Origin of the sequence: Paenibacillus sp. CAA11, from assembly GCF_003060825.1 — a bacterium.
In the GTDB taxonomy this organism is placed as follows: domain Bacteria; phylum Bacillota; class Bacilli; order Paenibacillales; family Paenibacillaceae; genus Fontibacillus.
In genome coordinates, this window is sequence record NZ_CP028922.1 from 3620001 (window position 1) to 3677671 (window position 57671).

The window sequence follows — 57671 nt, forward strand, 5'->3', positions numbered from 1 at the left end:
CCCCACCAACTAGCTAATGCGCCGCAGGCCCATCCGTAAGTGACAGATTGCTCCGTCTTTCCCAAATCCCTCATGCGAGGAACTTGTGTATCCGGTATTAGCTACCGTTTCCGGTAGTTATCCCAGTCTTACAGGCAGGTTGCCTACGTGTTACTCACCCGTCCGCCGCTAAGTTATTCAGAAGCAAGCTTCTAAATAACTCCGCTCGACTTGCATGTATTAGGCACGCCGCCAGCGTTCGTCCTGAGCCAGGATCAAACTCTCCAATAAAGGTAAAGCTTGTGACTCATTTTGAAACTGACGAGAAAGGATCGAATTTCAAATCGAGATGGATTTGAAATTCATCCGTTAATTCTCATTTATATCTCACTCGTTGTTCAGTTTTCAAAGATCAAACTTCCTTGTCGTTCGCTGTGTTTCAGCGGCGACTTAAATAATATAACACATCCACAAATGATGTGCAATACTTTTTTTAAAAAAAGTTATAAATGCATGATTAGCTTATCTAAATTAGCTGGTATGCAGACTATTTTACTCTTCTGTCTTACTCTTCTGTCTTACTCTTAATCCTGGTCTAGGTAAATAAGAAAAGCAGGCGAGAGCTAAAGCTCAGCCTGCTTCTACAAAATTCACTTATTCGTTAATCCATGGGTTCTGACGTACTTTTTGTTTTGGTTGCGGTGCCCGGTCTTTTTTTCCCGTTTTATTCTTGGTCTTCTTCTCAGGCACATAACCCGATACATTTCCTTGATCCTCCGCCTCCACACCTTCGTCCGCAGCATTCATCATTGCCGAATCAGTCTCCTCTGCTTGCGTTCCCTCTTCCTCCCGAATTGAAGGTTCGTATCCCAGAGCTCCTAACGGCATGCTCGGAACTTCATAGGAAGGCTGCTGTGGATAATATGGTGGTGCTTCAGCCCCAGGATAGTAAGGGGGATATGACGGATACGAGGAATAAGAAGGATATTCTTCCCGATAATAATAAGGAGGCATAGCATTTGCAGAGTACATAGGTTGTTGGGCATATAGATAAGAAGGATCAGCGTGCTGGCCGCAGGACTGGCAATTTGGCCACACGGGTGCTGGCGCTGTGTAAATTGGCTGCGTATGTGGATAGCTCGGATTATAACTTTCATAAGGAGATTGGAGATTCATAGCTGGATAAGCAGGTGAATAGGCTTCTTTATGCGGATCTGCTGCTCCCCATGGCTGATAATACATCTCTTCTCCATAGTTCTGGGCATAAGGATGAGAAGGATGAGGCGGGCACGGTTCTTCCTTCATTTCTCCCCCCACTCCATAATTGGGAAAAGGAGTAATTCCCGGATAATCTCCCACCAGCGATTCTACTGACGGTAAAGTGCTCTCATATGGTAGTTGAGGAAGCTCATAAGGAGCGCTTACTTTCTGGGCTTCCACCGACTGTTGATAGAACAGATCATGGTGTGGCGACTTGTACTTATCCGAGCAACCGCACGGCTTCTCCGTCTTAACAGGCTGCGGCTGCGGCACATACTCTGGGACTGGAACATACTCTGGAACATAGGAGAAAACAGGCGGTTTCTCTACATTAATCTCTGTATACTCTACCTCCACATGGTACTGGGGCATCACCGGAGTTACCGGGACTTCCTGTACAGGCTCAACAGGTGCTGGCTGGGGAGCTGGAACGGGTATAGGCACCTCAGATTTCGGAGCTGATGGCGGTGCCTCAGGCGTTACCGGAACCGGAGGGGGGGCAGGCATTGTCGTCTCTGGCTTAGGAGCGGTGTTCTTCTTGCCAGATTCTGATGCAGCATAATATACGCCGCTTTGTTCCGCCGATTGACTCTCATTCAGAAGTTGACCCGGAACCCCTGCCGGTATGTTTACGGTCTCACCGACCAGCAAGGCATTCGGATTTTTAAGCTGAGGGTTGGCGGCAATTAAAGTTTGCAGAGGAACCCCCCACGCTTTTGATAACTTCCAAAGTGTATCTCCCTGTTTCACTACATGCTTATGAAGAACCCCCTCTCCTCCTTCTACCGGTACAGCAGCCGTTGGAATCTTGATCTTGTCTCCAATGGTAAGCTCATTCGGATCAGTAAGCTGCGGATTAGCGGCAATGATCTTATCCAGCGGGACATTATACTTCTGGGACAGTACATACAAAGTATCTCCCTGCTTCACCATGTGTATTTTCACGCGGCAAAAACCTCCTAATTTCTACTTCGGGCCGTGATATCCGCCCGTCACCTATTGATACATCCTATGCACTAGCCCGGAAATTGTTATCTAATTTCAGCAAAAATTAATTTGCCTCACATATAAAAGAACCCAAATTCTCTGCTTAGAGAACTTGGGCTCTTGAATTCATATACGATATACTATTATTCAAATACCTTTAATCCGTCTTGATTCACAATGCTGCGAAACTCTTCGAGCAGCTTCAATGTTATAGGACCAGCCTGGCCTTGGCCAATAATACGTCCATCTACCTCACGTACCGCGATAACCTCTGCTGCTGTTCCCGTCAAGAACACCTCATCTGCAACGTATACATCATGCAATGTGAACGGTTCTTCTTTGAGCTTGTACCCTTTTTTCTCACAAATTTCAATGATTGCCTGACGAGTAATTCCTTCAAGTGCACCGAGGTAGCATGGTGGCGTAGTAATCACGCCGTTCTTAACAATAAAAATATTGTCCCCGGAGCCTTCTGTGACATACCCTTGGGCATTCAGCATGATCGCTTCACCTGCTCCAGATAGGTTGGACTGAATTTTCACAAGGATATTATTCAAGTAGTTTAGCGACTTGATCTTCGGATTGAGTGCATCCGGAATATTACGGCGAGTAGATACAGACACAGTCTTCAATCCAACCCGGTAGGCTTCCTCTGAATAGATTGCAAGCTGCTCTGCAATGATAATCACTGTAGGCTTCGAACAGCGAGTAGGATCTAATCCCAGATTCCCCGGACCGCGGGAGACGATTAACCGGATATACCCGTCTCGCAGCTCATTGCGGCGAAGGGTCTCCACAAGCGCGTCTTCCATTTCTTGATAAGAGAGCGGTATTTCAAGCATAATTGATTTTGCCGAATCATACAGACGATCAAGATGTTCTTTACATTTGAAAATATTACCGCTATAGATGCGAATTCCTTCAAATATTCCATCACCGTACAAGAAGCCATGATCATATACCGAAACTGTGGCTTTATCCTTCGTTACATATTGACCATCCAAATAGATCCACTGCTCTGCCATTATGACTACACCTCCGAATTATGTTCCTCGTAAGTATAACTGGGATAGGAACCCAGTATGCGAACCTGACATCCTAAAGCTTCAATCTCACCTATCGCTGAAGCCAGCAGAATAGAATCCACAGATTCAAGTACATCCATTGTAAAATAATAACTGCCCAATTGCTTCTTGGTTGGTCTAGACTCAATCCTCGACAAATTCAGCTTGCGCCAGGCAAAAGCCGAGAGCACTTGATGAAGGGCGCCCGGAAAATCAGAAGGAAGTGTAATTAGAACACTTGTCTTAGGAGTTCCGGACTTCAGCAATTCAAGCTTCGACGGGCCAATCAGCACAAAGCGGGTGAAATTATTACTATGATCTGTTACCTTTTGCGCCAAAATATCCAACCCATGCTCCTTAGCTCCAAGTGCGGTGCCAACAGCTGTCCATCCTCTGCCCGGATTCAACTTGACCATCTCAATCGCTTCGGCCGTACTCCCGACGTTCTCCAACTCTGCCTGCGGCATGTGCTGTCTTATAAATTGCTGGCACTGAGCCATAGCAACAGGATGAGAAAGCACCCGGGTCACTCCGGAGAAGTTGTCCCCAGCTTGCTGGAGCTCTTCTCTTCGCCCTATAAGGTTCTGGATTGAAGGATACACCCACTCCACCTGCATAGGTACATCGACTTCGTGAACCAGCCAATCCATATGCAGGCTAACCGAGCCCTCAATAGTATTCTCTACGGGAATGACACTATAATCCGCCTCTTTGTTAACCACAGATTGAAATACATCGGATATTTGCTTATAGTGCTTGAGCTCAACTGGCTCTTCTCCAAATAAGTACAGAACTGCTTCATGGGACACTGTCCCCTTCGGCAGCAGTGCAATTCGCTTCATGTAACTTCCCCTTTTGTAAAGTACGGACAGATTATCTCATTCTCCAAACCCGGCAGCTTCCTTAACCGTAAGCTCCCGTACCCCTTCACGGCAGGGATCAAGCCACATTGTCTGAGCCTCAATCTTATGCTGAGCCAGTACTTCACTAAGGAAAGACTCCAGCTCAGGCTTGTGGACAGAATTGCGATCCATCAATGCTAGCAGTGTTGGCCCTGCTCCGCTTAATGCCGCCCCGAGCGCACCATGTGCGACTGCTTCTCGCAATATTTGCCCCATCCCTGGGATCAATTCTGAACGGTAGGACTGATGAAGTCGATCCTGCATCGCCTCCCTGATCAGATCAAGCCTCCCCGCGCTTAAGGCTGCCGTGAGGAGTGAAGCACGGCTTACATTAAAGACCGCGTCTGCCATAGACACGCTTCGAGGAAGTGCCTCACGCGCTTTAACTGTAGACAGGTGGAAGGCTGGAATAGCAACCAACACCTCCAAATCAGCCGGAGGCTCAATACGCAAACATTCTGCATGCTGGCCGTCCCAGACGGCGGTGACAATCCCTCCGTACAGCGAAGCACCGACATTATCGGGATGCTTCTCGAGTGCAGTCGCCATATCAAAGAGCTTGCTGTCCGGAAGAGGACGCCCAATAAGCGCATTGGCAGCATACATTCCACCAACGATCGCCGATGCGCTGCTTCCAAGCCCGCGGGTTAGAGGAATGTCCGAGCGCATGGAAATCTCAAGCTCAGGTACGGATTGACCAGCTTCCTCAAAAACCATCTGTGCTACCTCGTAGATCAGATTTGTCTTGTCTCTGGGAATCCCCTGCATGCCGTCACCAGACGGAAGTATTACTGTAGCTTCTGCAGGCTTCATCTCAATGTAAGCATACAAGGATAACGCCATACCAAGCGTATCAAACCCGGGTCCGAGGTTGGCCGTGCTTGCCGGAACTTTAATACGAACCCCTTGTTCTAATATCATACGCCCGTACCTTCGAGTTTGGCAATGGCGCTCAAGACAGCCTCTTCAGTATCTTCAACTACAATGGGTTCTCCTCCGATGCTTTGAATCGCAATGTTAGGATCCTTCAGTCCATGGCCTGTCAGTACACAGACAACAGTCTCTCCACCTTTGAAGTAGCCTTCCCGTTTCAGCTTATACACTCCTGCAACAGAGGCCGCGGAGGCCGGCTCTGCAAAGATTCCTTCCCTAGCAGCGATGGTTCGGTAAGCACTCAGAATTTGTTCATCGGTAACATAATTAATTTGACCGCCAGACTCTTCAGCAGCCGCTACTGCCGTCTTCCAGCTTGCTGGATTACCGATCCGAATGGCCGTAGCCACGGTTTCCGGTTCGAGAATAGGCTCACCTTTTACAATCGCCATGGCCCCTTCTGCTTCAAACCCAACCATGCGAGGTAAAGAACTAATCTTGCCATGCTGATGGTACTCTTTAAATCCTTTCCAGTAAGCTGAAATATTACCTGCATTCCCAACAGGTATAGCCAATACGTCGGGGGCCTGGCCTAGCTGGTCGCATACTTCAAAGGCCGCAGTCTTTTGACCCTCAATCCGGTATGGATTGACCGAATTAACTAATGTAATCGGGTGCTTAGCAGTGATCTCTCTAACAATTTCCAATGCCCGGTCAAAATTGCCTTCGATCGCAATCACCTTGGCTCCATAGATCATCGCCTGGGCAAGCTTGCCAAGGGCAATATTATTATTAGGAATTAGCACGATACAGTTTAGGCCGGATCTGGCTGCATAAGCTGCCGCAGCTGCCGAAGTGTTGCCCGTGGAGGCACACATAATAGTCCGGCTTCCTTCCTCAATGGCCTTTGCCACCGCCATAACCATACCACGGTCTTTAAATGAGCCTGTAGGATTAAGCCCCTCATATTTAAAATATAAATTAATGCCAAGCTCTTCAGATAGATGCTGAGCATGAACAAGCGGTGTGTTCCCTTCCTGAAGCGTCAGCATCGGTGTATGTTCAGTAACCGGAAGATATTGTTTGTAAGTTTGCAGTAGACCTTGGTATCTCATAGACGTTGACTCCTTTATTGTTAATTCAAAGACAGGTTGTTATTGAATATGATCAGAAAATTACAAGGGAGTTACCCTTCTACACGGTATACACTCTTAATGCGCCGTATGACCTGTAAGCCTTCAAAATGTTGAAGCACCTTATCCATACTTGCCTTGCTTGCGTCATGTGTAACAATCATGATCTCAGCTCCTGGATTCTGCTCATTTGGCGTCTGGACAACAGAAGCAAGGCTCACTTCATATTCTGCGAATACTTGAGTGATTTGAGCCAATACCCCGGCCTTATCATCTACTTGAAGAAGAATAAAATTCTTATAGCTAATCTGATCGTCAGATTTCAGTTTCTTCTCTTTATAAGGCACAATCGCCTTCAATCCGTTAACTCCGAGCTTCAAATTTTTGACCACGGCCACCAAATCCGCTACAACTGAAGTCGCTGTGGGCATTTCTCCTGCACCCGCACCATAGAACATTGTCTCTCCCACGGCTTCGCCATGTACATATACGGCATTAAAGACTCCGTTGACAGCTGCAATTGGATGGCTTTGTTTTACCATAGTAGGCTGTACACTGATGGCGACTGCATCGTCCTGACGTTCGGCAATCCCCAGCAGCTTGAGTTCATAGCCGAGCTGCTTCGCATAAGCGATGTCTTCTTTGGAGACGCCAGATATTCCCCGAACACCTACATCCTTCAGCTCAACATCTGTGCGAAAGCCCAACGTTCCAAGGATAGCCATTTTACGCGCTGCATCCAAACCTTCTACGTCCGAAGTCGGATCGGCTTCCGCATATCCGAGGTCCTGAGCCTCCTTCAGAACATCATCATAGGAAGCTCCTTCCTGGCTCATTTTCGTTAAAATATAGTTGGTTGTGCCGTTTACTATTCCCATGATTTTCGTGATGCGATCCGAAGAGAAGCCTTCGATTAACGTCCGAATGATCGGAATTCCACCAGCTACACTAGCTTCATAGAATACGTCGCACTGCTTCTCCTGCGCTTTAGCCAAAATCTCGCTGCCATGCAGTGCCATTAGGTCCTTATTGGCGGTAACAATATGCTTTCCCCGCTCCAGGGCTTCAAGCAAGTAAGTCTTGGTATGTTCAATGCCTCCCATGACTTCAACAATGACATCAATCTCAGGATCCCGGATAACCTCCCAAGGATCTTCTGTTAGCTTATGAGCATCTACCGCAATATTCCGTTCTTTATAAAGGCTCTTAACCGCTATTCTCTCAATGACAATTGGGGAGCCGACCTGACTGCTTAAATCCTCCTGATGGCCTTCCACAATACGGACAACGCCGGTTCCCACCGTTCCCAATCCAAGCAAACCTACCTTCACTGGTCTCAAATCAAATTCCTCCTTCTATTCCTTTTTTAACAGGTCAGTTAACCCTGGCCCACAATTTGAACCCTCTTAACCCCCTGCACACTCCGCAGCTTATCCAACAAATCATCTAAATCCTCCGTCAAATGGGACGTCTCCACAGAAATAACCACGTTCGCCACTCCTTGCAACGGTATACTCTGGTTGATGGTTAGAACATTCCCGCCAAAGCTGGCTACCAAGGCCAGCACCTGAGACAAAATTCCGGATCTGTGCTCCAAATCAAATGAAACTGTAACAATTCGGTCCCGCTCCAGCTGATTAAGCTGATGGATTCCATCCTTGTATTTATAAAAAGCACTGCGGCTGAGTCCCACTTGCTCGACAGCTTCATGAACCGTCCTAACGCTGCCAGCAGCCAGCAGCTGCTTTACCTGAAGCGTCTTAACTACGGCTTCGGGCAAAATATCTTCACGTACTAAATAATAACGTTCCCGCACAAACGTCCTCTCCTTAAAGACTGTTGTTTTTATATAGTGGACATTATAACGGAAACCTGACATAGTAGCAACAAAAATCTGATTAACACTTATTAGGGGCTATAAATAAAAAAAGAGCGGCCCGTAAGTCTATGGCTATCCAAAGACTTCGGGCACACTCTTATTAATAATAGTAACTGCTTCCTTCTACAAACTCGAACTCAAAGTCGCCGATCCGGACAATCGTGCCATCTACGGCTCCGCGTTTCCGCAATGCTTCATCAATGCCCATATGGCGCATCGTTCTCGCCAGCTTAAGAATGGCGTCATGCGAGTTCAGCTGCATACGCTTCATCATCCGCTCGATACGTGGACTCGATACGATAAATGATTCATTCTCCCGGGTAATCGTGAAGGAATTGTCTTCCTTGCGGTCAAGCTTGTAGATCTTTCTTTCTTCCAGTTCTGTAACTTCCTCAATAGCCGGTGCCTCTGGGATTTCATCCAGCATATCCGCTGCCCGGTATAGAAGCTCTTGAACCCCCTGGCGAGTTAACGAGGAGATTGGCATGATCTCCAAATCTGGCCTTACCTCCGCTATCTTCTTCTTGAACTCTTCCAAGTGTTCTGGCGCTTCTGGCATATCCATCTTATTCGCAGCTACAATCTGTGGCCTATTCTCCAAGTCCGCATTATAAAGCTTGAGCTCTTCGTTAATTTTCTGCCAGTCCTCGAAGGGCTCCCGGCCTTCAGAGCCTGCCATATCCACAACATGAATAATCAGGCGGGTACGTTCAACATGCCGAAGAAATTCATGTCCCAGACCAACGCCTTCGTGGGCGCCTTCAATAAGGCCCGGCAGGTCTGCCATCACAAAGCTGCGGCCTTCACTAACATCCACAACTCCAAGGTTTGGCGTGATGGTTGTAAAGTGGTAAGCCCCGATTTTAGGCTGGGCAGCAGATACAACAGAGAGAAGTGTGGATTTACCTACGCTAGGAAAGCCTACAAGCCCTACGTCCGCCATTACTTTCAGTTCTAGGATAATCCAGCGTTCTTCTCCTTCTTCTCCGTTCTCTGCTAGCTCCGGAGCCGGATTGTTAGGCGTGGCGAACCGGATGTTGCCTCTTCCTCCACGGCCTCCACGAGCGACCACCACCTGCTGTCCATGACGGGTCATATCCGCTAAAACTTCCTGGGTCTCCTCATCGATAATAACTGTTCCCGGCGGGATGCGGACAATCATATGCTCAGCGTTAGCACCGTGCTGACTCTTGTTGCGTCCTTTATCCCCACGCTTAGCCTTAAAGTGGCGCTGATAGCGAAAGTCCATCAATGTGCGTAGACCTTCATCCACTCGGAAAATTACATTTCCGCCTTTGCCGCCGTCTCCACCGGCAGGCCCGCCTTCCGGCACATATTTCTCACGGCGAAAGGATACGATTCCATCCCCGCCGTCTCCGCCTTTAACATAAATTTTCGCTTTATCTACAAACATGCTTTCACCTCATTTGGATTCACGCAGGGCATGCGAAGCTCGTAACCGTTTGCCTCGGAGGCTTTACAAGCATAGATATGCTTTCCTCTCAGCGCCTCTTCGATATTTTGCCACAGCGTATCTGGGTTGCTATGAGTTCCTTCCTGTTCGAAACGGATCACCGCTTCGCCTCCTTCCCGGTAAATGGACAGATCAAGCTTTAGGGATTCACCCCAGGAAGCTCTTCCCGCATACTGAAATATTCGAATCATATCCATGACCGCTTCTGTCAGCTCATCCGCGACCTGCTGATCCAGAAGGCTGCCTAGTGATAGCTCGTCCTCAATGTGTGTATCCAGCTGTACCGACTTGTTCATTTCCCGGAAAGACTGCAAATAATAAACTAAAGAAGGGACGCCGAGCTTTGATATTTTACTTTCTTCCGCCATCCGTGCTTTTATTCTTTCCACAGATTGAATCAGTTTATCATGCTTTCCTAATCTAATGTATCCATAAAGAATCTGAAGGTCATTCATCCAGTCGTGACGGTGATGTCCAAGTGTTGCCGATGCTGTGCGCTGCAGGGATTCCATCAAGAGATGCTTCTCCCTTTCATGCTGTACCTTTACATACTTCAGATAACCCGCAATAACAGCTAGTACCCACAGGATAAGAACAAGGTGCAGAATCAAGACTCGATTAAAATAAAAAAGCACCAGAGGAGCAGCCAGCAACACTGCGGCCGCGATCGTCACCGTTTTACGATCATTCATGAATTTCCATTCCTCTTCCTATATTAAACTCATTCCTTTGACATCCTTACCCAGTATATCACAAACTGCCTCTTTAAAGGTCAATCAATCCTTCATACTCAAAAGAGCCCACGGCACGCGGCCGTGGGCTCTGGGCTAACAAATATAGCAGAAGTCTTACGCTTCTACAGTTGCCGCTACAGGAGCGACTTCAACCGGGTATACGCTAACTTTCTTACGGTCGCGTCCCCAACGTTCAAATTTAACAACACCATCCACTTTTGCAAACAGGGTGTCATCTTTACCGATGCCCACGTTTGTACCAGGGTGAATCTTAGTGCCGCGTTGACGCACAAGAATGCTGCCACCAGTAACGACTTGTCCGTCAGCACGCTTTACGCCAAGGCGCTTCGCAATACTGTCACGACCGTTCTTTGTGGAACCTACACCCTTTTTGGATGCGAATAGCTGAAGGTCCAATTTCAACATGGTTAGCCAACCTCCTTCTTTAATTGATTATATCTTTTATCTTCAAATACTTCCCGTATGACAGCTCGATACTTTCCAGCATCACAACAAGTGAGGACAATAACAGTTGAGCTTGCTCCTTAGAAGATCCCGCAGCTGATTCCGGAAGAACCGCACTTAGAAAGCCGTGTTCCATCTCAGAATCCATCTCAATCCCGGTCAACTTCTCAATCGCGTTCACAGTACCTACAGTAACTGCCGATACCCCCGCGCAAACAATGTCTCTACCTCTTTCGGCATAATTGGCATGGCCTTTTACCCGAAAGCCCTCAATAGTCTGATCCGCATTACGCAGTATATTCACGATAATCAATATCGCACCTGCTTACGCTTGGATTTTCTCAATTGTCACCTTCGTGTACGGTTGACGATGACCTTGTTTCTTCTTGTAGTTCTTCTTTGGCTTGTACTTGTAAACGACAACCTTTTGACCTTTGCCGTGACGTTCCACCTTAGCAGTTACACTTGCGCCGGATACCAAAGGAGCACCTGCTACCAAACCGTTATCTTTGGAAACAGCCAATACACGGTCGAAAGTAACGCTCTCTCCGTCCGCTGCGTCCAATTTCTCGATGTAAAGAACATCGCCTTCTTGAACACGGTATTGTTTACCACCAGTTTCAATAATTGCGTACATTGCTTGCACCTCCTCATGTCTCAGACTCGCCTAATCCAGGTGACGCTCCCTATGGATACGTGCTTTACAACCCGATCGGTGCGGTTACAGCATGTGCACAAGCAAAACTTGAGACACATACCAAAGTATAATACCATACGCTCTTCATAAAATCAACTAGTTAACTAAAGTCGTCTCCTGACTCTTCGGAGTGGAGAAGCCGATAGCCCATGCCATCGCGCAATTTCTTGCGAGTGAGTTCCATTAACCCTAACCTGGTCCAGCCCAGAATATGATGCTGTGTACGATCGCTCCGCATGAAATGTTCAAGCTGTCTCTGGACTTCCATGCGGTGCTCTTCCAGCTGCATATCTATAAAATCTATTATAATAATGCCTCCAATATCCCGAACCCTAAGCAATCGAGCAATTTCTTCAGCAGCCTGCAGATTGGTTCGGTAAACTGTATCCTCCAAAGAATCCGTACCGATATACTTTCCTGTATTTACATCAATAACCGTTAAGGCCTCAGTGCGATCCCATATGAGATATCCTCCTCCACGAAGCCATGTTTTCCGCTGGAAATCCTTCTCCAATTGAACCTTAAGCCCATGCGCCTCAAATATCGATGTCTTTCCTTCATATATTCGAATCCGCGGCTTCTCACCGGGCAGCATACTCTCAAGGAACAGCTTAGCTTCCTCTGCCTGCTGCGGAGAGTCCATCACGAGTTCATCCGTTTGCGGGCTATAAGTGTCTCGCATTAAACGCTGCACAATGCTAAGGTCTTGATGCAGCAGCATCGGAGACGAAGCTTCTTCTGCCTTGGTCTGAATTTCTCTCCACTGGCTGCGAAGCTGATCAAGCTCCTCCTTGATCGCCTCCGTGTCCTCTGTTTCAACAACGGTTCTTAAAATGAGGCCCTCCTCTTCAGCCCGCAGGGACTCGCCGATTTGCCGGAGTCTGGTCCGTTCATGCTCAAGGTCAATTTTCTTAGAAACTGCTACATATCCTGCTGTAGGCATATACACGATAAACCGGCCGGGCAGCGAATAATGCGTTGTTACCCTGGCTCCTTTGGTTCCCATAGCTTCCTTTACGACTTGTACAACAATTTCCTGGCCTGTTCTCAAAAGTTTATCAATAGGGGGCTTGAGCTTTGGCTGCTTCTCCAGGTGGGGATGCAGCACGTCATCAATATACAGGAAAGCGTTCTTCTTCTGCCCAATATCGACAAAAGCGGCTTGCATTCCGGGGATCACATTGACAACACGTCCTTTAAAAAAGCTGCCTACGAGCCCTTTGCTGGAGGAATATTCCACCGCATACTCTACAAGCCTTCCATCGACCAGAAGTGCTAGTTCGGTATAGCTAGGGTCGCAGTGCACCATCATCTGCTTCATGATCTCACCTCTGCTTACGCTCTGACAAAAACAATACAAGCCCATTATAACATGCCTTAAACAGATTAAGGCTTGGGCTTGACGGATAAGTATTTTGCAATTAAACGCTGTTCAGGCACGATTGCTACCAAATCCCCTTGGGGATTTAATATGTAGACAAAATGATACTTCTCTCTCTTAAGTAGACGCAGGATTTTGTCCAAAGGTTTCGCGGCATCAGCAACAATAGGTCTGGCTACAGGCAGTGAACCCGTAAGGAAGCGCTCGCGGCTTACCAAAAATCGCAAGAACCGAAAAGGAATATTGCGATGGTCAACAATGTTGGAATAAAGTAAAAAGGTCCCAATCATACATAAATTCAGCTGAACCCCGCCATGATTAGTCAGCGGATAAAGAGCATACAGCAGCACCAATGCACTAAAAAAAACGCTTAAGCGGGATGACCACAGTAAAGAAGCATGGTACGGAACCAAGAGACTGCATAGCGCCTGACAAATCTTTCCTCCATCCAACGGCAGTACCGGCAGCAAATTAAACATAACAAGGATTAAATTTGCCTCGATAAAGTAATCCAAGGAAGAACCGCTCCACAAGCCTAGTGTCTTTAAAAGCAATCCTGCGCCGATCATCCATAAATTTTGCAGGGGCCCGGCAAGTGCAATAACAATTTCTTTGCGTGCGGTTAGATTACCCGAGTCCTCCATAATAGCCACCCCTCCGAAGGGGAGTAATTGAACAGAAATAACGGTCACACCCAGCATCCGCGCTGCCGCAACATGACCTAATTCATGAACAAATACCATTCCAAACAAAGCGAATAGCTCTATAAAGTGCCCCGTCACTACTGAGGCAAGCATAATTATCACAAACAGCGGGTGGAAGGAGATCTTAACTTTAAATAATTTATTCAAGAGAAACCACTTCTGCCGGATCTATATAGTGCTCATTTTTCTTCACGGCAAAATATAACGTATCTGATCCCCCATAATTATCTGCAGGCGAGAGGATTCCGACCTCATCCCCACCTTCCAGCCAGTCCCCCTCCTTGACTGTCACCTCGGTCAGCCGTCCATAGATGGACAGATAATTCCCGCGATGCTGCACCACAACCGTCTTACCGGTATAAGCATCCTCGGTTACTTCAAGAACACGTCCGGTCTCTATGCTCTTCACTTCGATCGGCTGGCTCCAACCCTCCTTTGGGGAAATTTCAACCCCCTTAAGGTTCAGAGCAAACGACTCCGCCACCGTTCCCTCGACCGGTGCTGTAAACGCCAATCCAGCCTGAACCTTCTGCCCTTTGTCCCCCTGCTGATTAAATATAGGAATAAAGACAGGAGAACCCCCAAAGTGCTCTTCATACCAAGCTTCTGCTGCTCTAAAGTCCATTTCTTCTGTTAGCGATTGGGAAATAAAGGCGTGAACTGGCAATGACCAAGCCATGGGATACCGTTGAATAGCAAAGCATGCCCCAAAAATCAGAAAGCTGATAATGGTCTGCAGGAGAAACCTTTTGCCCCAAGTGTATCCTCTGCCTGGCTGTGGCGGATCGGAACTGTCTGAGGACAGAAAGCTATCTTCACGCCATCTGCCCCGCCCTTGCTTCCACAACAGCTCGGGGTCCGGTTCAGGTAATGCTGCCGGAACTACATAAGCACTCTTCTGCTCGTCCAGCCCTTCCTCACGATAATCATCGCGAAATGGAGCTCTGTTTGGTTCATTGTCCACCGCATGTCTCCCCCTTATCCCTGAATGCTAAGGCTTGCTCCCTAGCATTTTATGAGACAGGCCCGGAGAATATGAACAAGCTTCCAGGCATTGCAGGTCAACAAAAAAAGGCCGGCGCTATACTGCACCAGCCAGCCATCCCTATATTTGAATTACAATTACCCACCCATACCAAAAAACTTCTTAAACCGTGAAAAAGCACCTTTTTTCTGATCGAGCACCATTAGTGGAACTGTATCCCCCAAAATTCGGCGAGCAATATTGCGATATGCAATAGCCGCCCTTGAATCCGGGTTCATCACCGTAGGCTCTCCACTGTTAGCTGCTTTAATGACCAATTCATCATCCGGTACAATCCCCACGAGATCAATATTTAGCACCTGAAGAATTTCATCAATATCCAGCATGTCTCCGGACTTCACCATATTTACCTTAATCCGGTTAATCACTAATTTAGGTGAACTGATGTGTGAGCTCTCAAGAAGGCCGATAATTCGATCCGCGTCACGGACAGCCGCATTCTCGGGCGTGGTTACAACAATCGCCTGGTCCGCGCCAGCAATCGCGTTCTTAAAGCCCTGCTCGATTCCGGCTGGACAGTCGATGATCACATATTCAAACTCCTTCTTCAGCTCCAGAATGATATCCCGGACCTGCTCGGGAGAAATCGCATTCTTATCCTTGGTCTGCGCAGCAGGGAGCATATACAGCTCATCAAAGCGCTTATCCTTGACGAGAGCCTGATTAAGCCGGCATCGGCCTTCTGCTACATCAACTAAATCATAAATAATCCGGTTCTCAAGCCCCATCACTACATCCAAATTGCGAAGACCAATATCCGTATCAACCAAGCAGACCTTCTTGCCTAACAGCGCCAGCGCCGTACCAATATTGGCTGAAGTCGTCGTCTTACCGACGCCGCCTTTCCCCGAAGTGACGACAATTGCTTCTCCCATATCTACACCCCTTTGAACACGTTAAAGTCTGGACGAACTCTAACGATGTGGCTAATCTTATCTATTTGCATCGTTCCATCCTTAAGGAATGCAAATTCCATGACAGACTCCCTATTCTCCCATTCGTCCGGCGGTCGGCTGATCACCTCAGCAATACGCAGCTGGGTCGGAGCCAGATGAGAAGCGGCGATGATGGCCGACTCGTCACCATCCATCCCCGCATGAGCCATTCCTCTCAGCGCCCCCATGATAAATATATCTCCTGTACAGGCAATGAGTCCGCCAGGATTAACATCTCCAAGGAACAGAAGATTGCCCTCATGCCGCAGGATTTGTCCGGATCGAACCATCCCGCTCATTGTGAGGAATGTGTCTTGCTGTGTCGCCGAATTCTCCGGCTCATTAGCTTCAACAGATCTAACTAGCAGGTTGCCCTTCTGTCCAAGTATATCAAGCAGCTCAGACTTCTGCTGTTCGGTCACTTCACGCAGGCCCATCTTTACATCAACATGCATTATAGGACCGGTTAAAATATTTTGATGGCTGTACTCCAATTTATAGCGCAGCTCGCTTAGCAGCTCAGAATATTCACATTGATCGTCAAACAGGAAAACCAGGCCATCCTTGATGCCCTTGATCGTCACATGATTCGATTTCACTGTCATTAGCCTGTCCCTCCCTTTAGCTTAATTCGCGCTGGAAGCGGCGATTTCCTTCTTCTGACGCAAATTGTTAAGCTTCAGGCGGCTTCTTCCTTAGAACGACGAACACCTGCATTCTCAAGCCAGCGGCGCAGCGGTACATAAATCGCCAATGCGAATATAAACTGTACGATCATGTTCGGTATCATATGATTGGTAAGTGCCCAATCATAAGTCTGATGGGTTAGCTCGAACAGTCTATAGGTTCCATAGAGTAAAGACTCCAGCAGCAAGCTGCCGATCAGAACAGCAAACATCATGAGCGGAAGCGGTGTTCTCCGGGATTTGAAGATGAGTCCTATCATATAGGCAGAGAAGCCCATAGCAAAAGAGTAAGCTCCTATCATCGATCCATAATATACAACGTCCTGAAGCAGTCCGAACACGAGCCCCAGTACCAAACCACGATGGCGGTTGTCATAGACAGATGCAAACAATATGACCACGAATACTAAATGAGGAATCAGGCGTGTCTGCCATGCTACCGGTATAAGCCAGGGAATAATGGTCCCTTCGACGATGAAGAGGCCAAACAACAATAATATAAGTAGATAACGGCGCTTCTGCATTATTCCGGAGCCTCCGGCGTGATCACTACAAACACGATATCCCAATCAGCAAAAGTCGTAGCCGGCTCAATATAAGCCGTATCCGTCATTCCAAATTCGCCTTTTTGCCGACTTTTAACCGTACCTATCGGAATAAATTTCGGGAATTGGCCGCCAAGCCCAGAGGAAATAACCGTATCTCCCTCTTTCAGAGGATCATCCGTCTTAATCTTCGTCATCACGAAATACCCCGAATCCTGGTCGTAGCTCTCAACCATGCCAAAGGATTTATCCTCCTTACCCTGTACGGTCGCTGCGATTGCATTTGAAGTAGGATCCTTGGAATCCAGCGTAGTGCTCAGTCTAACCGTTGCGGTAAAATTGCTTACCTTGCTGACCGTCCCTACAAGCCCTTTGTCTGTCGTAACAGCCATATCCGGCTTGACGCCGTTTTTGCTGCCAAGATCAATAACCAGCGTACGATTCGTCGGATCGTTACTCACGCTCAGCACATGGGCAATACGATAATCATCGTCCTTGCTCCGTGCTTTCTGCTCCTGGGTGAACCGCAGTCCGTCTTCGAGCTTCTTGATCTGAGCATTCGTATAATTGTACTTGGCCTTATCCCGCGTATAGTGAGCCAAAGCAATCTTAAGCTGTTCGTTTTCCTCTTCGAGATCACGAAGATTAGAAATATCTTCAAAGAAGCCCGCTATATAGCCAGCGGGCTTGTAGAATATATTTTGTACGAATCCGACGGTATCTTTCACGAACTTCTCCGGCCAGGACAACCCGACCCGGGGGCCTACGGTAAAGCCCATGACACCTATAAATAAGATCAGCGCCATTAGCAAGAAAAATAATCTTTTATTCCCCAGAAGTTTAAACAGTATCAACACCCTCTATCGTTACTTTTTCTCTCCCATACCAAGGGCGATTCTCTCTGTAATTTACCGTTTAGAACGATTGGAGGCACCGTTTCTGGACTTGAATAAATGAATATTCTCAAGTGCACGCCCAGTACCGATCGCTACACAATCCAGCGGATTCTCGGCAACAATCACCGGCATTCCGGTCTCACTAGCCAGCAATTTGTCCAGGTTACGCAGCAGGGCACCGCCGCCCGTTAGTACAATACCGCGGTCCATAATATCCGCCGCAAGCTCAGGAGGACATTTCTCTAGAGTAACCTTGACCGCTTCAACCATGGCAGCAACCGTATCGTTAAGCGCCTCAGAAATTTCGTCAGAGGTAATGGAGATCGTCTTCGGCAGACCCGTCACCAGGTCGCGGCCGCGAATTTCCATCGTCTCTACTTGCTCCAGCGGCATCGCCGAGCCAATTTCCATCTTCAGCTGTTCTGCTGTTCTCTCACCGATCATTAAATTATATTGCCGTTTGATGTATTGAATGATTGATTCATCCATTTCATCTCCGGCTACACGAACCGATTTGCTGGTTACGATACCGCCAAGAGAGATCACTGCAACCTCTGTTGTTCCTCCACCGATATCTACTACCATACTGCCGGTCGGCTCCCATACCGGAAGATCGGCTCCAATTGCAGCTGCGAAGGGCTCCTCAATCGTATAGGCCTCTCTCGCGCCAGCCTGCTTTGTAGCGTCTTCTACCGCACGCTGTTCTACCGCCGTTATACCAGACGGGACACATACCATTACGTTCGGATGACGCTGAAAAATTGAACGCTGCTTCTGTGCTTGACGAATAAAATATTTGATCATAGTTGCAGTTGTATCAAAATCGGCAATTACGCCATCTTTCATCGGACGGATCGCACGGATATTGCCAGGCGTTCTGCCGATCATCTTCTTAGCTGATTCTCCCACAGCTACAATATTCTTATTATCTGTATGAATTGCAACCACGGATGGCTCTCTAACAACGATCCCCTTACCGCGGATATATACCAGCGTATTTGCCGTTCCCAAGTCAATTCCCAAATCTTTAGTAAAGCCACCCATCATGCTGTACTCTCCTTTTCTTCTCATAACGCCGCTCTATCGGCATAATATCTGAAATATTATATTACATGAACCCTTGCTCCTTCAAACTTACATATGTTCCGTCTCCGATAACCAAATGATCCAGCACATCAATCCCCACGATTTCTCCCGCTTCACAAAGTCTGCGAGTAATCTGAATATCCTCCTGGCTTGGAGTAGGGTCTCCGCTCGGATGGTTATGAGCGCAAATGACAGCTGCACTGCTGGACTTAATCGCTGCCCGGAACACCTCTCTAGGATGAACAATCGAAGCGTTCAAGCTCCCGATCGATAATGTCTCTTGAGCAATAACATGGTTCTTAGTATTTAGAAACAAGCAAACAAAATGCTCTTTCTGTAGATATCTTAGCTGCTCCATAAGGATGTCTGCAGCATCTCTCGGACTTCGAATGACAGTGGCTTCTGTAGGTGCCGAACGCGCCAGACGGCGTCCGAGCTCTATGCCGGCCTGAAGCTGAATCGCCTTGGCCTCGCCGATGCCCTTCGTTTGCATTAACTCGCTCACACTAAAATCGACGATATTCCGAATACCGCCGCTTCGTGCTAAAAGCCTGTTGGCAACGTGAACGGCTGATTCATGCCGCGTTCCCGTTCTGAGCAATATAGCCAGTAATTCTGCATGGCTAAGCGCACCCGCACCATACCGCATCATGCGTTCTCTTGGACGTTCTTCATGGGGGATATCGCGCAGCAAATAAGATGGCGACTCCATGTTTCATCCTCTTTTCACTAAAATCATAGCATGAGCTGATTGCTGCACAATCTTGGCTGTTAAGACTACGTTTAGCTCGTATAAAAAGTTACACATTTTGCAGTCAAACTTCGAGTCTTTCTGCAATATTATGTTCCAGAATGCGTCAAAACATCATAGCCCATGTCAAGAAGCATGTCTCCAAGCAGCGACAAAGGGAGTCCGACGACATTAAAGTAATCCCCTTCAATTTCGGTGATCAGCATAGCGCCTAATCCCTGAATTGCATAGGCTCCAGCCTTGTCTAAACCCTCACCGCTTTGAGCATAAGCCAGCACTTGCGTTTCTGTCATTGATTTCATGCGAACCTTCGTACTGCGCCAGCGGGTTAAGACTTTACCGGACATTATATCTAAGCAGGAGACACCGGTAAATACGGTATGCTCTCTGCCTTGAAGACTGCGAATCATCGAAGCGGCCTCCTGCACATCCTTCGGTTTCCCGAGAATGTCACTATCTCGGACAACGACCGTATCGCTGCCGATAATGATCCCGTCTGTCTGGTGTGGAGCAAGCTTGCCCAGAACGGCCTTTGCTTTACGCTGCGCCAGCTCGGATACCACCTCTTGAGGGCTCCATTCAGCAGGCGTATCTTCATTCGCATCACTCGGAATGATGTCAAATTCGATGCGCAGGCCAGCCAAGAGCTCCTGTCTTCGAGGAGAGGTAGAAGCAAGTATAATTGTTTTGCGACTGTTTTGTTCCAAGTTAATTGCTCCTTTGCCGAGAATGCCTTGGGCATGTTCAAGCCATCCATGAATCATTAGCCAACCTAGCTGTGGACTTTTAATCCTGATTAATTGTTAGGTAAAAAGGTTTGAAACGATCAAATGCCAAAATAAAGGCCGCAGTCATAGCTCTTGCCATTCCTCGCCATTTTTTGACACCTCATTATTATAAGGTTAATTCAGCTTCAATACAAACAGAAATGCGGCACGGGAAACTATTTCCTGTCCCCCGTACCGCCTAGGTTAACAATTACACCACCGTAAAGCCGTTTTAGCTTCCTATCTGGCAAATTTAGATTCCTTATATCTCCAAGAATAGCTGCTGTTCTGCAAGCACAAAGCGCATAACGGACTCCTGTATTTCCCACAGGTGGGCCTTTGACCCATTCCTTTTAAACTGCTCTAGCGCCTCCATGGAGCTATTCATCTCCTGCTCCAAAGCCTCGGCAAGAACGGCTGCACTCGCACCGAACTTCCCTCTGATCTCCGCTGCCTCTTCCGTAAAACGCTCATGGCTGGCAGCTATCTTTTGAAGCAGTTCCGGCGAAGGAGCTTCCGGTGAATTTCTCATAAGCAGAGATGAAGAGATGGCGCTGAGCTGGTCGATCAGTTCACTGCTATTCTTCATAAACTGCTCAAGCTGAGCTTCATCTCCTTGAAAAGAAACTCTCGCCTGCTCGGGTAATGTTACCTCATGCAAAATCAGATTGACACCGTCAGCCTTCAGCTGACCGCTTAGCAGCTTCGCCTGTTCCCGATCGGTCGAAATCCCCGCATAAACACGCCTGGAATCTGTACGATCCGGAGCTGCTGCAATACCGGCCGCCTGAAGCTCCTTCTGAGCCTGCTCTACTCCTTGCGGATTGCTGAACACCCCATACTGTAAAAAATAATACGTTTGCTGGGGAAGCTGGACGGTTACTGAAGCTTCCTCGCTGATCCCGCCAAGCACAGGAACAGCCGCCTCCTTGTCTGCGGTTTGAGCAGACATGAAGCCCGGAAGAGGCAGCCCCACGTCTTGATTGAACAGGGAGAGGACAACGTATCCAAATAGGCACCCAGTGATGACTGCTCCCATAATCGAACCGGCAAGCTTCCAGCCGGAACCGCGGGTCGGAGGCTTGTAACGAAAGCCTTCATCCACTTTGCTCTCGAGCTCAGGATAAGTACCCAACTCCCAATCTCCAGAAGGAAGAGGCTCCTTGACAGACATACCCGCTGGCATTACGGCAATCCCCAGCCCTGCATGATTCTGAAAAGGGTCGCTCCAGTCCTCGTAGGGCAGCTGGACAGGGGATTCTTGTCTTGGTGTAACGCGGATTATGTCATGCTCTACCTCCGAATCGTCCCCCCCGTCAACCGGAAGGGCTATTACAGCATCCGAATGGAAAGGAGGCTTTTCCTCATCAACAGAACGGCGCACTGGCTCAGCCGTGTCGAACCGGAAGGTCATCTTGGCTTTATTCACGAACACACTCTCCTTGTCCCTTTATATTCTTTTAATAGCGTATGAAGGGATTGTCCGAGATATGCCCGTAAGACCGTATGAAGTTGAGCTAGCCTTCAGGTGAGATCATTAAAAGATCACGAATGTCCTGCTCCGACCATACTGCAAGCTCTGATTCTTCCGCATCTATCACTTCATGAATCAGATTTCTCTTCCTTTGCTGGAGCTCAAGCATCTTGTCCTCAATCGTTCCTTGGGCAATCAGCCGAATAATCTGAACTGTCCGTTTCTGGCCAAGCCTGTGCGCGCGTCCGGCCGCCTGCTCTTCCACCGCAGGATTCCACCATAGATCATACAGAACCACAGTGTCAGCTCCCGTTAAGTTAAGTCCTGTACCTCCTGCTTTCAATGAAATGAGGAAGATATCGTTCTCCCCATCGTTAAAGCGGCTGCATAGTTCTACTCGTTCCCGGGAGGGTGTCTGACCATCAAGATAGAAGGTCGGGATATTCCTTTGCGTCAGTTCTCCGCGGATCATTTGCAGCATTCCCGTGAATTGAGAGAAAATCAGCAGTCTTTTCCCGCTGGCCAGACACTCCTCTACAATCTCGCTCAATTGTTCCAGCTTGCCTGAGCTGCCTTGATAAGAGGCCTCGAACAGTGATGGGTGACAGCAAATTTGCCGCAGGCGCGTAATGCCAGCTAAAATCTTCATTCGGCTCTTCTGGAAGCCCTCGCTTTCCAGATCCTTGAGTGTCTGCTTTTTGAAGCTGCTCAAATAAGCCGCATACAGCTTCTTCTGCTCTGAAGTCAGCTCGGACTGACAAACCGTCTCGATTTTCTCCGGAAGTTCCCTGAGTACTTGGGATTTGAGCCGCCGCAAAATAAATGGGCGGACGAGTCTCGCAAGTGTATCTCTCGGCATATCCTTGAACGCCTGTCTGCCGGTAAACAAGCCTGGAAAAATCACATCAAAAATAGACCACAGCTCATCAAGCGAGTTCTCAATGGGCGTACCTGTTAATGCAAAGCGTCTGCCGGCTTGGATTCTCTTTACCGACATCGCCGTCTGTGTTGTATGATTTTTAAAAGCCTGAGCCTCATCAAGAATCATGGTGCTAAATTTCATGTTATCGTAAATATCGCTGTCTCTTCGCAAGGCAGGATATGAGGTAATGATAACATCCGCCTCGGCTGCCGCTTGATGGGTACGCTCCTGCTTACTGCCTGCTGCAACTCTGACCTGCAGCTCGGGAGCAAACTTCTTAAATTCGTTCTCCCAGTTATAAACCAGTGATGCCGGAGCCACAATCAGCACAGGTAATCTCCCGTCACCTGAAATCTCCTCGGTTTCCTCCCATTCAGAGACGATATAAGCGATGCTTTGCAAGGTCTTCCCAAGTCCCATATCATCTGCCAGAATACCGCCAAACCTGTACCGGGCCAATGTCTTAAGCCAGCGAAATCCCCGCTTCTGATAATCGCGAAGCACAGACGCTAGCCGCGCAGGCACTTCTGCCTCGGTCATATCGGGGTCGCGAACCTGCTCCAGGAAGCGGCGCAGCGACCTGCCAAGCCGAGGACCTCCATCACCAGATTCGGTCAGGAGCAACGAGCGTACAAGCGGAAGCGTAATGCGACCATGGCCAATATCGTTCTTGCTCACTCCAAGATCCTCCGCCATCCCGGCAAAGGTCTGAAATACTTTCCCCTCCAGGGAATAGAAGGCCCCGCTCTTCAAGCGATAGTATTTTCTACGCTCCAAGACTGAAAGCAGAATTTTCCGAATTTCGGCCTCTCCAATGCCATCCATAGAGAAGGTGATCTCAAGCCAGTTCAGTGAAGCATCAGCATCGGCCAATGTCTCGAAGCCCCCCGAATCCGGGTATACCCAATCCCTTACCGCAGTCGTAGCAAAGACCTCCGCCTTTCCCTCTAGCTGTGGCAAAAGATGAAATAACACATTGTAAATTTGCTCTTCCTGGTCCGTTACCCAAGCTGTCCCTCGAATCGGCAGCTTCAGCTCCTCAATGACGTTCAATACGTACTTCTCTCTGTCCATCTCGCGGATTAAGATTGAGGAATCTTGATTCTCCAGCTGCCGCTCTTGTGCCTCCAATGGAAGAATGATGATTCCGTCATAATGAAATTCCAACTTTAAGATCAATTCTTCATCCAGCCGATCCAGAAACAATTTGGCCGCAAGCTTAGGGCTAAGAATGCGGCTTTGTATTTCGGGGTCAAGACGCACCTGACCCAGAGCTCTAAGCTTGGGCAGCGCTTGCCTAATGAATTCATCCAGCTGTTGTGCGGCCATACTGAGCCTGCCGTCTAAGCCCCCGCGGTAGATCGTATCCTTTATTTCCGACAGCAGCTCTAATTGGCTCTGCTCCATCCTGAAGACGGTTCCCCTGGATATAGCACAACCATACTTGGGCATCAGAATCGTCTCTTCCAGTCCTTGAATCTGCAGGTAAAAATATGCATCCTGCCGCCCTAATTCATAAGAAACAGGCGGCGTTCCCTCGTATAAGGCAAGGCTTGCCGTAAAACCGCCCGGCTGTTCAATGGTTGCTCCAGCTGCAATTAAAGCAGGAAGCAGCTCGCCCCATGCCAGCGGAGGAATCGTCAGATATTTTTGCAGCCCCGAGCTACGCGAACCGGTCCTTAAGTTTCCGTCAGCCGCATAAATCTGCTCACTGGATAACACGCGGCATAACTGCTCTAGAACCTTCCTATCCTCAGGACCAAAGGTGTGCAGAGCAGGGTCATATTGAAACCGGGAGGAGAAAGGCAGGGCTCTCCCCTTCTCAGCATGCTCAAGAAATAGACGGATGTCTTGAACAACATAAGTCCGCTTGAGTCCTACCTTCACGGATACTGTGATTTTAGGGTTTGCATCGGAGTACAGCCCTTCCTCGACCGTACAAATCCATTCCACTTGCAACTTTTCTTGCCCGGTTTGCACATATACCCTCTCCCTTAAGGGCGGGCCTCCTGAACGCTTCGCTCCTTCAAATAGCCGGATCAATTCGTTCGCGGTACGTTCCTCCCTAGCGGAAAGCGGGTTCCCTTGATAGTGGGAATGACTTTCTGAAATGGAAAAGGTGCCTCTGACTCCTGAAATGCTAGGCTCCGGCTTCTCGTGAATCGCGATTAAAACTGCTGCGATATGCTCACAATACTGAAACTGCGCATGGTAAGCCGGACATTCGCATACAGCTTCCGGATGTCCTCCCTGATCAAGCTTCACTGTGACCCGGTAGCTTCTGCTTCCCTGAACAACCGCCTCATAATGGTTCGACATGTTCATGCTTAGATCCATGACCCGTCCTTGTCTGAAGTATTCCTTCCCAACTTTGAACGATTCCGTACCGCAAAGCGCCTCCACCGTCCATAATGAATATAATTCCATGACTTCTGTCCCTTCGCCCTCGGCTTTACTTATCCCATTATCTTATCATAAGTACATAGGGTTTAATCGCAGATAAAAAAGCAAAAGAGAACCGCTATAGCCGCGGCTCTCTCTATGATAAATCTTATTTCTTTTGGACTAACGAATTCGTTTGGCCAGCGTATCGCCAACCTTCCAAATATCTCCCGCCCCCATGGTCAGAACCATATCGCCTGGCTTCAGGCGATTCTCAAGATCTTCGATCACTTCTTGCTTAGTTGGAATATACCTAGCAGCCGGATTGCTATTCTCTTTAATCAACTCAACCAGCTTGGAAGAATGAATTCCCTCAATTTGCTTCTCTCCTGCCGGAGAATAAATATCCGTAATAATAACTTCGTCTGCATCCCCGAAGGCGCGGCTGAACGCGTCCAGCAAGAAAAAGGTTCGTGTATAGCGCTGAGGCTGGAATACAGCGATAATCCTTTTCCCTGTTGCCTTAGCCGCTACAATCGTCGCCTGAATCTCAGTAGGATGATGTGCATAATCATCAATAATCAGGATGTCCCGTGCTTCTCCAAGCACCTGGAATCTTCTCTTGGCACCATGGAATTGAGAAATAGCCCCAGCAATTTGCTCAAATGGAATTTCAGCTTCCAAACACACAATTACAGTCGCCATTGCATTATATACATTGTGCATTCCCGGTACGGAGAGCTCGATCGTTCCAAGGGATTTTCCAGCATGATTCATGGTAAAGGAGACCCGACGATCTCCAAGCACAATATTGCTGGCGGTATAATCACAGGCTTGCTCGATTCCATAGGTAACCACATTCCGGTTCACCTTAGGCAGCAGCTCACGCACTATAGCGTCATCCCCGCAAACCACGGCCTTTCCATCTGGCTTTACCTGATTCAGGAATTGTACATAAGCTTCCTTCAGACGCTCGAAATTTCCGTCGTAATTCTCCAGATGGTCAGCCTCAATGTTCGTCACGACCGCTAAGGCCGGATGATATTGCAAGAATGAGCCATCACTCTCATCCGCCTCAGCAACGACATACTTGCCTTGTCCCGCTTTGGCATTGGTTCCGATATTCATAATCTCGCCACCAATGATATAGGTCGGATCCGTTCCGGTCTCTTCCATAACAAGAGCAATCATCGAGGAGGTTGTGGTCTTACCGTGTGCTCCTGCTACAGCGACGCCGCTTCGCTCGTTCAGAAGTCTTGCAAGCATTTGAGAGCGGTGCAGCACAGGAATGCCCTGCGCCTGCGCTTCAACCCGCTCCACATTATCTTTAGGCAGTGCAGTAGAGTAGACAACCAGGTCTGCTCCATGCACTTGCTCTGCGGTATGTCCAATATATATCTTGGCGCCCTTGGCCGCCAGCTTCTCTGTTAATTCCTGCGAGGCTACATCCGAACCCGTTACAGTATAGCCCATCTCCAACATCACCCGGGCAATCGCGCTCATTCCATAACCGCCGATCCCGATGAAATGTACGTGTTCTAATGTTGTATTTGCCAATGTGTTCACCAGCCTTTTTCAGAATCGGTTTGATGTAATAGAGCAGCGCGCACGTCGGATATTAAATAGAGCGTGCCCGACACCACTCCAAGGTCTTCTTGTGTAGTCCGTAACCGAAGAAGCTCCAAAGCTTCTCTCCAGTCCGGCTCCACAATGAGTTCCAGAGTCGGCTTCGCCTTGGCTTCCCGCAGCTGCTGAACCAGCTCAGCCAAAGCCTCGGCGTCCATCTTACGACGGAAATCCGGCTCTGTTACAATAAGCGTATCCACTATTGGTAATATATGCTCCAGATATGCTCGATGATGCTTATTAGATAACATTCCCATCATCAAATTCAAATGACGGTAACGGTAAATCTCTGGAATGGAGCGAGCAAGCGTCTCTGCTCCTTCAGGGTTATGCGCGCCATCAAGCACAACGCGCGGATGGTCCTGCACCAATTCCAGCCTGCCTGCCCAAGCAGCCCCTTTAAATCCGTTCAAAATATCTTCATCTTCAAATACAAAAGCCATGTACTGCCTCAAAATTTCAAGCACCATCATGGCGCCAGCGGCATTCTTGCACTGGTGCTCACCCTGCAGTGTAATTTCAATGGGGAGCTCGCGGAACGGCCCCTTGAACAGAAACTGCTGTCCTGCTCCGTTAAGGCCAGTCCGTTCATAACTGAATTCCTCACCCAGCAGGTATAGCGTAGAAGATTTCGCAGCAGCGGTCTGCTTGAAGACCTGAATGGCTTCCGGCTGCTCTGCACAGCTGACGACAGGAACACCCGGCTTGATGATTCCTGCTTTCTCACTAGCAATCTGCTCTATGGTATCGCCCAAAATATCCGTATGGTCCATGCCAATATTGGTAATCAGGCAAACGATCGGAGTAACTATATTCGTTACATCCATCCTTCCCCCGAGCCCAGTTTCCCATACTACAACATCGGGGTAACATACCTCTGCATAGTAGAGGATAGCAAGCGCGGTGGATACCTCGAACATCGTTGGAGACCCCAGCTCTGTCCCTGTAATTTGCTCTACCAACGGGTATAGACGGTTAGACAGCCCTAGAAGCGTGTTCTCAGGGATGTCTTCCCCATTATATTGAAAACGGTTTGTAAACTTCGTAATATACGGTGACGTAAACGTCCCTACCGAATACCCTCCGCGAAGCAGCGTACTCGTTAGAAAAGCGCAGGATGAGCCCTTTCCGTTCGTTCCCGCTACATGAATAAACTTCAGCTTTCGATGCGGGTTGCCTAGCATCTCAAGCATTCGTTCAATGCGTTCTAGACCTGGGCGGATGCCAAACGGAATCAGTCCATTAATCCAGTCGACCGCTTCAGCATAGCTGCGCAGCGGCTGGGAATTACCTTCTTCGGTTGCCCCCATGATATATCACCCTTTTTCCCGTCCCTCCAGCTAAGCTAATTCTATCCTAGTAGAAGCCTCAGCCCGAGGGACGCTTCTCTCATCTACAGTTATTGTAGTTTTAGCCTTTTAACTCTTGAATTCTCGCCAGTACCTTATCGCGCTTCTGCGCATAGTCCACTTGCTTGGCGCGTTCTTCCTCAATCACCTTGGCCGGAGCCTTGGCAACAAAGCCTTCATTGGCCAGCTTTTTCTCCACGCGTTCAACTTCTTTATTTAAATGATCCAGTTCCTTCTCCAAACGAGCGATCTCCTGCGCAATATCAATGAGCCCCGAAAGCGGCAGATACAGCTCTGCCCCTGTAACTACAGCGGTCATAGCTTTATCCGGAGCCTCTGCGCTCAACGAGAAGCTGAATTCGGAAGTATTGCAGAAACGGCGTACGTAATGCTCATTCCGAGCGATAATATCTTCAAGCTCTGCTGAACCCGGCTTAAGAATGAGCTCAATTTTCTTGCTCATCGGCACGTTCACTTCAGCACGGATATTGCGGACAGAACGGATGATATCCATAAGCAGATTCATTTCCTGCACAGCTCCCTCTGCTTCAAACGCCGGGTCATATACCGGCCATTCGGCGAGTGTGATTGTCTCGCCCTGATGAGGGAGATGCTGCCAGATTTCTTCGGAAATAAACGGCATGAACGGATGGATCAGGCGCAGTGTTCGGTCCAGTACGTAAGCAAGCACAGACTGTGTCTTCGCTTTAGCCGCTTGGTCTTCCCCATAAAGGGAAAGCTTCGCAAACTCAATGTACCAGTCGCAGAGATCATCCCATATGAAGTTGTACAGGAGGCGTCCGGTCTCACCAAATTCGTAGGCATCCATCAGCCTTGTAATATCACGCGCTGTCTCATTCAAACGATGCAAAATCCAGCGGTCAGCTGTACTGAGCGTTCCGCTAATGTCGATCTCCTCCGCTTTAACACCTTCAAGATTCATCAAGGCAAATCGGGAAGCGTTCCAAATCTTGTTCGCAAAGTTACGCGCCTGTTCTACGCGCTCCCAGCGGAAACGCAGGTCCTGACCTGGCGTGCTGCTTGTAGAAATCATATAACGCATGGCATCCGTACCATACTTCTCGATAACTTCAAGCGGGTCCACACCATTCCCCAGCGACTTAGACATTTTACGCCCTTCACTGTCCCGAACCAGTCCGTGCATCAGCACGTCCTTGAACGGAATCTCGCCCGTAAATTCAAGTGCTGTAAAGATCATCCGGGCAACCCAGAAATAAATAATATCGTAACCGGTAACCAGCACATCGGTCGGATAATAGCGTTTGAGGTCTTCGCTCTCTGTATTTGGCCAGCCTAATGTAGAGAACGGCCAAAGTGCAGAGCTGAACCAAGTATCCAGAACGTCCTCATCCTGGCGGATATTGTCGGTACCGAGCTTGGCCCTCGCCTCTTCCTCCGAGCGGGCAACCACCACCTCGCCCGTTGCTTCCGAATACCAGGCCGGGATGCGATGACCCCACCACAGCTGACGGGAGATACACCAGTCACGGACATTCTCAATCCAGTGCAGATAAGTCTTCTCAAAGCGCTCAGGCACAAAGTTAACGCCTTTGCCGGATTTCTGAGCCTGAATCGCTGCATCAGCCAGCGGCTGCATCTTCACAAACCATTGTGTCGACAAATATGGCTCGACCACTGCTCCGGTTCTCTCACTGTGTCCTACCTGATGAACATGCTCCTCGATCCGGATCAGTACCCCAAGCTCCTTCAGTTCGGCAACAATCTGCTTGCGTGCATCACTGCGGTCAAGACCTTGGTATTTGCCGGCTTCTTCATTCATCGTGCCCGTCTCGTCCATCACCGTAATCTGCGGCAGATTATGACGAAGACCAAGCTCAAAGTCGTTCGGATCATGAGCAGGCGTAATCTTTACCGCACCGCTGCCGAATTCTTTATCAACATAATCATCGGCAACAATCGGAATTTCACGGCCGATAATCGGCAGAACCAGCGTCTTCCCAATCATGTCCGCATAGCGTTCGTCCTCCGGATGAACAGCTACCGCCGTATCTCCCAGCATCGTCTCCGGACGTGTTGTCGCGACTGTGATATGGCCGCTTCCATCCTTAAGCGGGTACTGCAAATGATACAGGTTACCATTGACTTCTTTATATTCAACTTCAATATCCGAAAGGGCTGTGCGTGCAGCCGGATCCCAGTTGATGATCCGCTTGCCCCGGTATATCAAGCCCTTCTCATACAGCTTAACGAATACTTCGCGTACCGCTTGAGACAGCCCTTCATCCAGCGTAAACCGCTCACGCGAATAATCCAGCGAGAAGCCCATCTTAGCCCATTGCTCATGGATTGTTTCAGCATACTGATCCTTCCATTCCCATACCTTCTCCAGAAATTTCTCGCGGCCCAGATCATAACGGGTAATTCCCTGTTCACGCAGGCGCTGTTCCACCTTAGTTTGCGTGGCAATGCCGGCATGGTCCGCACCAGGAAGCCAAAGCGCATCATAACCCTGCATTCGCTTAGCCCGAATAAGAATATCTTGAAGCGTGAAATCCAAGGCATGGCCGATGTGAAGCATCCCCGTTACATTCGGAGGCGGAATCACGATTGTAAAAGGCTTGGCATCTTTTCGCTGCCCTGCTTTAAAAAACTCTCCTTCCATCCAGTAGCGGTACCATTTCTGCTCAGCTGTCTTCGGATCGTATGTCGTCGGCATTTCCGACGAGGCGGTTTGTTGACGGTTCTCTTCCATTCCATTACCTCCAGGAACATTATCATCAATGATTTGTGAAAACAAAAAAAGCCCCACGTCTCAAAGGACGAAAGGCTCTATCTTTCGCGGTACCACCTTTGTTTCGCAAGGATCCTGTAAACCAATCGCGATAAAGAACGCGTAAGGGGCCAAGCGACACTCAATTGCAGGATAACGGCTGCATGCCGGCCCGTTCTAACCGATGATATTACGGGTTCAAACGGGCGACTTCCGGGCGACTTCGGAGAGCTGCATCCTACGGAATTTCCCAGCGCTACAATTCCGCTCTCTGTAAGGGCTATGCCTACCTACTCTTCCCGTTCATCGTCTTTGACTATAGTACATAATAACTTTCTTACCGCATATAGTCAATGCCGACAAACAAGAACCCACAGCTGCCCCTTCGCTTAAGGGATGTACAGAACTTGGCCCTCCGATAAGTTTTGCTCAGTCAGACGATTATGAAGCAGCAGCTCCCGAGGGCTTAAGCGGTAACGCTCCGCGATTTCATCGATGGTCTCTTCGCGCTGAACAATAACCAGACGCACCTTGCGGAACGGTGTCTGTTCAGACATTTTAGTCAGGAATGCCTGCTTCCAGCCCGGATCCTCGGCTTCAATGAGTGCACTGCCTTCAGGAGGAACAAGATCTTCATCAGGACGGGGATCTTCGATGGCGGATGAAGGTTTGCCGGCTCCTGTATGAAGAAGTTGGCTCAGAGCGGCGCTGTCTGTCCGTTCTGCCGAAGAGGACTCCTTCTTGCTGCCAAGCGCTATTTTCATTTCCTGCGGCTTGTCGGCCTCAGGTGCTTCTTCAGTCTCCAACTCGCTAACAGGCGCCGCACTTACAGGAACTTCTTCCCCTGACGGCTGGGCAGATTCCACATTCGCTGCAGCATCTGTATTTCCCGCAATTCCTGCAGTTTCTTCCACTGGAGACTCTTCTGCCTTCGGAGCTAGAGTTTCAGCAGCATCCGCCTGGGCTTTAGTCTCCTTGGGTACAGATTTGCTTTTGAAGAGAGTCCGCTCTGTCTCAGCTTGCTTGGATATCAAGCTATCCTCCGAATTCGCCGCTGGTGCTCTATCTGGCTTTGACTCCAGGTTTGCCTTCAGCGTCGGCTCCGGTTTTGACTCCGGTTTCAGCTTCGGCTGCGACTCCAGCTTCACCTCTGTCTGGAATTCTTCGGATTCATGCGGCTGCTCTGTACGCCATACGGGCTTAGGTACAGCACGAACAGGCTCATTCTCAAACCAAGAGTCGGCAGACAGCTCATCTGCAGGAGGCTGGGCCGTTTCCAGGCTAAGGTTCTCCTCGGCCTTTTCAGACTCCCTTCCAGCCGGTACAATGATCGGGTCGATCTGCTGAGCGGCCGTGTCTAAGAGATCTTGTCCTAATTCACTAGGAAGGTCCTGTTCTTCCACGCCAGAAGAGTTAGTACTCGAAGTCCACACCCTCTGCTCTGCCCAAAAATCAGCATTCTCCACCTGTTCCACCGCTTCACTTCCAGGATCAGCAGCAAATACAGGCTCTTCCTCTTCTTGTTCTTCTTGCACAGAGCTAACCGGTTCAGCTAGTTCGGTAAAATCCGTCTCCTCCGCAAGCTCTTGCTGCTCTCCAGAATAAGCCGCAGTATATTCACGGTTGCTCCAATCATGCGCTGACTGTGTATAAGCTGCCGTCTCAATGCCCTGCAAGGAAAGAACCCCGGTAACGTTCAGACTGCGGGGATTTAGTAAATCGACATCAAAATTCTCAATCTCAACGGCGATATCCTCTACCCGATTCACGCGGTTTAAGGGTACGGTAATCTCCACAGGAATCAAGTGAGACAATTCGCGGGTCTCTCCCTCCCCGCGGTATAAGCCTGTCAGCAGCAAATGGCCGCGCATTGTAGCATAATCATTTCCCGGCACTACCTGAATTCGAGGGTAAAGCTCAATCTCTTCCAATTCCTCAATTCCGATCTCTTCGTCCGATAAATGGACGCGCTCATAAATATCAAATCGCAATCCATAAGATTGATCAGCCAAGGACGTCTTCCTCCTTTCAGCATATCCAAAACGGGATGCTCGCTCATAACTCACGGAATATGAACCAAATCATCGCTCGTTTTTATCTATATGCTGCAAAAGGAAGCACATGCCTAACTTTTGTCCGCGAGGCGATCACTTCTATCGCTTTAACTGATCATGCAGCTCACAAATGACCGGCGGCCAAGGATCGTTCACGCTGATGAACTCTCCGGTGAGCGGATGTACAAACTCCAGAGCTTCTCCGTGGAGCGCCTGATAACGAATCCGCTTGGGATCGCCGCCATACAATTCGTCACCCAGCAGCGGGTGGCCAATATGACTCATATGCACCCGAATTTGATGGGTACGCCCCGTCTCGAGCTGCAGGCGGACCAAGCTGGCGCCACGAAGCACTTCCAGGCACTCCAGATGGGTCACAGCCGGCTTTCCGGTAGGGCTTACTCTGCGGCGCTTGGGATGATGCCTGTCTCGCCCGATCGGAGCATCAATGGTCATGCGCCCAAGCTTCATCTCTCCTTGGGCTATAGCGATATAGACGCGATGAATTTCCTTCCTCGCCATGGCGCTGTCCAGCTTAAGCTGCGCGAATTCGTTCTTTGCGTACAGCACAGGGCCGGACGTATATTCATCTAAGCGATGAATATGCCGCACAGCCGCCTGCTCACCGCTGGCCGCATAATGGGCCGCCACTGCATGTGCCAGTGTTGGCTTGCGCTCTTCGCCATCCGGATGAACCTTGCAGCCGGCCGGTTTATGTACAACGAGGCAGAAATCGTCCTCGTAAAGCACAAGCGGCGGATCACTGATCGCCGCAAAGCCGGGTTCCCGCGGCAGAAACATCCGCAGCCGGAGACGATCCCCGGCAAGGCGGATGCCCCCTGCCTCATGCAGCTGCTGCAGTAATTTTGGCGGGAACGCAAGACTTGATTGCAGCCACTGCGATGCGGCAGCCAAAGGATCGGGAGCACCTTTGACCGCCTTACCTGGCATCAGCTCAAGCCATTCGCCTCTTCGCTTATAGCTGATCCTGCTCACAGAGCCGCGAGCGCACGGCGCTGCGCCTCAATGGTCGCATCGATATCCTCGGTGGTATGAACACCGGAGACAAACATCCCCTCGAATTGGGACGGAGCTACGCTCACTCCTTCATTCACCATGGCAGCAAAATAGCGGCGGAACAGATCCAAATCACTCGTTCTAGCCGTCTCAAAGTTCACAACCGGTCCTTCCGTAAAGAAAGGGCATACCATGGAGCCGACGCGGTTAACCGTACAAGGAATTCCCTTTTCCTTCGCGTTCTGCTCAAACCCAGCCTGCAATCGTGCTGACAGCTGCTCCAGACGCTCATATACTTCCGGAGTAAGCAGTGAGAGCGTAGTGAATCCGGCCGTCATCGCCAGCGGATTTCCGCTCAAGGTTCCCGCCTGGTAAATAGGGCCTGTAGGTGCAATTTGTTCCATGATCTCTCTCTTGCCGCCATAAGCTCCAACAGGAAGGCCGCCGCCGATAACTTTTCCAAGACAAGTCAAATCAGGCGTTACCGCGAACCGGCCCTGCGCGCAGTTCAAGTCGACCCGGAAACCGGTCATCACTTCATCAAAAATCAGCACGCTGCCGTATTCTGTAGTCAAACGGCGCAGCCCTTCCAAAAATCCCGGCAATGGGGGAACGACTCCCATGTTGCCTGCAACAGGCTCGACAATAACACCTGCAATCTCCTCTCCAAAACGCTCAAAGGCAAGTTCAGCCGAAGCTATATCATTATAAGGGACGGCAATCGTGTTAGCTGCTACCCCCTCCGGCACCCCAGGGCTATCAGGCAGTCCTAATGTAGCGACCCCTGAGCCGGCCTTAATCAACAGGCTGTCTGCATGTCCGTGATAAGACCCTTCAAATTTCAGGATTTTGCTGCGTCCCGTGTAGCCACGCGCCAGACGGATTGCACTCATCGTAGCTTCTGTACCCGAATTGACCATACGCACAATGTCAATGGAAGGGACGCGTTCAGCCACAAGCTTGGCCATCGCAGTCTCCAGCAGAGTGGGCGCGCCAAAGCTCGTCCCCTTAGCAGCAGCCTCCTGCAGTGCCTTGACCACTTCTGGATGGGCATGGCCCATAATCAGAGGACCCCAAGAAGCCACGTAATCAATAAATGTGTTGCCATCAATATCGTAGACTCTTGAGCCTACTCCATGATCTATGTAAAGCGGAGTCAACCCTACCGATTTGAAGGCGCGAACAGGGCTGTTCACACCACCCGGAATATACTGCTTAGCTTCTTCAAATGCCTGCTTGGACCGTTCTTCACGGCGTCTATTATTCATCTCATTCATCTTGAGGACACGCTCCCATCTATCATTTTTAAAGCCGGGACTCTATAAGCCCCGGCCTTTCATTTCTAAATTAATTACCCTCTCGCAGCCAGCGTGCCATATCCTTGGCGAAATAAGTAATGATGATATCCGCCCCGGCCCGCTTCATTCCAAGGAGAGATTCTGTAACAATGGCCTGCTCGTTAATCCAGCCTTGCTGGGCAGCCGCTTTGACCATCGAGTATTCCCCGCTGACATTGTATGCAACGAGTGGAAGGTCAAACTCCTGCCGAAGTAGTCGAATCACGTCCATGAAGGCGAGCGCCGGCTTAACCATCAGCATGTCCGCGCCTTCTTCTACATCGCTCTGTGCTTCGCGGAGCGCTTCACGTACATTGGCCGGGTCCATCTGGTAGGACTTCCGGTCGCCAAACTGCGGAGCCGAATCCGCAGCTTCCCGGAAAGGACCGTAGAATGCAGAAGCATATTTTACAGAATAAGACATGATTGGAATATGAGCATACCCCGCCTCATCTAGCCCATGGCGAATAGCCTGAACAAAACCGTCCATCATATTGGACGGAGCGATAATATCCGCGCCTGCCCTTGCCTGGGATACTGCCGTGCGGGCTAATAGCTCCAGCGATTCGTCATTCAGCACATCTCCGTGCAGATGACCTTCATGCTCAAACGTATGAACCATCCCGCAATGGCCATGATCCGTAAATTCACATAGACAGGTGTCCGCTACCACAAGAAGCTCAGGATACAGCGATTTAATCTTGCGGGTTGCAGCCTGCACGATCCCATTCTCGTCAAAAGCCGATGAGCCTACCGCATCCTTGGTCTCAGGAATTCCGAACAGCAGGACTGATTTGATTCCTAAGTCAACGATTTCCTTCAATTCCTCTTCCAGCGTGTCTAGAGAGAAATGATATACCCCTGGCATCGAGGGAATTTCACGCTTAATTCCTGTACCGTAGGTTACAAAAATCGGTTGAATGAAGTCATCTACATTCAGCACCGTCTCGCGCACTAAGCTGCGCATGCCAGCACTTTGCCGCAAGCGGCGGTGACGAACAATTGGAAAAGCCATATCAATACATCTCCTTATATAATAGGCACTGTCTTATAGAGAAGTGCTATTTGAAATCCATTTTAAACTTATGATGTCTAGGTTCGTGTCCGGGCGTTCCAAGCACATAATTCATCGATCAGGCTGTCGATAGTTGCTTCCTTAGCCAACATAGTGACCTGCAATCCTGCCTCTTCAGCCGTCTTGGCCGTAACCGGACCGATGCAGGCAATCTCGATCTGAGACAGCGCCTCTACCGGATCGCTTAATCCCATTCTCCTGAGAATATCCAGCAGATAATGAACCGTGGACGAGCTGGTAAAGGTTATCGCATGAATACCGCCCTCTTCCAGCAGCTTCAGCAGCTCAACATCGTCCTCCCCGGTTGCCACCGTCTCATAGAGTAACGCTTCTGTGACGGAAACGCCTAGTTCGGTCAGCTTCTCCCGCAGCCAGCTTCTTGCCAAGTTCCCATGCGGCAGCAGAACCTTTTGTTCCGGCTTAAGCTCCCCAGCAAAGGCCTCAAATACCCCTTCCGCCTGGTAGCGCTCAGGCAGGCTTTCCGCAATGATTCCCCGCTGAGCCAGCGCCTTAGAGGTTGCAGGGCCTACAGCAGCGACGCGCGCTTTATACAGCCCTCTGATATCCTTCCCTAACTTCTCCAGCTGGACAAAGAAATAGTCTACCGCATTGACGCTGGTAAAGAACACCCAATCATAGGCCTCCAGTTGGCTCAAAGCTTCGCTAGTATCGGACAATACCCCAGCATCCGCTGGCGTGCGCGTCTCAATCACAGGGAATTCATAGGGCTCGCCTCCAAGGTCTTCAATGCGGCGGACCATATCACTCGCCTGTGCCCGCGCCCTTGTCACAAGAATCCGCTTGCCGAAGAGAGGCATCACCTCGGCCCATTTCAGCTTATCCCGCTGCTCTACAGCCTCCCCAACCACGATAACGGCCGGAGACTGAAAATTTGCAGCCTTCACCTTGGCTTCAATATCCTCAAGCGTACCGACCAAGGTCTCTTGCTCTGCACGAGTTCCCCAGCGAATAAGAGCTACTGGCGTCTGAGGAGAACGCCCATGCTCGATGAGCTGGCAGCTGATGTAACCGATCTTGGCCACGCCCATCATGAAGATGAGTGTACCTGTTGCTTGGGTTACCTTATCCCATTTAATAGATACATCCAGCTTATCCTGATGCTCATGCCCTGTAATAATGGAGAGAGATGAGGCAATATCCCGATGAGTTACAGGAATTCCCGCATAGGCGGGAACAGATATAGCCGCAGTAATGCCTGGCACTATTTCATAAGGAATCCCATGCTGGCGAAGCAGTTCAGCCTCTTCGCCAACCCGGCCAAAGATGGTAGGATCTCCGCCTTTCAAGCGTACTACCGTCTTGCCTTGAAGAGCCAGATCAACCAGCAGCTGATTGATGTCCTCCTGCTTCATCGTATGCCGATCCGGGAGCTTGCCTACATAGATCTTCTCAGCTCCCTGCTTGGCCTCCTTCAGCAGGCGCGGATTCGCCAGCCGATCATACACCACTGCATCTGCAAGACGAAGACAATCCAGCCCTTTCACCGTGATCAACCGTGCATCCCCTGGACCAGCTCCGACTAAGTATACCTTTCCCGCCATTACCTCATCCCCTAACTTCTGCTAATATCTCTCCTGCACCCTGAGCCATCAGCCGTTCTGCCACCATTTGACCCAGCTTCTGCGGGTCAGATCCGACAGCAGACTCCTTCAGAATGGTCTTGCCGTCAGGTGATCCGACCATGCCTGTAAGACGCAGCATAGCTCCTTCAGACGGCTGAGCGTCGGCCTGAAGATGTTCGGCATAAGCACCGATCGGAACCTGGCACCCTCCATTGAGGACGCCGAGAAATTCACGTTCTGCGGCAACAGATAGCGCTGTCGAACGGTCATTATAGAGGGACAGCAGGTGCCGAACCTCTGCGTCATTCTCCCGGCATTCAATGCCGAGCGCCCCTTGTCCTACAGCCGGGAGACATACGTCCACCGGCAGGAAGGAGCTGATCCGATCCTGCCAGCCCATCCGGTATAACCCTGCGGCTGCCAGGATAATAGCATCGAACCCTTCTGTCTCAAGCTTGCGAAGACGGGAATCTATATTTCCCCGCACAGGCTCCAGGATAAGATCGGGGCGGTATGCCTTAAGCTGACTGGCACGGCGCAAGCTGCTGGTCCCCACCTTGGCGCCTTCTCTTAGTTCATCTATACTCTGACAGCCAAGGGAAATGAGTGCATCCCGCGGATCTACCCGCCGCGGAACGGCTCCATTGATTAAGCCATCCGGAAGCCAAGCAGGCATGTCCTTCATGCTGTGAACGGCCAGGTCAATCTCCCCGTCAAGCATCGCTTGTTCGATCTCCTTCACGAACAACCCCTTCCCTCCAACCTTAGAGAGGGTCACGTCGAGGATTTGATCTCCGCGGGTAACGATCTTGCGAGTCTCAAACCGCAGCGGCAGCTGCTTCTCTGCACAAATCCGTTCAAGGGCCTCGATGACCTGCCCAGTCTGTGTTAGCGCCAATTGGCTTTGTCTGGTTCCTACAACTATTGTACGCATCATGCTCATCCTTTCGTCATCCAGCGGTCAATCTCTTCCTCGCCCCAATCGCGGAGACTGCCATCACGAACTCGTTCTAGCCACTGTGCTTCCGTTAGAGAGTGAAGGAGGCGGGCCTTTTGGACCCGGTCCGTGACCTTATCTTTCACTCGGCTTCTTACTCTTTTTATAAACGCCAGGTATTCCTCATACTCTTCTCCATAGCGTTCCTTCAAATCTTCAGTAATCCTGACAGCTGCCGCAGGCCCCGCACCGGAGGTGGACACGGATATTACAAGATCACCACGGCGAAGCACACTCGGTGTAATGAAATTTCCGCTCTGCGCTCTGCTAGCAACGTTTACAGGAACGGCGTGTTTCTTGGCCTCGGCAGCAACCATTTCGTTCACCTCAGGGTTGTCTGTTGCTGCGAAGGCTAGTCCTGCTTCCGCCAAATCACCGTTCCGATATTCCCTTGACAGCCATGTTATCTTGTTCTCTTGGGCTGCTTGATGGAGCACGGGGCCAAGCGCTGGGCTAATCACGATAAGGTCAGCCCCTGCCTCCCACAAAGGTTCCGCTTTTCGGGCAGCCACCCCGCCGCCGCCAACAATAACCGCTTTGACTCCCTCAACATTCAGCATGATGGGAATAAAGTTCGTCAAAGGCTCACCTCCAGTTCCAACTGTGAAAAGCAGACCAGGAATTCATCAAAAAGTTGATAATAAGTACCGCATACCCCACAAGCGCCCATTGCGCCATCCGAACGCCGGTATAACGCTTATAATGCCTTCCCAGAAAATAGAGCAAATAAACCCCCAAGGCGGCAATGGTAATCCCAACCTTCAAATCCGCCAGCGTCTCCCAGCTGCCTTCTGTAGCAATAACGGCCCCTGCAATCAGCAAAGAGACGGATAATAGAGAGGTCCCCCACATCATCGACAGTGGAATGTAATGATCCAAGGTTTCGAGACTCGGCAGTCGGCGGATCGTATCGCTCCACTTCTTAACCTTTAGCCTGCGGTGCAAATAAAGGTACAATCCCGCAAATACAGCAGCTAGCGAAAGCGCCGCAAAGCTGATTCCCGCAAGTGCTACATGCAGTACAAGGAGGCCATGAACGGTATAGCCGTGAATGAGCGGATAATCTTGGTCTGAGAAGCTAAGACGGTTCACCATCATAATGAGAAGTCCGATCACATTAACCAGAGCGGCAGCCAGCTCCGACTTTTGAAAAAAAGTCATGACCAGCGCAGCTCCTCCCAGGCTGAAGCTCACTAGCAACAAATAATCGTAAGGGGAGAAGAGAGCTTCTACCCCATCCTTCCAAAAACGAAGGCAGAATCCAGCCAGCTGCAGCAGGAGCACACATGCAAGAAGCCCTGCTCCCACCCGCTTCGCTCCCGGATTGCGTCTCATGCAATTCGAGAAATAAAACAGAAGGCTCAGGGCATATATATAGATCATTGCATCATCAATCAGATCAAGAAGCGTCAAGGCCTTTCACCGCCTTACATAGACATCTGTGCCAAAGGAAAAGAAAGCTTCTCCGGCGACGGGGATTTGCTGCTTTGAGCTTCACGGGCCTCTGAAGCAGACTTCTGCTCAGATCCAGCTTCAAGCTGTTCTTCCAGCGCAAAGATTTGAGTGAACATCTCAAGCGCTTCTGCACCATTCTTCTCCCCGGCCATTTCTTTAATTCGGTTGATAGGATCATGCATCATTTGGTTAACGATGCTCCGTGTAAGACGGCGTATAACCGTACGCTGCCGCTCGTCCAGTTCAGGAAGCTTGTTGAACATGCTCTCTAGTGTGTCTTCATGAATTGTAGTTGCCTTCTCCTGAAGCGCGCGAATCACTGGACGGACTCCCAGAGTCTGCAGCCAGTTCGCAAAAGCCGCCATTTCCTCACTGATCATAGCATCAATCTTCTCAGCTTCCATACGTCGCATCTCCAGATTACTCTCGACAATGCCTTCCATATCGTCAATATCGTATAGAAATACATTTTGAAGCTGAGCGATCATCGGATCCAAATCCCGAGGAACCGCGATGTCTATCATGAATAGAGGACGCGAAGGGCGCTTCTTCATACACTGAGCAACGTCTGCGGCCTGAATGACATAGCCTTCCGCACCGGTTGAACTGATCAGAATATCCATCTCAGCGAGTCTGCTTACCGCATCTGTAATCGTGCATGGCGTTCCGTTAAACTTCTTGGCGAGCTCTTCAGCACGAGCTAAAGTCCGATTAGCCACAATGATTTCCTTCGCTCCATTGGCATGCAGATGCTTCGCTGTCAGCTCACTCATCTTCCCTGCCCCAAGAATCAATACCTTCTTACCGACAAAGCTTCCGAAGATTCGCTTACCTAGTTCTACGGCAGCATAGCTCACGGATACAGCACTCTCTCCAATGGAGGTTTCAGAATGAGCTCGCTTGCTGAGCGTTACAGCTTGCTTGAACAACATGTTGAACCAGGTTCCTGTCGCCTTCTCCTGTTGAGCCTGCAAGAAGGCATGCTTCACCTGACCCAATATTTGAGTCTCTCCAAGGACCATTGAATCCAGCCCGCAAGCCACCTTGAATAGATGGCGGATTGCCTGATCATCCTCATATATATATAAATGCTGGGTAAATTCCTCACGCGGAACCCCAAACCATTGCTCCATAAAGCTACGAATATGGTATCCACACATAGGCAGACGATCAACTACTACGTACAGTTCTGTACGGTTGCATGTTGCTAGCAAGACCCCCTCCAATACACCCTTGGTGCGTTTCAACTCCGCCAGCGCTCTTGGCATATCCTGCTCTGCAAGTGAAAATCGTTCTCTTATCTCTACTGGCGCTGTACGATAGTTCAACCCGACGACTACGATGTGCATTGTAAAGTTCACCTGCCTTCTATGAATTAACAAACTTAAAATCTAATCACAAACTATGTTAAGTATATCACATAAGAAAAGCATAACTCGGTCGTTTTTATGAAATGTTTATGAAGAAACCAATAACGGAGATAGACTACACATATAGCATTTACAATTATGAAAACAAATAACCATGGAATTCCTCCATGGTTATTTTCTAATGATCTCTTCCGGGTTTATCCTTCAGAAACAATGTTCGTATTATATTACGCTTATACCAGCTCTGCTTGAGTCATAGTTGGTGACTCAACCGTCATCTCACCCAAACCGCGAATCAACTTCTTGGCATAAGTTCTTTCCGGCTTCAATACGGACACCAGGTAATCGATAGCAAGCTGCGGATCAACTGTTTCTCCACAGGTGTAGCAATCAATAGCCGCAAACCCTCTCTCAGGATAAGTATGAATCGAGAGATGGCTCTCAGACAGCATAACAAGGACCGTAGCCCCTTGTGGCTCGAACTGCTTGGATTGAACAGACAATACCGTAGCTCCGCATGATTCGGCAGCTTCCACCAAATGAGCTTGCAAGAGTTCAGCGTTGTTCAGTACCTCAAAATCGACTCCCCAAGTATCAACAGCAACGTGTCTTCCGAAAGTTGAATATTCCACCTTCCGGTTCCCCCTTCCTAGGAATAAAATGTTTGAAAAATTTCATCCGCTAGGACCTACGTCATTCACTTCCCGAGGGAATAATCTCTCGCAACATCTCCATGTCCTGAGTGAATCCTGGTTCCTATATTCTTTTCAACGAGATTAAAAATAACATCTATTCGTGACAAATGCAACACTTTTTTCACTCATTTTTAAAGATAGGCTCTTCCTAAATTTGAAAACTGTCAAAGAAATAGGCCCCCCCTTTGTAAAGGGCAGACCTTATTGATCACTACTTCTTATTTAAGCCTCAAGAGCGAACAGCCGCTTCGTCTTCAGACGGAGCTCGTCGTCAATCCATTTGACCGTTTCAGGCTCAACGGAGGCGATTCTTAAATCGAGCAGAGCATTGATGGATTGATGGATACCCAGGATCTCCATCTCCACACCGTTACGCTTGAACATCCGCGTAAGCTGCCCCATCGTATCCTTATGTTCGTAGATCAAATTGCAGGCCTCAGGCTGTGATTCCTCCATAATTCTGATAACCTGGCCTTCTTCATAAACATACACCATTGTAAATCCTTCATAAATACGGTTAACCCGGCCGCTGCCTTTACATTCAGAGAACATGCGCCGGACTACATTAGTCAGCTTAAGGGAACGCAAGCGGAAAGACAATTCACACACATAGGCCCCGTCTTTGATGTCAAAAGACAACTGCACTTCCTCACCCTGTTCATCGGCCAGTACAACAACCTGTCCTCCACCATCCAGAACCTTGACCATTTGATGGACTTGTGGATCATTTACACGATGAACAAACTCATTTAATTGAGCTTCCGACAACCGCATACTGGCTTCTACATACTCTGTGGCTATCCGCTTAGCCATAAAAATCTCCTCAATTCTTTTAGCTATCCTTTAGTATAATTATACACTACCCATTAAACCCTTTGCTCGGCAGCTAAATCATGATTTTCCATCGAATTTCATAATATACCGCATTGAGGTCGACTAAGCTCCACAGATTCACCTGCATGCTCACTTTCCTGCTGAAAGTTCTCTTGTTCCCTTAGCTATTTAAAGGCAATTCTCAAAAATTTCTTAAGATTCAGACGAAACCTGTTCTCCTTCGTCCTCCATATAACGGCTAATTACGCCCCATAGCTCATCTTTACCAACGCCTTCCTCCGAGGAGAACATGACCAGCTCATCTCCTGCCCGCAGCATAAGACCCTCTTTAACCACTTTAAGATGCTTTTGCCAACGGCTTTTAGGAATCTTATCGGCCTTGGTTGCTACCACACATACAGGAATATTATGATGCTTCAGCCAGTCATACATCAGCTCATCATCCTTGCTTGGAGGATGGCGAAGATCTATCACCTGAAGCACCAGCTTTAGCGGCTCGCGCTCGGTCAAATAGGTCTCGATCATTTTACCCCAAACTTGACGAAGCGACTTGGATACTTTGGCAAATCCATAGCCTGGCACGTCTACAAAATACAAATCATCATTAATCCGGTAATAGTTCAAATGCTGAGTCTTCCCGGGTGTCGAGCTTGTTCTTGCCAGGTTCTTACGGGCAATCATCCGGTTGATCAGTGAAGACTTTCCCACATTGGAACGCCCTGCCAGAGCAATCTCCGGCAAGGCGTCAACAGGATACTGATCAGGCCGGACCGCGCTAATAATAAATTCGGCCTTGTTCACTTTCATTATGCTTAACTCCTTCTAATGCACTCCGCTTTGTTCCACTAGTGCATGTTTGAGTACCTGATCCATATGAGATACCGGTACAAATTCTACATCGTGCTTAATGCTGTCTGGAATTTCCTTCAGATCCCGCTCGTTATCTTTAGGGAGCAATATCTTCTTATAGCCAGCCCGGTGAGCGGCGAGCGACTTCTCCTTGAGGCCACCAATGGGCAGAACGCGTCCACGAAGCGTAATCTCTCCAGTCATCGCTACATCCTTAGAGACGTGCCGGTTCGTAAGCGCAGAGATCAATGCCGTAGCCATAGTAATGCCAGCCGACGGACCATCCTTCGGTATCGCTCCTTCAGGGATGTGAATATGGATGTCGTTCTTCTCGTGAAAATCCGCAGGAATCCCCAGCTCTCCAGCCTTGGAGCGCGTGTAGCTAAAGGCAGCCTGAGCTGACTCCTTCATCACATCTCCAAGCTTGCCGGTCAGCGTAAGCTTACCCGTCCCTGGTACGACAGTCACTTCAATGACGAGTGTCTCTCCACCAACCTCTGTCCAGGCAAGGCCCGTAACCGTGCCGATTTGATCCTCAAGCTCTGCCATACCATAGCGGAACTTGGGCGTTCCTAAGTAATCCTTGACTTCATCCGGCCCAATAACAATCTGTTCCTCTTCACTGGATACGATCCTCTTCGCTGCCTTGCGGCATAAAGCCGCTACCTGCTGCTCCAAGTTCCGCACGCCGGACTCCCGAGTGTATTCACGGATCGTGCGCAGCAATGCCTCCTGGCCAATCTCAAGCTGCTCAGGGTTCAGGCCATGATCGCGCTTTTGCTTTGGTAGCAAATATTGTTCGGCGATTTGCAGCTTCTCCAGCTCCGTATAGCCTGGGATATGAAGCATCTCCATCCGGTCAAGCAGCGGCCTTGGGATATTATGCACCGCGTTAGCCGTCGTAACGAACATCACATTGGAGAGATCGAATGGAATCTCAATAAAATGATCGCTAAACGTATTGTTCTGTTCGGGATCGAGCACTTCCAGCAAAGCTGCGGAAGGATCGCCTCGGAAATCCGAGGCCATCTTGTCGATTTCATCCAGCAGAAAGACCGGATTGGCTGAGCCTGCCGTCTTCATTCCTTGAATAATACGGCCAGGCATCGCTCCGACATAGGTGCGCCGATGACCGCGAATCTCGGCTTCATCACGTACGCCGCCAAGCGAGATTCTGACGAATTCCCGCCCCAGAGAACGCGCAATCGAGCGGGCGAGCGAGGTTTTCCCTACCCCTGGAGGGCCGACAAGGCACAGGATAGGCCCCTTCAGCTTCTTCACCAGCTTCTGTACGGCCAAATATTCTAGCACCCGCTCTTTTGGCTTATCCAGTCCATAGTGGTCTTCATTAAGAATCTGCTCCGCTCTGTCCAGATCAAGATCATCCTCAGTCAAATGGCTCCAAGGCAGAGACAGCAGCCAGTCTACATAGTTGCGGATTACCCCGCCTTCCGCAGAACTTGCAGGCATCTTCTCCAGACGGTCAATCTCCTTGGCAACCTTCTCATGGACCTTCTCTGGAAGCTGCTTCTCTTCCAGCTGGGCACGAAGTTCCTCCACTTCGCCGGCACGGCCTTCCTTGTCGCCAAGCTCCTTCTGAATGGCCTTCATCTGTTCACGCAGATAATACTCTTTCTGCGTCTTCTCCATCTGCTTCTTCACGCGCTGGCTGATCTTGCGCTCCAGCTCCAGCACTTCACGTTCATTATTTAAAATGTCAAGCAGCTTCTCCAAACGCGCTCTGACATCAATGGTCTCCAGAATCTCCTGTTTGTCTTTGATCTTTAGAGCCAGGTGGCTGGTAATCACATCGGCAAGACGCCCCGGCTCTTCAATATCGGAGACCGCTGCAAGCGTCTCGGGAGTTACCTTCTTGGACAGGTTAATATAGTGTTCAAATTGCGTTAGCACAGAACGCATGAGTGCGTCAATTTCCGGGTCCTGGGACTGCTCCTCGGGCCGCTCTTCCGCAAGCACCTCGTAATATTCTTCATTATCAAGATACTCCATAATTTCAGCCCGTTCCATGCCCTCCACCAACACGCGAATAGTTCCATTCGGCAGCTTCAGCATTTGGCGGACCTTAGCTACGGTACCAATTCGAAAAATATCTTCCTGTGTAGGCTCTTCAATGTTCACTTCCGATTGAGAACATAGGAGAATCAAGTTATCGTCAACCATCGCCTTTTCCAGCGCCTTAACCGACTTCTCACGCCCTACATCCAGATGCAGTACCATACTGGGATAGACAAGAAGACCGCGCAAAGGCAGCAGGGGAAATCGACGGCTCTTGGACTTATGATGTCCCATCGTTTCGCACCTCCATGGGTTCTCAGGTACAATCACGCCAACACTTTCCTATTTGGAGTGATATCATTCCTATTTTATCAAATGTTCCTTTAAAACACCAACGAACAAGCGGCTGCCATTAGAGCAGCCGCGTGCTAAAGGGAACAGCCGCGTGCTCCTACAGCGAACCGGATGGCGGTGATTCCGCATGAAGGTAGGGAGCTGGGGCAGGATTGAAGAGATCGGCCGTTTGCGAGTGTTCCAGCTCTTGTGTTTCTTCCGGCCCGAATATAACTCCAAAGGCCTCGGTTATCGTCTCCACGGGGATTACCCGCAACCCGTCCAACCCTTCGAATAAGGATTGCCAGTTCTCCTTCGGGATAATCACCGTCTTGGCTCCGGCCTGGAAGGCTGCCTCCGCCTTCGCAACCACGCCGCCGATCGGCTTGACCTTTCCGTGGATACCAAGCTCTCCTGTCATCGCGATCCGATGATCTACGGGAACCTTGCGAATTGCGGAAGCAATCGCTGTAGCGATCGCTAATCCGGCTGAAGGACCATCAATAGGAGTCCCCCCAGGAAAGTTGATATGAATATCATACTTGAAAGGCGCAAGCCCAATACTCTTCAGCACGGTCAGCACATTTTCCACCGATCCCTTGGCCATGCTTTTACGACGTAACGTCCGGCTGCCTCCGCCAATTTCCTCTTCATCCACTACACCTGTGATGTTAAAGGTACCCGTCTTGCCCTTAGGCACAGGAACCGCCGTCGCCTCGATCTCAAGCAGTGTGCCCATATTGGGCCCATACACGGCCAACCCGTTAACAATGCCAATCTGCGGCTCTTCCGCTACTTTTTTGTCCGGACGCGGAGTAAGCTGGCTGCTTGTAGCCACCCATTCGAGGTCGGAGGCTCGAAGCTCATTGCGCTGCTCCGTCAAGGCAAGTCCTGCGGCTAACTGGATCATATTCACCGCCTCACGCCCATTGGTGGCAAACTTTTTAACCACCTCAATCGCTTCAGGACATGGCGGGAAGCCGATTCTCTTCACTGCATCTTCTGAGATTTGTGCAATCTCATCCGGCAGCAGCGGACGAAAGAAAATCTCCATACACCGTGAGCGAAGCGCTGGCGGAAGCTCTTGTGGAGATCTTGTTGTTGCGCCTACCAACCGAAAGTCAGCAGGAAGACCATTTTGAAAAATATCGTGGATATAGGCAGGTGTCCCATTGTCCTCGGAATTATAGTAAGCACTGTCGAGAAAGACTTTCCGGTCCTCCAGCACCTTCAGTAACTTGTTCATCTGAATCGGATGAAGCTCCCCAATTTCATCAATGAACAAAATCCCCCCGTGCGCCTTCGTTACAGCTCCGGCCTTAGGCTGAGGAATTCCTGCGACCCCCATAGCCCCCGCACCTTGGTAAATGGGATCATGCACCGAGCCGATCAAGGGGTCTGCGATTCCCCGCTCATCAAAGCGGGCCGTTGTTGCATCAATTTCCGTAAACTTAGCATCCCCTTTGAAGGGAGAGATTGGGTTCTTCTTCGCTTCTTCCATCACCACACGAGCGGCTGCCGTTTTGCCAACACCCGGAGGCCCGTAAATAATGACATGCTGCGGATTGGCACTGCAGAGAGCCGCTTTCAGCGCCCGCAAGCCGTCCTTCTGGCCCACGATATCCTTCATGCTTGCCGGCCGTGTTCGTTCAGCCAGCGGCTGAGTGAGGGATACGGCCCGAAGCTTGCGCAGCTTATCCAGCTCTTTGCGGGATTCCCGATCAACAGCACTGCGATTTCCTTTCTGGCTCCGCAGCAGGTTCAAGAAGTACATTCCTATAATCACCGCAAAAAACAACTGCACCATCATTACAACAATACTCCAGTTCATGACTTGGCTAACCTCCCGTATACTCCATTAGCTTTAATAAATGGTAGTATAGCCTTTTCAGGCTGAGCTAAACGCCCGGCTCACTGTTTTTTTGGAAGATTCCCCTTATGGAGTATTAAAAAACAGCGCAGAATAGCTGTTAAGCTTCTGCGCTGTTCTATTTAAGATGAGGCTACTCCGTGCTTACGGCCCGGAATTTCCCCGGTCTTCTCATACACCTCTACAATATGGTCAATTTCCTTCTTAAGCTCGGATAGGAGCTCGGCTTCGGGAACCTTGCGGATCATCTCCCCATAGCGGAACAGCAAGCCTTCGCCTCGGGCTCCAGCAATCCCGATATCGGCCTCTCTGGCTTCCCCCGGTCCGTTAACCGCACAGCCCAATACAGAGACTTTGATAGGAACCTTAAGATTGGAAATATAATCTTCCACTTCATTAGCCAGCGAGAAGAGGTCGATATCAAGGCGTCCGCAAGTCGGACAGGAGATCAATGTCGCTGCATTGGAGATCAGTCCAAATGTCTTAAGCAGCTCTCTTGCAACCTTAACTTCCTCTACAGGATCTGCACTCAAGGAGATTCTCAGCGTAGAACCGATTCCCATGGACAGCAAAGCACCAATTCCCGCAGCGCTCTTAATGGTTCCCGAATAGATCGTTCCTGCCTCTGTAATCCCAAGGTGAAGCGGGTAAGGAATAACCTCCGCTGCCTTCCGGTAAGCCTCAATAGCCATAGGAACGTCCGAGGCCTTCAGAGACACGATAATATCATGGAAGTCCAGCTCTTCCAGGATTCCAATATGAAAAAGTGCGCTCTCTACCATGGCGTCCGCTGTGGGATAGCCGTACTTCTCCAGCAAATGGTTCTCCAAAGAGCCTGCATTAACGCCAATCCGGATAGGAATGCCGCGCTCTTTACAAGCATTAACAACGGCTTCAACTTTCTCCCGTCGTCCAATGTTCCCCGGATTGATGCGCACCTTATCAATTCCGTTCTCAATGGCCAGCAGGGCAAGCTTATAGTTGAAATGAATATCTGCTACCAGCGGAATATGAATCCGCTTCTTGATCTCCTTGATCGCAGCTGCAGCCTCTTCGTTGTTAACCGTAACCCGTACAATTTGGCAGCCAGCCTCTTCCAATCTAAGAATTTCTGCAACAGTCGCTTCTACGTCAGCCGTCTTGGTCGTGCACATACTCTGTATGATCACTTCATTGCTGCCGCCAATGGTCAGATTCCCGACTTTGACAGGCCGCGTATCTTGTCTCAGAAATGTCATTTCAGATCTCTCCCCTAAAGCCAAAGCTCCACCCTCTAACAAAGGCTCCAAAAAGAAGCCCCGTTTGGGAGGGTGGAGGATTCAGCATCTATTTGGTCACCTTAGCCATTCAAACTTGCTTAGGCGCTCTCTTCTTGTTTCTTGCTTTTTTGCGATTGCAGTTCTGGAATGATCTTCTCTTCCACAACCTTCTCAGTAATTACACAGCTTGTGATATCGTCACGAGACGGAACCTCATACATTACATCCAGCATAATGCCTTCAATAATAGCACGGAGTCCACGCGCGCCGGTATTCCGCTTAATAGCCTCGCGAGCAATCGCTTCAAGTGCTTTCGGCTCAAATTCCAAATTAACGTTATCCAGCTCCAGCAGCTTCTGATATTGCTTCACAAGCGCATTCTTCGGCTCAGACAGAATTCGCACGAGCGTCTTCTCATCAAGCGGCTCCAAAGTGGAGATAACCGGCAGACGACCTACAAACTCAGGAATCAGACCGAATTTAAGCAGATCTTCCGGCAATACCATTTGCAGGTATTCCCCTGGCTTCAGATCCTTCTGCCCGTCGGAACCCGCATTAAAGCCGATGACCTTCTTGCCGACGCGGCGTTTGATCATTTGCTCCAGACCATCAAAGGCACCGCCGCAAATGAACAGAATATTGGTTGTATCAATTTGAATAAATTCTTGATGCGGATGCTTGCGCCCGCCTTGCGGAGGCACCGATGCTACCGTACCTTCCAGAATCTTCAGCAGAGCTTGCTGAACACCTTCTCCGGACACGTCACGGGTAATCGAAGGATTCTCGGATTTACGAGCAACCTTATCAATTTCGTCAATGTAGATGATGCCGCGTTCAGCCTTCTCTACATCATAATCTGCTGCTTGAATCAGCTTCAATAAGATGTTCTCAACATCTTCGCCTACATAACCCGCTTCGGTCAAAGAGGTTGCATCTGCAATAGCAAAAGGTACATTCAAGATCTTAGCCATGGTTTGAGCCAGCAGCGTCTTCCCTGAACCGGTTGGACCGAGCAGAAGAATGTTACTCTTCTGAAGCTCAACATCTTCAATTTTGCTGCCTGTATTTACACGTTTGTAGTGGTTATACACCGCAACAGACAATGACTTCTTCGCTTGTTCCTGACCGATTACATACTGGTCCAGGATGTCACGGATTTCACGAGGTTTTGGAATCTCTTTGAGATCCAGCTCTTCTTCGTGACCGAGCTCCTCTTCTACAATCTCCGTGCATAGCTCGATACACTCATCACATATATAAACGCCAGGACCTGCAACCAGTTTACGAACTTGGTCCTGTGACTTGCCGCAGAAAGAACATTTCAATTGGCCTTTCTCGTCATTAAATTTAAACATCTGAACACCCCTTTATGAAATGATGGGCTTATTAATAACCTGATCGATGATCCCATAAGCCTTAGCTTCTTCCGCGCTGAGGAAATAATCGCGGTCCGTATCCTGCTGTATTTTATCAAGGGATTGACCCGTGCGTTCAACGTAAATTTGGTTCAATTTCTCTTTGGTCTTCAAGATCCAATCCGCATGAATTTTGATATCTGCGGCTTGACCCTGAACACCACCCAGCGGTTGATGAATCATCACTTCGCTGTTCGGAAGCGCAAACCGCTTGCCGGGTGCTCCTGCAGTTAACAGAAGGGAGCCCATGCTTGCGGCCATGCCTACACAGATGGTAGACACGTCTGATTTGACAAATTGCATCGTATCATATATACCCATCCCCGCTGTAACAGAACCACCCGGGGAATTTATATAGAGATGGATGTCTTTGCCGGGATCTTCGGCATCCAAAAACAACAATTGAGCAATGACCAGATTAGCTACTTCATCATCAATTGCGCTGCTGAGAAAAATGATCCGGTCTTTAAGCAGCCGCGAATAAATATCGTAGGACCGCTCTCCCCGATTCGTTTGTTCAACAACCATAGGTACTAAGCTCATGTGACCGACCCCTTTTCCTTAGCATCTCACGATTCGCTTACATCATTATTTTAACATGTTCAATGCCCCATGTCATTTTTCACAATTGATACAGTGTATCGAAATCCCAATTATTATATGCAGCCAACAGCACACCACCGCATATGGTAATTACTGTATTTGTTTTTATTGAAAAATTAAGGCACGCAATGAATCTACGTGCCTTAACCTTCATAGGTTTCATATGAAATTTACAAGGTGTCAGAAGCAACGCTTCTGTCCAAGCGCCTATAGTGATTATTACTCTGCAGAAGCCTCTTCAGAAGCAGCCTTCTTGGTTGTTTTCTTAGCAGGCTTCTTAGTCTCTTTAGCTTCTTCCTTAACTTCTTTTTTAGCTTCAGCAGGAACTTGCTTGCTGTTAGCTACAAGGAACTCGATCGTCTTGCGAAGTTGAACCTCTTCGCGGATGCTGCCCAGCGATCCGTTCGCAGCAAGGATATCGCGAATTTCTTCAGAAGTACGTTTGTACATTTCAGCCATATTATTGAGCTCTTCAGTAACTTCGTCCTCAGAAACTGTAATATTCTCTTGCTTAGCGACTTGTTCCAATACCAGGTTGTTACGAACACGCTTCTCAGCGTCACCTTCCATTTGCTCTTGCAGCTCGGACAGAGTTTGTCCAGAGAAGCTGAGGAACATGTCCAGATTCATGCCTTGAGTGCGAAGACGGTTGTCAAAGTCGCGAACCATGTTTTGAACTTCGCCAAGAATCATCGGTCTTGGAATTTCAACTTCAGCATTTTCGCCGACCTTGTCCACCAATGCGGATTCAGCAGCGGCTTCGTTTTCTTTTTCCTTACGGGAAGCCAGTTGCTTCTTCAAGTCTTCTTTATATTCTTCAAGAGTGTCGAACTCACTGACGTCCTTCGCAAATTCGTCGTCCAGTTCAGGAAGCTGTTTACGTTTGATTTCATGAACCTTAACCTTGAATACAGCTTCTTTACCAGCCAGATCTTCCGCATGATAGTTCTCTGGGAAGGTTACAGTCACGTCTTTAAAGTCGCCAGTAGCAAGACCTACGAGCTGTTCTTCAAATCCAGGAATGAACTGTCCGCTGCCAAGCTCCAGGGAATGACGCTCTGCTTTGCCGCCTTCGAATGGAACACCATCAACGGAACCCTCAAAGTCGATCACTACAGTGTCGCCGTTCTGAGCTGCTTCTTCGTCGATAACGACCAGCTCAGCATGACGCTGTTGCAGACGCTCAAGCTCTTGAGTCAATTCCTCGTCTGTAACTTCGGAGCTTGCTACAGAAACTTCAACACCTTTGTAGTCTCCAAGTTTAACTTCAGGCTTAACCGTTACTTTAGCTTTAAATTTGAAAGATTGTCCTTTAGCAAATTGCTCGATATCGACATCAGGACGGTCTACCGGGAAAATGTCGGTTTGCTCGACAGCTTCGGTATACACTTCAGGAAGCAAAATATCGATGGCGTCTTGGTAGAGGCTCTCCACGCCATAACGAGCTTCGAAAATAGACCGAGGCACTTTACCCTTACGGAAGCCAGGCACGTTCGCTTTCTTCACCACTTTATTAAAAGCTTTATCCAGCGCCGCCGTTACGCGTTCCGCTTCGACTTCAACCTCGAGAACGCCGAGGTTCTTCTCTATTTTTTCCCAAGTTGCTTTCATTTTATGCTTTCCCCTCCAAAATTGATCACATTACTGAAATGAAGAACGAATCGATGTTATCCGTTTTCAGTCCGCCTGATTCATTTTCACGTTCAGAATAACCACTATATTATACTCAACAATGTATCTTTTTACAAGTGTTCCGATAGAAGACAAGACATTCCAGCGCCTGTCATTCTACACGCTCATCCCTTTGGATGCAAATTGCTTCATAGAACGATAGGCTTGTTCAAATCTAAGCCGCATAGAATCCGTAATTCCGTATGCCATTCGAATCTCTTCATCACTCCGGTTATCGGCCAGGCTCTCGGCCACAGTCTGATGAAGAGCAGCCGCCCAAATATCTAGTGAAGCGTCCTCTTCGCTCTGTATGGAGTGATAATCCATCGTCCCATACACCGCCATAACAAACTGATACCAGAATTCCTGTGCAAAATAAAATAGAGTTGGATCATGAATCTGTGCTTCCTGACCGACCCGTTCGAGAACACTCTGTACAGAATCGGGGAAATCTCCGGGCCTTAATGGCACCGTCTCAATCTCTATAGTCACAAGTTCCTGACCGCGCATAAGCTGTACTGTACCTTGAATTCCTCTTCTTCGCAGGGTCTGAAGCACGCGAAACTGCAGCAGCGGATGGTGCTCTCTGCCAGCAAGCCATGTGAGCAACGCTTCGTCTATATCGGGTGCTTCAAGATGTGCGAGCTGCTCTAATGCCAGAAATGTATGCTCAGACAACGGCTGATTCGTCACTACGTTCAGCATCTTCATCGCATAGCCCTGATCCTCAGCAAGCTTGGCTTCAGCATGTCTACGAGCAAGATCCTCCTCGCCCTCATCCTCCTGCTGCCAGTTCGAGCGTTCCTCAGCGGACCCTTTTACTCCAGGAAAAGCATCCTTAAGCCATTCAAGCAGCGCCCGCCACTCATCATAATGGTGTGGATCTTGTCCCTGGCACTGAAGCAGAAATTCCAACAGATCTACCGCTTCCTGGTAGCGTTCAGTTTCCAGCATCCGGGTCAGCTCCACTTGATAGTAATCCAATGTCTTCGGAAATAAGACGATGTTGTCTTTGCCCCGATGTTGAAACCCGCTGATAAGAGCACCTCCTCTCTTCGATCATTTGCTCAAATTATTTGTAGATTATAGCACAGACCTTTGAAAAAGTTAAAATATGCACTTATAAATTTAGCTTGCTTACTGGCCACATATGTGCTATATTATTTATTGCTTGAATTTTCACATATTATATATCATGTCCCAGTAGCTCAGCTGGATAGAGCAACGGCCTTCTAAGCCGTCGGTCGGGGGTTCGAATCCCTCCTGGGACGTAAGACGAGAGACTTCCAACTGGAAGTCTTTTTTCGTATTTTCTTTGTTTCCCCCTGTTTCCCCACCTCAGAAATCGATTAACTACTGTCAGCCCCGGCTTCAACTAACAGCTTGACAATTCCCAAGTTACCGCTTCGGCAGACTATATGTAGAGGCGCCCCATCTATAGGAGTCTTATAATTTGTAAGTTTCTTATTTATGCGCTAGGCTTAGCATGGACGAGCAAGCGTTGAACCAGCTCTATAGCCTCATTGTAACTAGCCGTATGTAAATCTTCTTTTTCAATCTTAGCCGGCAAAATAGATCAACCCTCTTCAATGTAAAATACGAATAAAAAAATCGCCAACCCGGTAATGCGATTTACCGAAGGTGACGATTTAAAAAAAATCATATCATGTTCTCCAAATCCTATCCATTCCCACCATGAATCCTAAAAGCTTAAGCCCCAAACCCTCGCGCTTGTTTGGCAGTTCTTCTGGAACGGACCAAAGCCGGAATGGCTTTGATTAGCAAATTGTATACTTCTACTAACGCAATCCCTGAGACGACATCCAAAATAACATGCTGCTTCATAAAGAGGGTTGAAATGATGATCAGCAACGACATGCCGCAAATCAACGTCGTATTTAATCGATTTCGTGCAGGACTTGTAAGAATCATCCGCATTACCATGTAACTAGAGAAGCAGTGTATGCTCGGGAAACAGTTAAAAGGTAAGTCCCGGTTATATATATAGCGGACCAGATCAGAGAATACGTCATTGCCTATGATCACTGGACGAGGAACTGTTGTCTGAAACACTAAGTAAATCCCATAGCATGTCATAGCGCAAACTGTGTAGATCAGCAATGATTTATAGTAAGATTTGCGGTCTTTAAAGAAGAAGTATACGATGCAGACATAAATATAGAAAATCCATACTCCATAAGGGAGAGCAAAATACTTAATGAAAGGAATTGCTTCATCTATAGGTGTCATTAGAGAATAGACGCGCTCCGCAGGTCCGTTGACAAGCTGGTACAGAGCGCCAAGCACCGGGAAAATCAGCATTAGCAGCAACGGAGAAAAGCGCATTAGCTGCTGCTTTGTAAACCAAGAATTTGATTTATTCACGTGAACATCAATACCTTTCCATTACATATTCATGCCGACTACTCATTTTACTTCCCGGAGAGAAAACCTTCAACACTTTTCTTAACACTCCGATAATAAATGCCTTGCCTAAACTTCACTTCGTTTCGTTATGATCAAAAAACTGGTAGACAACGGGCATCCGCAAGCGGTAATACGACAATAAAGAGGGAAATAATTTATTCTATTGTAAAAGGCCCCTAGGGGCTTTTTTTCAGTTCCATGTTTGATCCCATAATATCTAGGTTAATTAATTTCGTTAAGCTCTATTACGATTCCTTAATATGTTCAGGTCAATACTTTATAATGCTTACATTTCCTCCGGAATGCAGGAACCAATATATGGGAACTCTATAGCTGACTCAAGTAAGTACTTAATCAGTAGTCTGTTAGCGAAAGGGTGTATGTTATGAATCTGCTCAAACAATTGACCCAGGCCTCCCGTATGCACTTTGTTCCTATTATGGTGATTTGTGTAGTTCTCGGAACGCTGGCTGCATATTTATGGAACGATGAATTTCATCCTTGGAGATTTCTGCTAACACTAGTTGGTGCTTCAGCGGCCCATATGTTCTCTACCATGTATAACGATATCTGGGATTACCGGAGCGGTGCAGACTTGGCTGCCTTGGCATCCGAAGAAGCACTGTCAACGGATTCCGGTTATTTAACCAGAAGCGTCTGGAAGCACTCCATTTTTGTAACGGTGACTTGGTCCATGCTTGGAATTGCTGCAGGATGCGGACTCATCTTATATTTCTTAAGCGGACCTGGCGTTCTATTGCTGGGACTAATTGGCGGCTTGCTGGCCTCCTGCTATGTAGCTCCTCCGATCCGCTATGGCTATTGGGGAAGAGGAACCAGCGAGTTTGCCCATGTGCTCTCCTTCGGTCCTCTGCCGGTTATGGGATCATACTACGTCCAGACCTCCCATTTCGATACCCGGCTGCTGCTGCTGTCCCTGCCTGTCGGCCTGTTAACCACGCTTACCTTCTTTAATCATCATTTTCTCCACTGGAAAACCGATAAAGAGGTTGGCAAGCACACCCTGGTCGTCATGTGGGGAGAAAAGAAGTCGTTCCGTCTCTCTCCCTTGCTTCTCATCATGGCGTACCTCAGTCTGGCCATCTGCATATTCTGTAAAGTCCTTCCTGTATATGCTATCGTTGCCTTGTTTAGTGCATGGCCGTTAGGAAGAATGTACGGGGCCATGAGAGTAAGCAGAAGCCTGCAGTCTTATCAATCACTGATGGGATTGTCCCTTGAGGCAACACTTCGCTGTGGAATGATCATGATTGCCGCATTATTCATACAAAGCATGGCCGGACATTAACAGTGAATCTATAGCTTAACAACGTTTCAACAAAAACTGACGGAATCTAGGTCGATAGTCATGATAAATAATGGAAACTGGAATTTTTTCATCTAATTTCATGGGCTAATCGATTCATTTTTCCGATCAAAAACCTCCTAATGCCGTAATTTCAGCCCAAATATGATAAGTTAGAGACTGACAAAAAGATATACAAGAGAGGGAGAATTTAGTGAAAAGAATAAAAAAGATGCACTACAAACTTATGATTCTGACTCTGGCGGCCGTGTTCCTGATTGCTGGCTGCAGCAGCAAGTCAGATAGCAAGAACAGCAATAAGGATACCAGCACCAACACCACTGCCGCTGCCAACACTTCGGCCAAGGATAGCAAGAAGACTGAAGAGAAGGATGAAGGCAACGTCCTAAAGTCATCAGATGACAGTATCCAAATTACCCTTCCAGATGGCTGGAAAGAGGACAGCACCCTTAACAATATGGCCCTGATTGGAGCATCACAGCGTCTGAAGGATAAGTACGTTCTAGTGACTCCAATATCCAAAGCAGATATGAGCGATAATGCGACACTTGAAGATTTCCACAAACTGTTCCAGGGCAATATTCAAATTTCCCTTCAGAACTATAAAGAGATCGAGACAAAGGATATTACCATTGACTCACAACCAGCTAAATTAATCGAATTCTCCGGTTTAGCTCAAAATGTAAAAGTGCACTATTTAGCAGCACTTACAAGCAAAGGCAATTCATACTATCAA

General features: G+C 48.8%; 50 protein-coding genes, 1 tRNA gene, 1 rRNA gene and 2 other annotated features (2 of these 54 cut by a window edge). Of the genes, 3 read left to right on the forward strand and 49 right to left on the reverse strand.

All coding sequences use genetic code 11. From position 1 onward, the window contains the following. The 47 genes from DCC85_RS16930 to DCC85_RS17160 all read right to left on the reverse strand — a co-directional run. A 16S ribosomal RNA gene (locus DCC85_RS16930) occupies window positions 1-270 on the reverse strand; it reaches 1286 nt to the left of the window's first position. Between the two features lie 363 nt (window positions 271-633). Beyond that, window positions 634-2184 (reverse strand): LysM peptidoglycan-binding domain-containing protein, encoded by a 1551-nt coding sequence (locus DCC85_RS23675; protein WP_108466632.1) that lies wholly within the window; start codon window positions 2182-2184, stop codon window positions 634-636. 185 nt (window positions 2185-2369) lie between these two features. Next, window positions 2370-3251: a branched-chain-amino-acid transaminase gene (gene ilvE, locus DCC85_RS16940; RefSeq protein WP_108466633.1), complete on the reverse strand. Its 882-nt coding sequence runs from the start codon at window positions 3249-3251 to the stop codon at window positions 2370-2372. Between the two features lie 5 nt (window positions 3252-3256). Then, complete coding sequence (gene pheA, locus DCC85_RS16945; protein ID WP_108466634.1) at window positions 3257-4132, reverse strand: prephenate dehydratase; 876 nt, start codon at window positions 4130-4132, stop codon at window positions 3257-3259. A 36-nt stretch (window positions 4133-4168) separates the two neighbouring features. After that, complete coding sequence (thrB, locus tag DCC85_RS16950) at window positions 4169-5113, reverse strand: homoserine kinase (protein ID WP_108466635.1); 945 nt, start codon at window positions 5111-5113, stop codon at window positions 4169-4171. Next, entirely contained in the window at window positions 5110-6180 is a 1071-nt protein-coding gene (thrC, locus tag DCC85_RS16955) for a threonine synthase (protein WP_108466636.1), read from the reverse strand. Before thrC ends, thrB begins: the two co-directional genes overlap by 4 nt. 71 nt (window positions 6181-6251) lie before the next feature. Then, window positions 6252-7538: a homoserine dehydrogenase gene (locus tag DCC85_RS16960; protein ID WP_108466637.1), complete on the reverse strand. Its 1287-nt coding sequence runs from the start codon at window positions 7536-7538 to the stop codon at window positions 6252-6254. A gap of 38 nt (window positions 7539-7576) precedes the next feature. Continuing rightward, a complete protein-coding gene (locus tag DCC85_RS16965; RefSeq protein WP_108466638.1) occupies window positions 7577-8014 on the reverse strand; it encodes an ACT domain-containing protein in 438 nt (145 codons plus the stop codon). Between the two features lie 163 nt (window positions 8015-8177). Then, entirely contained in the window at window positions 8178-9491 is a 1314-nt protein-coding gene (obgE, locus tag DCC85_RS16970) for a GTPase ObgE (RefSeq protein WP_108466639.1), read from the reverse strand. Then, complete coding sequence (locus DCC85_RS16975; protein WP_108466640.1) at window positions 9482-10243, reverse strand: Spo0B domain-containing protein; 762 nt, start codon at window positions 10241-10243, stop codon at window positions 9482-9484. The genes obgE and DCC85_RS16975 overlap by 10 nt, the downstream gene beginning before the upstream one ends. Before the next feature lie 156 nt (window positions 10244-10399). Next, window positions 10400-10711, reverse strand: coding sequence for a 50S ribosomal protein L27 (gene rpmA / locus DCC85_RS16980; protein WP_108466641.1), 312 nt, complete (start codon window positions 10709-10711; stop codon window positions 10400-10402). Between the two features lie 19 nt (window positions 10712-10730). Further along, complete coding sequence (locus DCC85_RS16985) at window positions 10731-11063, reverse strand: ribosomal-processing cysteine protease Prp (protein WP_108466642.1); 333 nt, start codon at window positions 11061-11063, stop codon at window positions 10731-10733. Between the two features lie 12 nt (window positions 11064-11075). Then, entirely contained in the window at window positions 11076-11387 is a 312-nt protein-coding gene (gene rplU / locus DCC85_RS16990; RefSeq protein WP_108466643.1) for a 50S ribosomal protein L21, read from the reverse strand. Between the two features lie 12 nt (window positions 11388-11399). Then, window positions 11400-11483, reverse strand: a sequence feature (ribosomal protein L21 leader region). Between the two features lie 64 nt (window positions 11484-11547). Beyond that, window positions 11548-12768, reverse strand: coding sequence for an Rne/Rng family ribonuclease (locus tag DCC85_RS16995; protein ID WP_108466644.1), 1221 nt, complete (start codon window positions 12766-12768; stop codon window positions 11548-11550). Between the two features lie 65 nt (window positions 12769-12833). Continuing rightward, on the reverse strand, window positions 12834-13679 hold the full coding sequence (locus DCC85_RS17000) for a M50 family metallopeptidase (protein WP_234414215.1): 846 nt from the start codon (window positions 13677-13679) through the stop codon (window positions 12834-12836). Then, window positions 13672-14496, reverse strand: coding sequence for a M23 family metallopeptidase (locus DCC85_RS17005; protein ID WP_108466645.1), 825 nt, complete (start codon window positions 14494-14496; stop codon window positions 13672-13674). Before DCC85_RS17005 ends, DCC85_RS17000 begins: the two co-directional genes overlap by 8 nt. A gap of 158 nt (window positions 14497-14654) precedes the next feature. Continuing rightward, window positions 14655-15452, reverse strand: coding sequence for a septum site-determining protein MinD (minD, locus tag DCC85_RS17010; RefSeq protein WP_108466646.1), 798 nt, complete (start codon window positions 15450-15452; stop codon window positions 14655-14657). Between the two features lie 2 nt (window positions 15453-15454). Continuing rightward, on the reverse strand, window positions 15455-16117 hold the full coding sequence (gene minC / locus DCC85_RS17015) for a septum site-determining protein MinC (protein WP_108466647.1): 663 nt from the start codon (window positions 16115-16117) through the stop codon (window positions 15455-15457). 74 nt (window positions 16118-16191) lie between these two features. Then, window positions 16192-16722 carry a rod shape-determining protein MreD gene (mreD, locus tag DCC85_RS17020; protein ID WP_108466648.1) on the reverse strand — a complete coding sequence of 177 codons (531 nt, stop codon included), beginning with the start codon at window positions 16720-16722 and terminating at the stop codon, window positions 16192-16194. Continuing rightward, window positions 16722-17600 (reverse strand): rod shape-determining protein MreC, encoded by an 879-nt coding sequence (gene mreC, locus DCC85_RS17025; protein ID WP_108466649.1) that lies wholly within the window; start codon window positions 17598-17600, stop codon window positions 16722-16724. Before mreC ends, mreD begins: the two co-directional genes overlap by 1 nt. A gap of 51 nt (window positions 17601-17651) precedes the next feature. After that, window positions 17652-18686, reverse strand: coding sequence for a rod shape-determining protein (locus DCC85_RS17030; RefSeq protein ID WP_108466650.1), 1035 nt, complete (start codon window positions 18684-18686; stop codon window positions 17652-17654). A gap of 61 nt (window positions 18687-18747) precedes the next feature. Further along, window positions 18748-19437 (reverse strand): RadC family protein, encoded by a 690-nt coding sequence (gene radC, locus DCC85_RS17035; RefSeq protein WP_108466651.1) that lies wholly within the window; start codon window positions 19435-19437, stop codon window positions 18748-18750. Window positions 19438-19565: 128 nt separating this feature from the next. Further along, window positions 19566-20183, reverse strand: coding sequence for a Maf family protein (locus DCC85_RS17040; protein WP_442789547.1), 618 nt, complete (start codon window positions 20181-20183; stop codon window positions 19566-19568). 322 nt (window positions 20184-20505) lie between these two features. Further along, window positions 20506-21672, reverse strand: a complete 1167-nt coding sequence (locus DCC85_RS17045) for an SPOR domain-containing protein (protein WP_108466653.1) — start codon at window positions 21670-21672, stop codon at window positions 20506-20508. An 88-nt stretch (window positions 21673-21760) separates the two neighbouring features. Next, entirely contained in the window at window positions 21761-25066 is a 3306-nt protein-coding gene (locus tag DCC85_RS17050) for a DEAD/DEAH box helicase (protein ID WP_108466654.1), read from the reverse strand. Window positions 25067-25204: 138 nt separating this feature from the next. Continuing rightward, entirely contained in the window at window positions 25205-26524 is a 1320-nt protein-coding gene (gene murC, locus DCC85_RS17055) for a UDP-N-acetylmuramate--L-alanine ligase (RefSeq protein ID WP_234414481.1), read from the reverse strand. A 59-nt stretch (window positions 26525-26583) separates the two neighbouring features. Next, the gene (locus DCC85_RS17060; RefSeq protein WP_108466656.1) at window positions 26584-27957 is read right to left on the reverse strand and encodes a bifunctional folylpolyglutamate synthase/dihydrofolate synthase; all 1374 of its coding nucleotides are present in this window, start codon (window positions 27955-27957) and stop codon (window positions 26584-26586) included. A gap of 100 nt (window positions 27958-28057) precedes the next feature. After that, complete coding sequence (locus DCC85_RS17065; protein ID WP_108466657.1) at window positions 28058-30730, reverse strand: valine--tRNA ligase; 2673 nt, start codon at window positions 30728-30730, stop codon at window positions 28058-28060. Window positions 30731-30790: 60 nt separating this feature from the next. After that, window positions 30791-31064, reverse strand: a binding site (T-box leader). 73 nt (window positions 31065-31137) lie between these two features. Beyond that, a complete protein-coding gene (locus tag DCC85_RS17070) occupies window positions 31138-32760 on the reverse strand; it encodes a LysM peptidoglycan-binding domain-containing protein (protein ID WP_108466658.1) in 1623 nt (540 codons plus the stop codon). Between the two features lie 141 nt (window positions 32761-32901). Beyond that, window positions 32902-33798, reverse strand: a complete 897-nt coding sequence (locus DCC85_RS17075; protein WP_325048391.1) for an RluA family pseudouridine synthase — start codon at window positions 33796-33798, stop codon at window positions 32902-32904. Next, on the reverse strand, window positions 33795-35096 hold the full coding sequence (gene hemL, locus DCC85_RS17080; RefSeq protein WP_108466659.1) for a glutamate-1-semialdehyde 2,1-aminomutase: 1302 nt from the start codon (window positions 35094-35096) through the stop codon (window positions 33795-33797). The genes DCC85_RS17075 and hemL overlap by 4 nt, the downstream gene beginning before the upstream one ends. 70 nt (window positions 35097-35166) lie before the next feature. Beyond that, complete coding sequence (hemB, locus tag DCC85_RS17085; protein WP_108466660.1) at window positions 35167-36171, reverse strand: porphobilinogen synthase; 1005 nt, start codon at window positions 36169-36171, stop codon at window positions 35167-35169. Window positions 36172-36248: 77 nt separating this feature from the next. Beyond that, entirely contained in the window at window positions 36249-37793 is a 1545-nt protein-coding gene (gene cobA, locus DCC85_RS17090) for a uroporphyrinogen-III C-methyltransferase (protein WP_108466661.1), read from the reverse strand. A 4-nt stretch (window positions 37794-37797) separates the two neighbouring features. Continuing rightward, window positions 37798-38748, reverse strand: coding sequence for a hydroxymethylbilane synthase (gene hemC / locus DCC85_RS17095; RefSeq protein WP_108467932.1), 951 nt, complete (start codon window positions 38746-38748; stop codon window positions 37798-37800). A gap of 5 nt (window positions 38749-38753) precedes the next feature. After that, on the reverse strand, window positions 38754-39392 hold the full coding sequence (locus DCC85_RS17100; RefSeq protein WP_108466662.1) for a precorrin-2 dehydrogenase/sirohydrochlorin ferrochelatase family protein: 639 nt from the start codon (window positions 39390-39392) through the stop codon (window positions 38754-38756). A 4-nt stretch (window positions 39393-39396) separates the two neighbouring features. Then, window positions 39397-40224, reverse strand: coding sequence for a cytochrome c biogenesis protein CcsA (gene ccsA, locus DCC85_RS17105; RefSeq protein ID WP_234414217.1), 828 nt, complete (start codon window positions 40222-40224; stop codon window positions 39397-39399). Between the two features lie 14 nt (window positions 40225-40238). Then, entirely contained in the window at window positions 40239-41615 is a 1377-nt protein-coding gene (gene hemA / locus DCC85_RS17110; RefSeq protein ID WP_108466663.1) for a glutamyl-tRNA reductase, read from the reverse strand. Between the two features lie 254 nt (window positions 41616-41869). Further along, a complete protein-coding gene (gene speD, locus DCC85_RS17115) occupies window positions 41870-42268 on the reverse strand; it encodes an adenosylmethionine decarboxylase (RefSeq protein ID WP_108466664.1) in 399 nt (132 codons plus the stop codon). A gap of 285 nt (window positions 42269-42553) precedes the next feature. Next, window positions 42554-43144: a non-ribosomal peptide synthetase module gene (locus tag DCC85_RS17120; protein WP_108466665.1), complete on the reverse strand. Its 591-nt coding sequence runs from the start codon at window positions 43142-43144 to the stop codon at window positions 42554-42556. Between the two features lie 213 nt (window positions 43145-43357). Further along, entirely contained in the window at window positions 43358-43972 is a 615-nt protein-coding gene (yihA, locus tag DCC85_RS17125) for a ribosome biogenesis GTP-binding protein YihA/YsxC (RefSeq protein WP_108466666.1), read from the reverse strand. Window positions 43973-43987: 15 nt separating this feature from the next. Next, entirely contained in the window at window positions 43988-46324 is a 2337-nt protein-coding gene (gene lon / locus DCC85_RS17130) for an endopeptidase La (RefSeq protein ID WP_108466667.1), read from the reverse strand. 157 nt (window positions 46325-46481) lie between these two features. Further along, on the reverse strand, window positions 46482-48194 hold the full coding sequence (gene lonB, locus DCC85_RS17135; RefSeq protein ID WP_108466668.1) for an ATP-dependent protease LonB: 1713 nt from the start codon (window positions 48192-48194) through the stop codon (window positions 46482-46484). Window positions 48195-48355: 161 nt separating this feature from the next. Further along, the gene (ispG, locus tag DCC85_RS17140) at window positions 48356-49471 is read right to left on the reverse strand and encodes a flavodoxin-dependent (E)-4-hydroxy-3-methylbut-2-enyl-diphosphate synthase (RefSeq protein WP_108466669.1); all 1116 of its coding nucleotides are present in this window, start codon (window positions 49469-49471) and stop codon (window positions 48356-48358) included. Window positions 49472-49590: 119 nt separating this feature from the next. Further along, the gene (clpX, locus tag DCC85_RS17145; protein WP_108466670.1) at window positions 49591-50847 is read right to left on the reverse strand and encodes an ATP-dependent protease ATP-binding subunit ClpX; all 1257 of its coding nucleotides are present in this window, start codon (window positions 50845-50847) and stop codon (window positions 49591-49593) included. A gap of 12 nt (window positions 50848-50859) precedes the next feature. Further along, the gene (gene clpP, locus DCC85_RS17150; protein ID WP_108466671.1) at window positions 50860-51450 is read right to left on the reverse strand and encodes an ATP-dependent Clp endopeptidase proteolytic subunit ClpP; all 591 of its coding nucleotides are present in this window, start codon (window positions 51448-51450) and stop codon (window positions 50860-50862) included. 279 nt (window positions 51451-51729) lie between these two features. Beyond that, entirely contained in the window at window positions 51730-53121 is a 1392-nt protein-coding gene (tig, locus tag DCC85_RS17155) for a trigger factor (RefSeq protein WP_108466672.1), read from the reverse strand. Between the two features lie 177 nt (window positions 53122-53298). Further along, window positions 53299-54135 (reverse strand): hypothetical protein, encoded by an 837-nt coding sequence (locus DCC85_RS17160; RefSeq protein WP_234414482.1) that lies wholly within the window; start codon window positions 54133-54135, stop codon window positions 53299-53301. Window positions 54136-54378: 243 nt separating this feature from the next. Here DCC85_RS17160 and DCC85_RS17165 point away from each other — a divergent pair. Continuing rightward, a tRNA-Arg gene (locus tag DCC85_RS17165) sits at window positions 54379-54452 on the forward strand. Between the two features lie 78 nt (window positions 54453-54530). Here the strand turns inward: DCC85_RS17165 and DCC85_RS23740 are convergent. Together DCC85_RS23740 and DCC85_RS17175 are read right to left on the reverse strand one after the other, a co-directional pair. Beyond that, window positions 54531-54653 carry a hypothetical protein gene (locus tag DCC85_RS23740; RefSeq protein WP_442789548.1) on the reverse strand — a complete coding sequence of 41 codons (123 nt, stop codon included), beginning with the start codon at window positions 54651-54653 and terminating at the stop codon, window positions 54531-54533. 238 nt (window positions 54654-54891) lie between these two features. Further along, window positions 54892-55527: a phosphatase PAP2 family protein gene (locus DCC85_RS17175; RefSeq protein ID WP_234414218.1), complete on the reverse strand. Its 636-nt coding sequence runs from the start codon at window positions 55525-55527 to the stop codon at window positions 54892-54894. 466 nt (window positions 55528-55993) lie between these two features. Here DCC85_RS17175 and DCC85_RS17180 point away from each other — a divergent pair, with 466 nt between their 5' ends. Next, window positions 55994-56917, forward strand: coding sequence for a prenyltransferase (locus tag DCC85_RS17180; RefSeq protein WP_108466675.1), 924 nt, complete (start codon window positions 55994-55996; stop codon window positions 56915-56917). 211 nt (window positions 56918-57128) lie between these two features. Further along, on the forward strand, window positions 57129-57671 hold the 5' portion of the coding sequence (locus DCC85_RS17185) for a PsbP-related protein (RefSeq protein ID WP_159081914.1). 573 nt of this gene lie beyond the right edge of the window; the window shows 543 of its 1116 coding nt (coding positions 1-543); its start codon is at window positions 57129-57131; its stop codon lies off the right edge, out of view.

Bases quoted from the DNA above. Each gene is read 5' to 3' on its own strand.
- clpP (WP_108466671.1), bottom strand. From the start codon at position 51,450: ATGAGCTTAGTACCTATGGTTGTTGAACAAACGAATCGGGGAGAGCGG.
- cobA (WP_108466661.1), bottom strand. From the start codon at position 37,793: ATGGCGGGAAAGGTATACTTAGTCGGAGCTGGTCCAGGGGATGCACGG.
- thrB (WP_108466635.1), bottom strand. From the start codon at position 5,113: ATGATATTAGAACAAGGGGTTCGTATTAAAGTTCCGGCAAGCACGGCC.
- DCC85_RS17175 (WP_234414218.1), bottom strand. From the start codon at position 55,527: ATGCGCTTTTCTCCGTTGCTGCTAATGCTGATTTTCCCGGTGCTTGGC.
- hemC (WP_108467932.1), bottom strand. From the start codon at position 38,748: ATGCGTACAATAGTTGTAGGAACCAGACAAAGCCAATTGGCGCTAACA.
- DCC85_RS16975 (WP_108466640.1), bottom strand. From the start codon at position 10,243: ATGAATGATCGTAAAACGGTGACGATCGCGGCCGCAGTGTTGCTGGCT.
- DCC85_RS16995 (WP_108466644.1), bottom strand. From the start codon at position 12,768: ATGAAGCAGATGATGGTGCACTGCGACCCTAGCTATACCGAACTAGCA.
- hemL (WP_108466659.1), bottom strand. From the start codon at position 35,096: ATGAATGAGATGAATAATAGACGCCGTGAAGAACGGTCCAAGCAGGCA.
- lonB (WP_108466668.1), bottom strand. From the start codon at position 48,194: ATGAACTGGAGTATTGTTGTAATGATGGTGCAGTTGTTTTTTGCGGTG.
- obgE (WP_108466639.1), bottom strand. From the start codon at position 9,491: ATGTTTGTAGATAAAGCGAAAATTTATGTTAAAGGCGGAGACGGCGGG.
- DCC85_RS17180 (WP_108466675.1), top strand. From the start codon at position 55,994: ATGAATCTGCTCAAACAATTGACCCAGGCCTCCCGTATGCACTTTGTT.
- DCC85_RS17030 (WP_108466650.1), bottom strand. From the start codon at position 18,686: ATGATGGGTGGCTTTACTAAAGATTTGGGAATTGACTTGGGAACGGCA.
- DCC85_RS17060 (WP_108466656.1), bottom strand. From the start codon at position 27,957: ATGGGGGCAACCGAAGAAGGTAATTCCCAGCCGCTGCGCAGCTATGCT.
- tig (WP_108466672.1), bottom strand. From the start codon at position 53,121: ATGAAAGCAACTTGGGAAAAAATAGAGAAGAACCTCGGCGTTCTCGAG.
- thrC (WP_108466636.1), bottom strand. From the start codon at position 6,180: ATGAGATACCAAGGTCTACTGCAAACTTACAAACAATATCTTCCGGTT.
- DCC85_RS17065 (WP_108466657.1), bottom strand. From the start codon at position 30,730: ATGGAAGAGAACCGTCAACAAACCGCCTCGTCGGAAATGCCGACGACA.
- hemB (WP_108466660.1), bottom strand. From the start codon at position 36,171: ATGGCTTTTCCAATTGTTCGTCACCGCCGCTTGCGGCAAAGTGCTGGC.
- minC (WP_108466647.1), bottom strand. From the start codon at position 16,117: ATGACAGTGAAATCGAATCATGTGACGATCAAGGGCATCAAGGATGGC.
- DCC85_RS17120 (WP_108466665.1), bottom strand. From the start codon at position 43,144: ATGGCTAAGCGGATAGCCACAGAGTATGTAGAAGCCAGTATGCGGTTG.
- lon (WP_108466667.1), bottom strand. From the start codon at position 46,324: ATGGGACATCATAAGTCCAAGAGCCGTCGATTTCCCCTGCTGCCTTTG.
- ilvE (WP_108466633.1), bottom strand. From the start codon at position 3,251: ATGGCAGAGCAGTGGATCTATTTGGATGGTCAATATGTAACGAAGGAT.
- pheA (WP_108466634.1), bottom strand. From the start codon at position 4,132: ATGAAGCGAATTGCACTGCTGCCGAAGGGGACAGTGTCCCATGAAGCA.
- minD (WP_108466646.1), bottom strand. From the start codon at position 15,452: ATGGGAGAAGCAATTGTCGTCACTTCGGGGAAAGGCGGCGTCGGTAAG.
- mreD (WP_108466648.1), bottom strand. From the start codon at position 16,722: ATGCAGAAGCGCCGTTATCTACTTATATTATTGTTGTTTGGCCTCTTC.
- murC (WP_234414481.1), bottom strand. From the start codon at position 26,524: ATGAGCGCGATTGCCCGGGTGATGTTGGAGATGGGCTATACTGTAACG.
- rpmA (WP_108466641.1), bottom strand. From the start codon at position 10,711: ATGTTGAAATTGGACCTTCAGCTATTCGCATCCAAAAAGGGTGTAGGT.
- DCC85_RS17160 (WP_234414482.1), bottom strand. From the start codon at position 54,135: ATGCTGGAAACTGAACGCTACCAGGAAGCGGTAGATCTGTTGGAATTT.
- yihA (WP_108466666.1), bottom strand. From the start codon at position 43,972: ATGAAAGTGAACAAGGCCGAATTTATTATTAGCGCGGTCCGGCCTGAT.
- clpX (WP_108466670.1), bottom strand. From the start codon at position 50,847: ATGTTTAAATTTAATGACGAGAAAGGCCAATTGAAATGTTCTTTCTGC.
- ispG (WP_108466669.1), bottom strand. From the start codon at position 49,471: ATGACATTTCTGAGACAAGATACGCGGCCTGTCAAAGTCGGGAATCTG.
- rplU (WP_108466643.1), bottom strand. From the start codon at position 11,387: ATGTACGCAATTATTGAAACTGGTGGTAAACAATACCGTGTTCAAGAA.
- hemA (WP_108466663.1), bottom strand. From the start codon at position 41,615: ATGCACATCGTAGTCGTCGGGTTGAACTATCGTACAGCGCCAGTAGAG.
- radC (WP_108466651.1), bottom strand. From the start codon at position 19,437: ATGGAGTCGCCATCTTATTTGCTGCGCGATATCCCCCATGAAGAACGT.
- DCC85_RS17050 (WP_108466654.1), bottom strand. From the start codon at position 25,066: ATGGAATTATATTCATTATGGACGGTGGAGGCGCTTTGCGGTACGGAA.